This window comes from Janthinobacterium sp. DSP2-3-3 (genome assembly GCF_049897325.1).
Lineage (GTDB): Bacteria > Pseudomonadota > Gammaproteobacteria > Burkholderiales > Burkholderiaceae_D > Janthinobacterium.
The window spans coordinates 1-55,482 of the sequence record NZ_JAFCWA010000015.1 but is presented as its reverse complement, the minus strand read 5'-3'; the positions used below and the strand labels follow the sequence as shown (position 1 = coordinate 55,482).

The following is a 55,482-nucleotide window of genomic DNA, read 5'->3' as shown; positions in this document are numbered from 1 at the left end:
TCACCGGCTGCAGCTTCAAGGTCACCGTCCAGGCGCCGAACGCACCCTGCAGGCAAACGAACAAGAACAGCGCCGTCGGCAGTGCCGGGGCGAATTCCTGCCGTTTGCTTTTCTTCCACTGGCGCCACGCCTGCACCATCATCGCCACGATCAGCACGCCAATGGCCATGGCCAGGTAGCGGTGCGTCATTTCGATCCACGCTTTCACCACCGTCACTGGCCCAGTCGGCATCAGGGTTTCCGCCGCCACGATGTGTTCGTGCGCCAGAAAAGGATTGGCCGAACCATAACAGCCTGGCCAGTCGGGGCAACCGAGGCCGGAATCGGACAGGCGCGTGAAGCCGCCAAACATGATCAGGTCGACCGTCAAAAAAACAGCGATCCACACCAGCTTGCGGTATTTATTGGCGTCCGCGGACACCCACACCATGGTCAAGGGCAGCAGTGCCACCAGCAAACCTGTCAAGCCCAGCTGGGCCAGCGCGGAGAGATGCATCGTCGGCATGCAGACTCCTCAACCGATCGCCGAAGCTTTGAGCAGCTTGGCGATGTCTTTTTTGATCTTGTTCGGGTCTGCGTCTTTCGGGAAACGCATCATCAAATTGCCCAAGGGATCGATCAAATACAAATGGTCGCGGGTCTGGCCGCCCGCCTCCACGGGCAGCCAGGCTTTCAGGGCGTCGCCATTCACGCGCAGCATGCTGGTGCCATCGAATTCGCGCATCACCAGCGTGTCGAGCGGCTGGGCATCCGTGACCAGCCAGACCCGTTCCAGGCGTTCGCGCTCCTTGCCCTGCATCAGGCGCAGTTGTTGCATGTCAAACAGTTGCTTCTTGCACGCTTCCTGGCAATCGGACGGGCCCGTTTGCAGCAGCACCCACTTGCCCTTGAATTGCGCCAGCGGCGCCGCCTTGCCGTCGAGTTCCGTCACCTGCAGCTGGGCTTCGGGTATCGGATACAAACGCGGGTCGATCAGGGCGCCGTAATTGTTGCGGCCCGTGGGCTTGATGATGTAATACGTGAAATACGAGGCGATGATGGGAAAGGCGCACACGGCCACCACGGCCAGCAGTTTCCAGCGTCCCGTATTTTGTGCCTGCTTGCCGCTGCTGTCTTGCGTTGCTTCAGGGTTGTTTGTTTGCACGTCGAAATCCTGTAAAGACAAAAAATAAAAAAGCCATCAGTGCCAGTGCATACCACTGGAATGCATAGCCGCGGTGCTTGTCGGCGCCCAGGTCGGGCGCCGGCCAGTCGCGCACGGGAAGCTGGCCAGATGCTGGCGCCGTCGCTGTCGGATTATCTGGATTATCTGGATTATCTGGAATAGCTGTTTGTTCGATGAGGAAGGGCTGCAAGGCCAGGCCGCTGGCCCGTGCCAGCTGGGCGATATCGGCATTTTGCACGATGGCCTGCGGCGCCAGGACCGGCGCCGTGCCCAGCTCCATCACGTGACCCGCGTTCAGGCGCGCGATGCCGGCAATCGTGACCGTGCCGGTGGGCGTGGCGTAGTCGGGGATGCGCGTGCGCTCGGCATTGTTGCGCGGCAGCCAACCCTGCGCCACCAGCACGTGCATGGCGGAACCGTCAATCCGGAATGGCGTGAGCACGTGGAAACCGGCCTGGCCCTTGTAGGGGCGGTTGTCCAGGTACACCGTCCAGGCGGGCACAAAATGGCCCGTGACGGTCACACGGCGATATTCGATCACTTGCGCATCGGCCGGCAGCAGAGGCGCGGCCGTCAATGCCTGGGGCGCGGCCAGGTTGCCCGCCTCCAGCCGGGCGGCGCGGGCGAGTTTCTCGTCGCCACGGCGCTGCTGCCATTGCGCCAGCGACACGCCCAGGGCCACCAGTAGCAGCATTACAACAAATGGAATCCATCTAAAATGGAAGCGGATACGCATTACAATGAAACCTCCTCAAGCCTGGCGCTACCATCCATGAAAATCCTCGTTGCCATTGCCTTCATCCTGATCCTGGGCAGCCTGGGCTCGGCCCTGTTTTTCCTGATGCGCGACAAGGGCAAGAGCAACCGCACCGTGCAGGCGCTGGCCCTGCGCGTGGGCTTGTCGATCACCCTGTTCCTGCTGATCCTGCTGGCGCACAAGCTCGGCTATATTCAGCCGACGGGAATTCATTAACGCCAGACATTGCCTGATTGGCAAATTCTTCACACTAAGAAAAAAGCCGTACCCGGGATCTCCCGGTACGGCTTTTTTCATGCTGCAGCCCGCCTAACAACGGCGCGTGCCCTGCCCCGCCATTATAACCAATACACGACCACGTACAGGCCCAGCCAGACGACGTCGACAAAGTGCCAGTACCAGGCGGCGCCTTCGAAACCGAAGTGGTGATCGGGCGTGAAGTGGCCTTTCAGCACGCGATACAGGATGACGGACAGCATGATAGCGCCCAGGGTCACGTGAAAGCCGTGGAAACCCGTCAGCATGAAGAAGGTGGCGCCGTAGATACCCGACGTCAATTTCAAGTTCAACTCGCTGTAGGCGTGCATGTATTCGTAGACTTGGAAGCCCATGAAGATGGCGCCCAGCAAGATCGTGGCGAACAGGAACAGGGCCGTCATGGCGCGGTGGCCGGCGCGCAGCGCGTGGTGCGAGATGGTCAAGGTGACGCCCGACAGCAGCAGCAAGGCCGTATTGATGGTCGGAATCCAGAACGGCGTCATGGTGGTAAATTCCTGCACCGTACCGGCCGGACCCGTATTACCCCACTGGGCGGCGAAATCGGGCCAGATCACCTTGTGGTCGAGGTCGGCCAGCCACGGCATGGAAATGCTGCGCGCATAAAACAGGGCGCCGAAGAAGGCGGCGAAGAACATGACTTCCGAAAAGATGAACCAGCTCATGCTCCAGCGGAAGGAGTGGTCGATGCGCTCGCTGTACAGGCCCTGCTCCGATTCGCGGATGGCGTCGCCGAACCAGAAATACAGCACCAGCAGGATGCCGGCCAGGCCCAGGTAATTCAGGTACGGGCCCCAGGAGACGTCGTTGACCCAGGCCGAGGCGCCGATCATGGTCAGCAGCAGGCTGGCGCCGCCCAGCATGGGCCAGCGCGACGGGCCGGGCACGAAATAATAAGGTACGGCGGCGTGGTTGGAACTCATCATCATCTCCTCAAAAACTTATAGGGTGGTTTTTTATAATTTATAAAACGACGAATTTAACAATCGAAATCAAGATGCCGATCAGGCAAGCCACCACCAGGAAGCCGGCGATGACGATGTGCACGGGATTGAGCTTGGCCGAATCCGTGTCGAAATCGCTCTTGCGGCGCAGTCCCGTGAATGACCAGACGACGGCCCGCAGCGAATACAGGAACGACGCTTTTTCAGGCTGCTTGGATTCGCCCATGCCACTCTCCTATTGGACAGCCGGCGTCTGAGCCTGGCTCAAACCGGCAATCTCGAAAAACGTGTACGACAGGGTGATGGTCTTCACCTCTTTCGGCAGGGCCGGATCGAGGAAGAACACCACCGGCATCTGCCGCGCTTCGTGGGGTTTCAAGGTCTGCTGCTTGAAGCAGAAGCACTCGACCTTCTTGAAATGCGGCGTGGCGCTCTGCGGCGCGTAGCTGGGAATGGCTTGCGCGTTCACAACGCGGTTTTGCGTGTTGACCACTTCATACATGACGGTCACCAGTTCGCCCGGATGCACTTGCATGCTCGACACGGTCGGGCGGAAGCGCCATGGTCCCTGCGCATTGCCGTCGAACTCGACGGTGATGCTGCGCGTCGTATCGACCTGCGTATTGTTATCGTAGGCCACCGTGCCATCTTTTTGCGTCAGCACGTTGATGCCCATCACTTCGCAAATCTGCTTGTAGACGGGAATCAAGGCATAGCCAAAGCCAAACATCAGGATGGCAATGACGATCAGCTTGCCCAGCATCTTGCGGTTCAGGCCGCGTGTTTCCTGTTGGATCGGCGTCGTCACGTCAGAGCCACATGCGCTTGATGAATACGGACAGGAAGAAGAAGGCCGCCAGGGCCCCCAGGATCAGCCCGGTACGCAGGTTGTTCGGTTTTTTACGTTCGGTCATGACAGGCACTTTATTCAAGACGGGCCGCAGAACACGCCGGCCCGGGATACCTCATTTCACTGTTGGCGGCGTTTCAAACGTGTGGAACGGCGCCGGGCTCGGTACGGTCCATTCCAGGCCTTCCGCGCCTTCCCATGGTTTCGCTGGCGCAGCCTTGCCGCCGCGGATGGTCGGCAAGACCACGAAGAACAGGAAGTACACTTGCATCAGGCCAAAACCGAAGCCGCCGATCGAGGCAATCATATTAAAGTCCGTGAACTGCGCCGGATAGTCGGCGTAACGGCGCGGCATGCCGGCCAGGCCCAGGAAGTGCATCGGGAAAAAGGTCACGTTGAAGGTGATCAGCGACAGCCAGAAATGGATCTTGCCGCGCGTCTCGTTGTACATATGGCCCGTCCATTTCGGCGACCAGTAGTAGAAGCCGGCGAACAGGGCAAACAGCGAACCGGCCACCAGCACGTAGTGGAAATGCGCCACCACATAATAGGTATCCTGCAGCTGGATATCGATCGGCGTCACCGCCAGGATCAAGCCCGTGAAGCCGCCCATGGTGAAGACGAAGATGAAGCCCACCGAGAACAGCATCGGCGTCTCGAACGTCATGGAACCCTTCCACATGGTGGCGATCCAGTTGAACACTTTCACTCCCGTCGGTACGGCAATCAGCATGGTCGCGTACATGAAGAACAGCTGGCTCGTCACCGGCATGCCGGTGGTAAACATGTGGTGCGCCCAGACTATGAAGGACAGGATGGCGATCGAGGCAGTGGCGTACACCATCGAAGCGTAGCCGAACAGTGGCTTGCGGGCAAACGCCGGCAGGATCTGCGAGACGATGCCGAAGGCCGGCAAGATCATGATGTAGACCTCGGGGTGGCCGAAGAACCAGAAGATGTGCTGGTACATGACGGGGTCGCCGCCACCTGCCGCGTTAAAGAAGGACGTGCCGAAATGGCGGTCCGTCAGGGTCATGGTAATGGCGCCGGCCAGCACGGGCATGACGGCAATCAACAGATACGCGGTAATCAGCCAGGTCCAGCAAAACATCGGCATTTTCATCAAGGTCATGCCGGGGGCGCGCATGTTCAAAATGGTAACGATGATGTTGATCGAACCCATGATGGACGAGGCGCCCATCAGATGCATGGCAAAAATAGCCATGTCCATGCCAGGGCCCATCTGCGTCGACAGCGGCGCATACAGGGTCCAGCCGGCAGCCGTGGCGCCGCCCGGCACGAGGAAGGACGTGGCCAGCAGGATGGCGGCCGGTGGCAGCAGCCAGAACGAAAAGTTATTCATGCGGGCAAACGCCATGTCGGATGCGCCCACTTGCAGCGGGATCATCCAGTTGGCGTAGCCGACGAAGGCCGGCATGATGGCGCCGAACACCATCACCAGGCCGTGCATGGTGGTCAGCTGGTTGAAGAATTCAGGGTGGAAAAATTGCAAGCCTGGGTGAAACAGTTCCGTACGGATCATCAGCGCCAGCACGCCGCCCGACAGCAGCATGATGAACGAGAACCACAGGTACAGGGTACCGATATCCTTGTGGTTGGTGGCAAACAGCCAGCGGCGGTAGCCGCGGGGGTGATCATGACTATGGTCGTGGGCATGGTCAGTATCGTGACCGGCGTGGTCCAAGGTGCTAGTGCTCGTGCTAGTACTCATTGCGGCTCCTAATTACTTGCGTGCAGCCACGATTTCGGCTGGTTGAACGATGTTCTCTTCGGCCTTGTTCGACCAGGAATTGCGCGTGTAAGTGATCACTGCGGCAATTTCCGTGTCGGACAGCTGTTTCCAGGCGGGCATTTCCGCTGGATACTTGCCGCTCTTTTGCCCGTTCAGCAAGACATGGATCTGTTCCGCTTTCGGACCGTTCACCAAGGCCGAGCCGTCCAGCGGCGCAAATGCACCGGGCACGCCCTTGCCTGTCGCCTGGTGGCAGACCACGCAGTTGGCCGCATACACTTTCTCGCCCTTGACCTTCAATTCATCGATGGTCCACACCTTGCTCGGATCATCGGCCAATGCCGCCATTTCCTTTTGTTTTACCTCAACCCAGGCCTTGTAGTCATCGTTTGATACGACCTTGACGACGATGGGCATGAACGCGTGCTCCTTGCCGCACAGCTCGGCGCAATTGCCGCGGAACGTGCCGATATGGTCAGCCTTGAACCAGGTATCGCGCACGAAACCAGGAATCGCATCCTGCTTCACGCCAAAGGCGGGCACGGACCAGGCGTGGATGACGTCGTTGGCCGTCAGCACCATGCGGATCTTCTTGTTGACCGGCACGACGACTTCGTTGTCGACTTCGATCAAGTAGTTTTCGCCCCGTTTTTCCGTCGGCGGCACGCCGGGCGCACCCACTTGCGAGCGCGGTGTGGCCAGATTGGAGAGGAAGGAAATACCTTCGCCTTCGCCTTTCAGGTAGTCATAGCCCCATTTCCACTGCATGCCGGTGGCCTTGATGGTAATGTCGGCGTTCGAGGTATCCTTCATGCCCACCACGGTGCGCGTGGCAGGCAGGGCCATGCCGATGACGATCAGGAACGGCACGACGGTCCAGGCGATCTCGACGGTGGTGCTTTCGTGGAAGGTGGCCGGTTTGTGGCCCAGGGACTTGCGGTGCTTGAAGATGGAATAAAACATGACGCCGAACACAGCCACGAAGATCACCAGGCAGATGATCATCATCAAGGTATGCAAATCGTAGATTTCATGGGCGATCTGTGTCGCCGGCGGTTGCAGATTCATTTCGAACGGCACGGGACCGCCGGTGCCGGGATAGGTACTGGCAGCCGGTGCCGCCGTGGCCCATCGCCCGATGCCAAACGCTGTCAAAGACAGCCCGAGCAGCAACGATTGAAGTCGCTTTGCATGTGTCATGTTTTCCCCAACCACCCAAAAATAAAGATATTTTAAACGGCTGCGGACTTCTCCGTACTGGACCGCTGCCGCTCCTCCATGAAAGCAACACGGCCAGAATACGGCCATGTGCGTCAAGCACCAGCGAATTCCATGCTGGCTGCCGCAGCAAAAAACGGCGGCGCGCAACCATGCTGGAACCCTGTTTTTCTTCCCCACCTTGAAATGGCCTCGTGTGGAAGATGGTTACTATACTAATGCAGTAACTTCGAATAAGTCTTGCTTTGTTTTTTTTATTTTGTATGCAGCCCTTGTTTTTTAGCCTTAGCAAGCTGACAAACAATCAACGATTATAATCAAGTAAACTTGAATCCATCAAGCAATAATCGGCTTTGTGCGCACCCTTCTCCTGGCCGCCGCGCGCTTTGCAACGCTACGCTGCTGCATTGACGCCCAGATGCCGACCAAGTGTCGGTTTCTTTGCCCTTTTATTTAGGCTTGCGCGGCAAATCGAAACGGATGATGGCCTCGCCATTGCGCGTCACGCGCGGCGCGGGGCGGAAGGCGTGGCCGTAGATCACCTCAAAACTCAGGCCCAGCTTGCCATCGGGACGGCGCGTTTTTTCCAGCGCATCGAGCATGCGCTGCCAGGCCGCCTTGCCCATCAGGCCGCGCCGGCGCGTGGTCAAAGGATTGCCGCCAAAGGCACGCACGTCCGCCAGCAGTTTTTCCGCCGTGTCGTAGGTGACGGTGATGATCTCCATGTCCAGCACGGGCGTGGAAAAACCCGTCTCGACCAGCATATCGCCGAAGTCGTGCATGTCGACAAAGGGCAAGGCGTGCGGATATAAATCGGCCTCGGCAAAGGCGTCGCGCACTTCGCGGAAGGTGTCGGGACCGAAGCAGGAAAACATCAGCAAGCCATCGAGGCGCAGCGCGCGCCGCCATTCGGCAAACACGCGGTCGGGCTGGGCATGCCAATGCAGCGCCAGGTTGGACCACACGAGGTCGATGCTGCCCTGCGCCAGCGGCAGGTCGCCCAGGTCGCCGCACAACAAATCCACGCCCGCCTTGGCCGGCAGCAACTTGCTGAGGAACTGGTTCAGGCTAGCCAGTTTCGACGCGGGCGCGCGCGCCGCCTGCATCATCGCTTGCGCTGCATCGAGACCGATAATCTGCGCGGCGGGATAATCCTTATGCAACTGCGCCAGGTCCGCGCCGGGGCCGCAGCCGGCGTCAAGCACGCGCAAGGGGGTGATTTTCACCAGCTCCAAGCGCTCGTGCATGCGGGCCGACACTTCACGGCGCAAAAAGTCCGACGGCGCGATGCGCGCCGGACGGGAAAAGAAATCGCGTACTTGCACCGCATCGATGGGCGCACTCATTTTGGGCGGGCTGGTGGGAACTGGCATGTTGAAACCGGTGAGGTGAGATAATGTCGGCAGTGTACATGGAAGGACGCCATCGCGATGCGGACCGCCACCCAGCACCGCCTTGATGCCGCTTGGCAGGCGCTGCGCCAGTGGCTGGGCGCCGCGCTGCTGCCGGCCCAGTGCGCGCTGTGCGGCATCGGCTGCCCGCGAGTGCTGTGTACGCCCTGCCGCGCGCAGTACGTGGGTCTGCTACGCCCCCGCTGCCGCCAGTGCGCCAATCCACTCGATGATGTGGCGACGCTGTGCGGACGCTGCCTGCGCCACAGGCCCGCGTATGACACCACGTTCACGGCATTTGATTATGCGGCGCCCGTCGACCAGTTGCTGTTGCAACTGAAATTTGGCGCGCGCCTGGCGCTGGCACCCCTGTTGGCAGAGTTGCTGCATGTTGCCATTCAGCAGCAACTGGCTTGGGATGCGCCGCAACTGCTGTGTCCTGTGCCGCTGGGTCCGGCCCGGCTGGCCGAGAGGGGCTTTAATCAGGCGCTGGAAATTGCCCGCCCGCTGGCGCGCCTGCTGGACGTGCGCCTGCAGCCGCGCCTGGCGCTGCGCGTGCGCGAAACCAGAGCGCAAAGCGGCGTGGCGCCGCAGGAACGGCAAGCCAACCTGGCGCACGCCTTCGCCATCGCGCCGGAATGCGCGGGATTATTGCAAGGATGCCATGTCGGCATCGTCGACGATGTGATGAGCAGCGGCCATACCGTCAACGCCCTGGCCATCGCCTGCAAGCGCGCGGGCGCGGTGAAGGTCAGCATCCTGGTCGTGGCGCGCACGCCGCCGCATTAGATAGATTAGTACATATATTAATTAGAGTTAGACCCAAGGAGAGCATTTTGTTTCACGTTGTTTTGGTAGAACCTGAAATCCCGCCCAATACGGGCAACGTCATCCGCCTGTGCGCCAACACGGGCGCGCAGCTGCATCTGGTCGAACCGCTGGGCTTTCCGCTCGACGATGCCAAGATGAAGCGCGCCGGCCTCGATTACCACGACTACGCCAAGATGAAGGTGCACAAGAATTGGGCAGCGTTCCTGGCCGACACCCAGCCCGACCCGGCCCGCATGTTCGCCATGACCACGCGCGGCTCGCGCCCATTCGGCGACGTCGCCTTTTTACCCGGTGACGTGTTCGTGTTTGGTTCGGAAACGAAAGGCCTCGATCCCGCCTTGCGCGACGGTTTTCCTGCCGAGCAGCGCATCCGCCTGCCCATGCGCCCGGACAACCGCAGTTTAAATTTGTCGAATACGGTGGCGGTCGTCGTGTATGAAGCGTGGCGCCAGCACGGCTACTCTGGGGGAGCTTAACGCAACGCCAGCTGCGGCGCGGCGCCGCCCGCGTCCAGCATCACCAGCTGCGTGCGCAGGTCGCGCGTGGCGGCCAGCTTGCCGTTCACGTACAGATTCGTCTTGACGCCATACACGCCCTGCGACACGCCGGCCGGCAAGGTCAGCTCAAACGAGTTTTCAAAGCGCCCGCCCGATTTGTTGCTGCTGGCCAAGGCTTTCGAGCCGGACTTGAATGGCTGGCCTTGCGGATCGAGCACCACCAGTTCCTCGCGCACGTCGTTGACGCTTTGCGCGCTGCCGTTGACCAGCTCCACCACCGACGTGACTTTAAATGGCTGACCACGCTTGACGGTGGTCGCGCTCAGCTGCGGCGTGTACGATATCACTTGCGGCTCGCGCGGCAGCGCGCCGCGCGCGCGGATATAGTCGCGGTCCGCCTGCGCCGCCGTCTTGGTCTGGCGCGAATTGACATTGATGGCCAGGCAACCGGCCGCCGCCAGGCCGCCGCCGATGGCGGCGCCCTTCAGCGCGCCATTCTTGCCGCCCGCCAGCGCGCCCAGCAGCGCCCCCACGGCCGCGCCGGCCGCCGCCGTCGTGCCCACGCTGCACGGATCCTCATCCGTGGCCGCCTGGGTTCCGCCTTGCGGATAGGCACTGTCTTGGCGCACGCCGTTCGGGTTCATAGTCGCCGTGGCGCAGCCGGCCAGCATCGCCGCGATGGTCAGTGCAGCGGCCGCGCGCAAGGTGGTGTGATTCAGCATGGTGATTCCCCAGATAACTAATTGATCGTTGTTTCCGTTTGCAGCACTTGCCGTTCGCGCTCGCGGATGCGGCGCGACAGATTGTCGATGCGCGCATTGCCGGGATCGACACGGCGCGCACTTTCCAGATAGGTCTTGGCCGCATCGAACTTGCCTTCCAGCAACGACCGCTCGGCGTCGCGCAGGAACGATTGCGCCATCTCGCTGCGCATGGCCGCGCCGTTATCCATGGGCGCCGTTTCCTGCGGACGGCGTTCGGCCGCCGTTGAACGTTCGACCGCACGCCCGGGCGCAGGTTCCGTTGGCACGACGCGGGCCGGTGCCGTTTCCAGCGGTGCCGGTACAGAAACGGGCGCGGGTGCAGGCGCCGCCGACAAGGCTTGCACGTCGGCTTTCAACTGCGGCAATTCCGCCGCTTCGCGGTCGATGGCTTCCAGCCTGGCAATGCCATTGCGTGCCGCCGTCGCATCCTTGCCATCGAGCGCCTGACGCACTCCCACCAGCACCGATGCGGCTGCCGCCTGCTGGCGTGCCAGCTGCTTGCGCAAGGGTGCCACGCTGGCAGCGCCCGCGCAATCGACATCGAGCGCGGCGATGCCCCTGGCGGCACTTTGCAATTGATGGCCATCGATATTGCGCTCGATGGCGCGCACACCGCGCTGGCAACTGCCTGATGCGGCGCCCGCCTTGCCGATCGCCGCCTGCAAATCGTCCGCCTTGGCGCTGGACTTTCCTGTGCACACATTTCTCGCCGTCGCCAGCTTCTGGCGGGCCCCGTCCAGGCTGCCATTCGCTACCAGTTTCAAGCCACTGTCGATGGCGTCATTGCAAGCCGCATCATTCTTGCCGCCCGGCTTGCCATTCATGTAAACGATGACAGCCGCCAGCACGGCAAGGCCGCCCAGCCAGCGCAGCCACTTGCGCGGCGGTGACGGCGGTACTGCCGGTGCAGGCGCCGGTGGAGGCACAGGCACGGGCTTTGGCATGGCTTGCGGCGGCACCGGTGCCGGAGCCGGTTTCGGTGGCGCTTTCGGCGCAGGCGCAGGCGCCACCGGCACGGGCGGCGGCTTGGGCGCCACTGGCGGCGGCACTGACACCGGCACGGGCACGGGCGGCAGCGGCAACGGCGGCGGCACAGCCACTGCTGGCCGGGCAGCGCCAGCCACGGCGTGACCGCAGTATGGGCAATGGCTGACAGCTAGCCACAGGCCGCCCTGACATTTGATGCAGATATCCAAAACTAATCCTTCATTCCAACGTCATTCCAGCGTTCACAGGGGCGGCGGCATCAACGGTGGCGGCGCGCTGAGGAACAAAGGCGCCAGCTCGGCGAACTGGGCCAGGTCAACCCAGGCCGGCAAACCGGCACGCCACACCTTGGTGGTGGCCGGCACAACTTGCCCCGCCTGCACATACTGCACGATCTGCTGGGCCGTAAACGGCCCCTGCTGCTGGCCGTTTATGCCCAGGAAATACTGGTGCTCCACCAGCGGTGGCGGTGCCATGCTGAACGCGGCTGCCGCCGGGGCAGCAGCCGTTCCGGCCGGGCGCAGCAATTGCTCCAGGCGCCCCGCTTCCAGCATTTCCGCCTTGATCGCGTATTTCAGGCGCGGCTGCCCGTCGGCTTCCGGCTCGCGCACTTCCCAGTCGTAGGCATCGCTGTCGGAGTCGCCAATGACATTCGCCCAGTCCTTCAAGCGTCCCAGCAAGGCTTGCACCGTGCTATCGAGCTCATCGCTGGCCATGCCTTTGCGGCGCGCCGACTCGCGCAAGCGCGCGCCCACTTCGGCGGAAATGGCGCTGCCAAAGCCGATATACGGCAGTTGCGAGCCATCGGCCTGCGCCACCAGCTTGGGCGCATACACGCCCCGTTCATAGTATTTTGCCAGCGCCGCCATGGCCGCCGTCTGCACGGCGTCAAGTGCAGTCAATTTTTCCTCGATGCGCAGGGCGATATTCTTCTCGTACGAAGCGGGCATGCCGTTCTGGCGGATGGCCCGTTCATTGCCGATGCGGCGCAAGTCGCCCGGTTCGACGGCAAACTGGTACTGGCCCGGTGGCACGACGCGGCCCGTGTGGCGCGTCAGCACGCCCAGCATGATGGCTTGCAGGAACTCGCCGAAATCTTCCGCCAGGCGCTTCATCTCGTCCGTGTTCGGCGCGATCGGATGCGTAAATTGCGTCGGATCGATATGCGTGTGGGTCGGCGCCTTGTCGTTGTCGCCTTCCTTGCGATAACTGGTGCGCCAGCCTTCGAGGCCGCGCAGCACCGTCATCGGTACGCCGGCCAATTCGCAGTAGCAGACGGCGCGCCCGCGGATGCCCGTCTCGACGATTTCCAGCTGGCTCACCGTGATGCCCACCTGGGTCGGCACGCACGATTCGAGCTCGGCGCCGAACTTCGCCTTGAAGGCGGCCGCGTTGGCCACGCCGATCACGCACTTGAACTGATCCGACACAACCGTGAAGTCGCCCGCCATATTAGCGTCGATCCACGGCATGGAGCAGGCCAGCAGCTTGCGGAAGCGGTCCAGGCGTTCGGACACATCCATCTGTTCCAGCGCTTCAAACAAGGGGTCGGGCGTGCTTGTCGCGCCTTCCACCAAGCCCGCCGTGGCGATCATGTTCTCGGCCATGCGCGTCACCTTGGCCAGGATCAAGCCCCGTTGCGCCGGTTCGCCCAGCATGGGGAACAGCGCTTTCGAGCCGCCCATGTCCTTGAACGCTTCATCGGCCCACTGGCGCAAGGTGGCTGCCGACGGCAGCGCTATATCTTTTTCCGTGACGGGAATGACGATCAGGGTCGCGTGTTCCTTGTCCAGGTCCTTTTGCAGGATGGTATTGGCCGTCTTCAATTCCGCCAGCATGGCCAGCACGCCTTCGCGGCCCGTTTGCAGCTCGCCCACCAGGCCATTCCACTGTGCGCGGCCTTGCGCATCGACGCCGACCCGGTTGCCCAGCCAGCGCGACAGTTCGCCCAGCAGGATGACGGACTCGTCCGCCGCCTTGGCGCGCAAATGGAATTTCAGCGCATTCGCCATTTCCGTGCGCAGATGATCCATCACCACGCCGGCCTGCTTTTCGCCATTGCTGAGGAAACCGAAGGTGCTGCGCGTCTGTTCCAGGTTATTCAACAGGCGCTCGTACTCGCGCGAACGCACGGCTTCCTTGATTTCGCGGTAGCGCTCGGCATTCGCGCCGATCTGCGCCGTCAAGCCGCTGCCCGGCGCCTCGATGCGGTCCTTGATCTGTTCCACCAGCGACAGCACGTATTCCAGGCCGCCGAATTCCTTGTTGTCCAGGTAGCCATACAGCTGGTCGCGCACGACTTTCTTGACGTCGTCGAGCACTTCGCGGCGGCGCTTGCTGATACGGTCTTCCGTCGTATCGGCCGTGGAATCCTGGTCGCGCACGGCGTCGCGTTCCAGGTGTTTCATGGCATCGCGCACCTGCGCCGGCCATTCGCTGCGGTCGAAACCCGTGCGGATATCGTTGATGCGCGTATTCACCCGGTTTTCCACGCCGGCCAGCAAGTGGCCGTGGCGGTCTTCCAGCAATTCATCGACGACGCGGAAATCGATGAAGTCGCCGCTGGAGCGCTTCAGTTCGATGCTCTTGTCGGAAAACTCGGGGAAGTCGCTGAACGGCGTACCCTTCAGGAACATATTGGCAGCGACGAAATTATCGCGCTGCGTATCCGTGGCGCGGTTGGCGCCCGCATCCGTGCCGCCCACGCCAAAGAACGCTTGCAGCATGGCGCCGGCCCAGCGGTGAGCCCGCTCGTCGCGCGCCGCTTCCTGGCGCGTGTCGAGCACGGCCATGCCGAACGAGGAAAAGCGCTTCGAGAAATACAGGCGCATGTCGCCGAAGCGGTCTTGCGGCACGGGCGCGTTGTACAGGGAATTCTTGTGCTGCGCCTGGTTGACGGCGATCGAGCGCTTGGCGCGCGCAAAGTCGGCCGAGGCAAAATCCTCGAACAGCGAATCGGCCACCATGTGGTACACGTCGCTGACTTCCTTGGTGTGCTGCTGGGCAAGATTACCCGAATCGATGAGGTAGACCTCGCTGTACGGCTCGCGCGTCAGTTCCGGCCGGTCATACGCATCCCAGCGGCCCACATAGCCTTTGTTACCCATCATCGCCGATTCCAGCTCCATCAGCGCCGCATAGCCGTTAGCCTCGACCCGGTCCTTGTTGGCCTTGGTGTAGCCGGTCGGCAAGAACAGCATCAGCTCGACGTCGGCCGCGCCCACTTCGCTGCGCGCCAGCCAGCGCGCCAGCAAGCCCATGTCGAGGAAGGAACCGGAACCCGTGCCACCGGCCACAGAACCGACGATGACGATGCGAAAACGATTCGTTTCCATGCGTAAGCCCAGCTCGGCCAGCTGGCGCTCGTGCGACAGGCCCGCCTTCAGGGCTTTCAGTTTCAAACGGATCTTGTCGCGGATCTTGGCATACTTGTCGAAGAAATACAGGCGCGAGACGGCACGGATCTGGCCAGCGCCGCTGCTCATGTCGAAACGCAATTCGCGGATGCGCTGCGGTGTCAGGGGCAGCCATTCCTTGATGTGCGGATATTTCTCCAGAGAATCTTCATCGCGGCTGTACTTGTCCATGTCGAACGATTCGACCACCTTGTCGTCATCCGTGAACTTCACCTGGTCGAATTGCAAGTCTTTCGCCTGCGATTCGCCGCTTTCGATGACGGCGCCATTGTCCAGGTCGAAATGGATGAATTGCGCGATGGGAAAGTCCGCCAAGCCCTCGATGCGCGTGCGGTTGCCCGCACCGCCCCACTGGGTGTTGAGGATGCGCCGGCGCACGCGCATCAGCACCTGCATGCCCGTGCCGCCTATGCCGATGAACAGGGTCGGGCGCAGTTCGATGATCTTGTCCTGCTTGCGCTCGCTGGCGCCGCCGGTGATGAGTTGGTTCAGGTTCTCTGCCATGATGATTCCTTCGATGATGCGTACGACGGCGTGCGGCTTAGCGGCGGCTCGATGTAAAGGTCAACAGTAACGCGACCAGGCCCACCAGTACCAGCGGTCCCATGAACAGTGGCGCGAGGAATTTATGCGCGTTCACGGCCGCCAGCACCACGCCCGTCGCCAGGCTGGCCAGGAAGATGAACAGCCACCAGCCCGAGGCATTGGCCTTGTTGGGCGGCACGCGCTTGGCGACCAGGCCATTCGCATAGGCATTCTTGGCAAAGAAAAAGGCAATGAACAGCAACAACAGCACCACGCCGCCGACCAGAGTATCGCGCGACGAGGTATCGGTCGTGCTGGCAGGGTCAAGCGCAGGCGCAGGCTCGGTAGTGGCCGTGGCGGCTGCGCTGGCCGCACCGGCGGCAGGTGCATCGGCTACCGGCGGCGCGGACGCCGGGGCCGGCAAAGTGAAACCTGCGTTATCTTTTGGAGTGTCTTGCGCCATGGTATGCCTCTGTTGAATGGATGGAATTTTTAAGAAATCGTGGTTCAGGCCAGGGTTAAGGTATGGCCTTCGGCCACGCGCACGACGACCGGCTTGCCCAAGCCCCGCTTGAGTTCGCCGATGTCGCGGCCCTCATCATCGCGGATCTGCACGCTTTTGAACGGCTTCAATAACACTTGCCGCTGCACGCCGTCGGCCATCACCTTGTAGCGCGTGGCGCGCGTGCCAAGCAAGCCCAGCGCCAGCAAGCCCAGCACGAACGCCAGCACGCCGCCAAGTATCACCAGCACGGGCAACAGCGGATACTGTATGCGCACCAGCAACGGTATCGTCGCCTGCGAGGCGCGCACGCTGTCGGGCGGCGTGAACATGCCCGAGATCGGATCGCCGGGGAAGAGTTCCTGCAAATCCTTGCCAAAGCTGGACGCCAGGGCCAGCCGCTGTTCCGACAGGCCCACTTGCGCCTGCATCGGCAACATGACCTGCTTGCCCATGGCGGCGATCGCCTGCGCCGACCAGGGCGACGGAATCTGCGCCATCGGCAGCGCGAACCGCACTTGCACGGACTGGCTGGCGCCCGGCTGCAACTGGCGGATTTGATCCGGCGCAACGTGCAGGGGCGCGTTCTGGCCGGCCAGGGTGGCGTGCACTTTGGCGCTGTCGATCACGTACGGGAAAAACATGTTTTGCAGCGACGCCTGTAACACCACTTGCGGCACCAGCTTCGCCGCATCGACGTCGAGCACGATGGTGCGCCCGTCGCGGCCCAGGCTGGCGTGCACGTTTGGACTGTTCTTGACGGACTGGGGCACGATGCGCACGGCATCCTGGTCCACCGGTTTCAGGCGCGCGGGTGGACGCGTCAGCACTTGCGACAAGCGGCCTTCGGCCAGAATGCGGTTCAGCGCCTCGGACGCCGGCTGGCCATACGCGAGCGCGTACACCATCAAGCCCTTGGCGCTGTACAGCTTGCCCTGCACCGGCATGCGCAGCGGAAACACCAGCGTTTTGGTGATCGACGGCTCCAGGTGCAGCAAACGGTAAAAGTCGCGGTTGCGCTCGGCCGTCTGGCTGTCGTTGTTCGGGCTGTTCTTGTTGTTGGTAAAGATCCACACGATGCCGGATGCGGACTGGAACGGGCCCGTGATGGTCTTGGTGACGGCTTCCTGGAAATCCGTGTCGGCCAGCGCGCCGCCGGCGCTCTTGCGCGCCAGGCCGAGACTGGCCAACTGGCCCGCCACGCCGGCGCCACCCTGCCCCTGCCCCAGCAGCGACGGCGACACGTGCGCGCCGCTGCTCTGGCTGAAGGCCAGGGTATAGACTGTATCGGACGGATTCGTGGCGGCCCGCGCCACGGCGCCCACCAGGGCCTTGAGCTGCGAATGCTCATCCGTGTAGAACGGCTCCATCCAGCCCGAGTTTTGCACCAGAAAGGCTTGCTGTATGCCGGCCGCGTGCGCGGCGGCAGCGCTGAAAAACGCGGCGCAAGCCACGATCAGTAAGCGCGCCTTCATGCCTGCAAGGTCCAGCCATCGATGCGCGACAGCAGCGGGTGGTACGCCCACAGCGTGCGTTCATGAATAAACAGGCGTACGCGCCACGGCTCGCTGACGGCAAAAGTATGAAACACAGTTTCGCGCAACTCATCGTCCTGCACCAACTGGGCCGCCAGGCGCTCGTTCGAGCGCAGCACGCTGGACAGGCCGGCGCTGGTGGCAAACTTCACGCCAAACACGCTGCTGCCCGTGCCCGCGCCGGCGCCCGATTCCAGCAGCGGCATGACAGCCTGGTTCTTGCCGCCATCGTCGCCGTGTTCCGGCTCTTCCCACGGCGCCGTTTTCAGCTTGGTGGCGAAGCGGTAATTGAAGCTGCCCGAACACAGGCGCGGCGCCAGCGCATCGGCCTTCTCGACCTGACCGCCCAGTTTCACATACACATAGGTGCCGCGGCGGCTTTCAAAGCACAGCTGCCACAGACCACCGTCGCGCGACAGGTAGGGGCTGCCGAATTCAAAGTGCGGCACCAGGTCTTCGGGCCAGGGCGTGAACGAGGCGGCCACGTTGCCGTCCGGCTGCAGCTGCAGCCGCAGCTGGCCGTTGGCGCAAGGCCACACGGCCATGCGGTTGTAGGCCACGGGCGCGTTGACGGCGCCCAGTTCCACGACGCCGTCGAGCAGCACGTCGCTGCCCGGCTTTTGTTGCGCGTCAAGGTTGACGAAGCGGATGCGGCCATCGTCGTCGCGCAGCGGCGCCCACAGGCGGTTCTGGAACCACACGGGCGCCGCCGCGCACGGCGCGTCACCCACATGCTCGACCACGTAGCTCAGCGAAGGCACATCGGGACGGATGCAGGCCAGGCCATGGCTGGTCGGCAAGACCAGCACGCTGTTGAACGCCGGCACCAGCTCGGCGCGCCAGGCGCCGTGGGCCAGGTCCGATTCGGCCAGCAAGCCGCCATAGTCGGGGTCCAGCGCCAGCCAGCGTTTCGAAGCGGGCAGCCAGGCGTGCAAGACCGCCTTGCGCGGATCGAGCGCCAGCAGCGCGGCGGCGCTGGTGCCGAACTGGGCGGAAAAGAATTCATACTCGCCCGGCGGCGGCATGGGCAGCGAGACATCGGCCTGCGCATGCTCTTCGCGCGCGCGCTGGTCAGCCAATTTCAGGGGCACGCTGGCCTGGCGCAAGCCGGCCGCGCCGGCCGGTGGCGCATCGCTGACGGGATGCGCACCGAAAGGAGGAACCCAAGGCGGCACCCTGGAAGGCGTGGCGGCCGTGTCGGGCGGCATTTGCAAGGCCGCGCCCGAGGCGGGGTCGAACGAGAATTCAGGCGGAAACTGCCGCACGGGCGCGCCGGCGGCAGCGGGCAGGCGCCGCGCGTGCATCAGCAGGCCGATATCGGCAGGACTCAGCAAAGGCGAGACGTTCTGGCCGTCCGCGCTGCGCTGCATGGTCCACGCGCCATCGTCATCGACGTACCAGACGCCGGAGGGCACTGCCCAATCCCCAGAAGTTTTAAGATCCATGTATTTTCTATGACAAGCAATGCATATCAGATGGTGTAACGTGTGCTGGGGCTGACGCAACGAGGTCGCAACCCTAGCAGTTCTCATAGTAACGTCTTTTTATCTATATGAAAACATTGACGGCGTTCCTCAGCCCTGCTGCGTCCGCACTTTCGTCAACAGCTTGGTGGTCGAGCGGTCGTGTGCGAAATCGATGGCCACGGCCTGGCCGCCATACGCCAGCACGGCCTGCCCTTCGGGGATGGCCGCCATATTGTAGTCGCCGCCCTTGGCATAGATTTCCGGCGCGATCTCTTGCACCACGGCCAAAGCGCTGTCTTCCAAGAACGGCACCACCAGGCTCACCGCTTCCAGCGCGGCCAGCACGGCCATGCGGTCTTCGCAGCTGTTCAGGGGACGGTCGTCGCCCTTGCCCAGGCGTTTCACGGAGGCATCGGTATTCACGGCCACCACCAGCGAGGCGCCCAGCGCGCGCGCCTGCGCCAGATAGGTCACGTGGCCGCGGTGCAAAATGTCGAACACGCCATTCGTCACTACCACCGGTTTCGGCAGGGCCGCGGCGCGCGCACGCAGTTCGTCACGGCCGCACAGTTTGTTTTCAAAATCAGGCATGGCTATCTCTTGTTGGGTTAAATACGGTCACAGTCCGGCGTGACTATCGCCTTGCATGCCGCCGTCATCCTGGCGCCAGGCATCGATCCAGGCCAGGATGACCGGCGCCAGGCCCTCTTCGGCGATGCGATCTTGCCGGTAGTAAATCATCAGCGCATACACGCCGGCCAGGCGGCTGACGGGCGACGACAGCGCATAGTCATTGCCGCGTGCCGGTTGCCTGACACGCCAGTGTGATTAGCGCTTCCAGCGCTTGCAGCCCTCTCCCTTCGCTGCCCGGTCCCGCATTATAGGGGGCGATCCGCTACAATACGCCATCGGCGCCACAGTTTGACGTTTGCGCCACCTTTCATTCATTGCAAGTAAGCACTTCCTGTGTTTCAATCAACCTATGACACTGACTGAACTGAAATATATTGTTGCAGTCGCGCGAGCGAAGCACTTCGGCCATGCGGCCGAAGCTTGCTTCGTGGCCCAGCCCACCTTGTCAGTGGCCATCAAGAAACTCGAAGACGAATTGGGCGTGGTCCTGTTCGAACGGGGCGGCGCGGAAATCTCCGTCACGCCCCTGGGCGCGCAGATCATTGCGCAAGCCGAGCGCGTGCTGGAACAGACGGCCGCCATCAAGGAACTCGCCAAGCAAAACAAGGACCCGCTGGCCGGCCCCCTGCGCCTGGGCGTGATCTACACGATCGGCCCCTACCTGCTGCCGCCCCTGGTCAAGGCCATGATAGACCAGGTGCCGCAGATGCCTTTGATCTTGCAGGAAAACTTCACGGTTCGCCTGCTTGAATTGCTGCGCCAGGGCGAACTGGACGTGGCCATCATGGCCCTGCCCCTGCCCGAACACGGCATGGCCATGCAGGAACTGTACGACGAACCGTTTGTCGTCGCCATGCCGCGCCAGCATCCTTGGACGGCGCGCGCGCGGATCGCCGCGCAAGATTTGAAATCGGAAACCATGCTACTGCTGGGCAATGGCCACTGTTTCCGCGACCAGGTGCTGGAAGTGTGCCCCGAAATGGCGCGTTTTTCCTCGCCCGGCAACGGCATGCAGCGCACGTTTGAAGGTTCTTCACTGGAAACCATCCGTCACATGGTAGCCAGCGGCATCGGCCTGACGGTCTTGCCGCGCGCCTCCGTGTCGAATATGCATGCCACCGAGGGCATGCTCGAATACCGGCCATTTGCCGAACCCGTGCCATCGCGCAGAGTGGTGATGCTCTGGCGCAAAAGTTTTACACGCAAGGCCGCCATCGATGCCCTGTGCGCGGCCATCGCCAACTGCGACTTGCCGGGCATCACCCCTTTATCTGACGACGAAGACCAGCGCCCAGGCGCAAAATAGTACATTTACATACTATTTGCGATAATCGACCTTTCTCTTCAACAAGATCGAGTCTTCCATGAACAAGCTGGCGCTGTATTTCCGCCTGATACGGCTGGACAAGCCTATCGGTACCGTATTGCTGCTGTGGCCTACCCTATGCGCGCTGTGGCTGGCGCAGCAAGGCGTGCCGGACTGGCGGCTGCTGCTCATCTTCACCCTCGGCACTTTCCTGATGCGCTCGGCAGGCTGCGCCATCAACGACTACGCCGACCAGGATATCGACAAATTCGTCAAGCGCACGGTGGACCGCCCCATCACCAGCGGGCGCATCACTGGCAAGGAAGCGCTGGCCGTGGCCGGCGTACTGACCGTGCTGGCCTTTTGCCTGATCCTGCCCTTGAATGCCCTCACCAAGCAGCTGTCGGTGGCCGCCGTCATCATCGCCGCCACCTATCCCTACTTCAAGCGTTTCTTTGCGATTCCGCAAGCGTACCTGGGCATCGCCTTCGGCTTCGGCATTCCCATGGGCTTTGCCGCCATCACAGATAGCGTGCCCGTCGTCGCCTGGCTGCTGCTGCTGGGCAATGTCTTCTGGGCCGTGGCCTACGATACGGAATACGCGATGGTCGACCGCGACGACGACTTAAAGATCGGCATCAAGACCTCGGCCATCACTTTTGGCCGCTACGACGTGGCTATCATCATGCTGTGCTATGCCGCTTTCCTGCTGCTGTGGCTAGCCTGCGGCTGGCACCTGGGCTTGCGTTACTGGTACGTGGCGGGTTTGCTGGTAGCGGCCGGCTGTGCCGTATACCACTACACCCTGATTCGCGCACGCGAGCGTATGCCGTGTTTTGCGGCATTCCGGCATAATAACTGGCTAGGAGCAGCGGTGTTTGCGGGCGTGGTGCTGGACTTTGCTTTCCGTTAAGCAATGATCCTTGCGCTGCAGCAGCCCTTGAGGCGGCGCAAGACTCGCCTGTCCGCTGCTGCCTACACTGGTATTTCACTGTGCAGTTTCACTTCCATGAGGTAATACATGAGCTCGATACATACCGGAAAATCCAGCAGCGACAACATCCTCGCCGACGCCGACAAGGCCCGCGACAAACTGGTCGGCGACTTGAAAACCGTCATCAATGAAGCGGAAGGCTGGCTCGATGGCGCCAAGGATCAAACGGGTGAGAATATCAAAGCCGTCAAGGACAAGTTCATCGCCACCCTGGAAACGGCCAAGAAAGACTTGATCAAGCTGGAAGAAGATTTGCTCGAACGTACCAAGAAGGCGGCCAAGGCCACCGATGAATACGTGCAGGACAATCCATGGAAAGCCGTGGGCGCGGGCGCCGTCGTCGGCGTGCTGTTCGGCCTGCTGCTCTCCTCGTCACGCCGCTAGCTTGTATTGACGGCGTGGGCCGTCCCCTGACGCAAAAGGCAGCATATGGCTATCATGCATCATGTCGCCCAAGTCGCAGCGACCCTCGCCGCCATCGTCCAGACCCGTCTGGCACTGGCGGCCGTGGAAATGGAAGAAGAGTCGCTGCGCTTCCTGTCCTATCTGGCGCTGGCCATGCTGGCACTGCTGTGCCTATTCGTCGGCCTGGTACTGATTGTATTCCTCGTCATCGTACTGTTCTGGGACACGCACCGCATCGCCGCCATCGCCATCACGGCCGCCATCTTCATCGCTGCCGCCTTCGCCATCCTGCAGGGCGTGCGCGCCAGTTTCCGCAGCAAGCCGAAACTGCTGTCCTTCACACTTTCCGAACTGAACAAAGACCTGGACGAGCTGCAATTGCTGGCGCGCCGGGAATCGGAGCGGCCATGACCACGCATCCCACCAAACTGTCGCATGTCCACACGGCCGCCAGCCTGGCGCAGCGGCGCGACGCACTGCTGGCCGAATGCGCGCTGCAGCGCCTGGCACTAGGCGTGCAGACGCGCCAGTTGCTGGAACCGTTGACGGGAGGCCGTCTGCGCCACACCCTGGCCACGCGCTTTAAAATCCCCCTGATGATGGGTGGCGCCGTGTTGGGCCTGGCACTGGTGCGCCCGCGCCGCATCCTGCCGCTGCTGCGGGCCAGCGGCGCGCTGCTCAAGCACACCAAGGCCGCCATGCCCGTCGTGCTGGCGCTGGCGCAGCGTTTCAGCAAGAAAAACATGCCGCCTTAAAATATTTTCACTTGGCTGCATCCAAATGGCTGGCCCAGGCGTAGTAATGGTATCAACCAACCGGTTGAGCCAACTATCAGGAGTTCGTCATGCTTGCTTTCACCGCCCCACGTCACGCCGTTGCCACCCTCACTGTGCTGGGCTCCGCCCTGCTGCTGAGCGCCTGCGCGCCCATGACCGCGCGCTATTCGCAGGAACAATTGCCAAACGCCGTCAAAGTGCCCGATGGCCACCAGGTCGCCATGCAAACGGTGGGCGTAGGCAAGATCGCCTACGAATGCAAGGCCAAGAAGGACATGACGGGCCACGAATGGGTCTTCGTGGGCCCGGACGCGGCCCTGAACGACCGCAGCGGCATGCAAGTGGGCAAGTATGTCGGCCCGCCTGCCACCTGGGCCAGCCTGGACGGCTCGAAAGTGACGGCGACGCAAGTGGCCGTGGCGCCGGCCGGCGCGGGCAATATTCCGTATCAGCTGGTGAAAGCCAACCCGGCCACGGGCAGCGGCGCCATGCAGGGCGTCAGCTACATCCAGCGCGTGGCCACCAGCGGTGGCGTGGCGCCAAGCAGCTCCTGCAGCATGGACACCGTCGGCGTCAAGCAGTGGGTGCCCTACCAAGCCGATTACATCTTCTGGAAAGCCGCATAAGTCAGTGAAAACGATGGTTGGCAAGCTGGTTTCTGGCCTATACTCGGCATGGAAAACTTGCTAACCGTTTATTCCTGACAATTGCGTCCTGACGATTGCGCCAACCTTGCCAACCCAAGCCGCCCCTTACGATTACGATGCCGCCCTGCGCGCCTGCGCCAGGGGCGAGCAGCAGGCATTACACGGCCTGTACCAGCAGGAAAGCCGCTACCTGTTGGGCGTGGCCCTGCGCATCGTGCGCCAGCGGGCTTTGGCCGAAGACGTGCTGCACGACGCCTTCCTGAACATCTGGCGCCGCGCCGGCAGCTTCGACGCCACGCGCGGCAGCGGCAAGGGCTGGATCTATGTGGTGGTGCGGCATCAGGCGCTGAACGTGGCGCGCGCCCGCGCCCATGAAGTATCGGCCGACGAGGATAGCGTGGAAACCCTGCTGCACCAACGCCACGGCGATGACGCCGGTGATGCCTACGCCCTTCAAGCGGACATGGGCAAGCTGCACGATTGCCTGGGTCACCTGGACGATGCCAAGCGCACCGCCATCCTGTATGCCTACGTCGATGGCTGTTCCCACAGCGAAATCGCGCAGCGCCTGCAAGCGCCGCTGGGCACGGTGAAAGCCTGGGTCAAGCGGGGCCTGGCCGCCTTGCGGGAGTGCATGGGATGATGCATAGCGACGAAGAATTGCAACGACTGGCCAGCGAATACGTGCTGGGCACTCTAGCGCTGGCCGAGCGCACGGAAGTGGAACAGCGCTTGCCGCGCGAACCAGCCTTGCGCGACGCCGTCGCTGCCTGGGAACAACGTTTGCTGCCATTGACGCGCCTGGCGCCGCCGGAAGCGCCATCAGCGCATCTGTGGCCGCGCATCAGCGCCAGCCTGTTCACGCCGCAAGCCGTGCAACAGGCGGGCGGCTGGCAAGCGTGGTGGAACAGCCTGGCTTTCTGGAGAGTGTTGGCCGGCGGCGGCTTGGCGGCTACGGCCGCGCTGGCCGTGCTGGTCACGGTGCAACTGCAAGCACCCAGCGGGCCCGGCTATCTGGTGGTACTAGTGGCGCCGCAAGACAAGTCGCCGGGCTGGATCGTGCAGGCGGGCGGACGCGGCGGCAAGAACCGCGACCTGAGCCTGATCCCGCTGGGACCGACCGCCGTACCGCAGCAAAAAGCCCTGCAATTCTGGACCAAGGGCAAGGATTGGGGCGCGCCGGTTTCGCTGGGGCTGGTCAAGCCGGGGAAAAGCCTTAAATTGACCTTGGACAAGCTGCCGCCGTTGCAGCCCGAGCAGCTGTTTGAAATTACGCTGGAGCCGGCAACGGGTTCGCCCACGGGCCGGCCGACGGGGCCGGTGCTTTACATCGGCCGCGCCGTCAAGGTCATCTAGTTACTTGCCTAATTCTTCACCCATCTCGCGCCCGCGCTGCGCGGCCGCCATGATGCCCTTGACGATGGCCGCCTTCACACCGCTCTCTTCCATGCTGGTCAGCGCTGCATGCGTCGTGCCGCCTTTCGAGGTAACGCGCTCGCGCAGCAGCGACACGGGTTCGCTGGAGTTGGCCGCCAGCTGCGCGGCGCCCGTAAAGGTGGCAATCGCCAGCTGCGTGCCCTGCTCCGGCGTGAGACCCAGTTCAGCGGCCGCCTGCTGCATCGCTTCGATAAAGTAAAACACATAGGCTGGGCCGCTGCCGGACACGGCTGTGACAGGGTCGATCTTGGCTTCGTCGGCTAGCCAGACGGTCTGGCCGACGGCGCGCAGGATGGCGTCCGCCGTCTTTTTTTGCTCGTCGCTGACGCCGCTGCTGGCCACCATGCCCGTGATGCCCATGCCGATCAAGGCCGGCGTGTTCGGCATGCAACGCACGATGGCAGGGTAATCAGCGAGCCAGCGCGACAGGTCGGCCGCACGGATGCCGGCGGCGATCGACAGGACCAGCGGCGCCCGCTCGCCGTCGAGGAAGGGCAGCAATTGCGCCGCCACTTCGCGCATGCTCTGCGGCTTCACGGCCAGCACGATCACATCCACGGTGCGCAGCGCTTCGCCGGCGCAAGTCGCCGTCGTGACGCCGAATTGCGCCTGCAGTTTTTCCAGCGCGGGCGCATGCGGGTCGATCACGTGGATATTGCCGCCCAGGGTCAATTTACCCGCCAGGCCGGCGATCAGGGCCGCCGCCATATTGCCGCCGCCTACAAAGGCGATATTCAATTCTGTCGTCATGGCTGTGCTTTCAAAAAAATCAGGAATAGTTGCGGGAACCGAAGATGGCGCTACCCACGCGCACGATGGTGGCGCCCTCCAGCACGGCGGCGCGCAAGTCGGCCGACATGCCCATCGACAAGGTATCGAGCGCCAGCCCTTCGGCCTTCAATTGTTGGTACAGCGCGCGCAATTGCGCAAAGGCAGCGCGCTGAAGCTTGATCTCCGTTTCCGGCTCGGGAATCGCCATCAGGCCCCGCAAACGCAAGCGGGGCAGTTGCGCCACGGCGCGCGCCAGCGCAGGCAGCTCGGCGGGCGTCACGCCGCTCTTGCTGGCTTCGCCGCTGATATTGACTTGCAGGCAGATATTCAGGTCCGGCAAGCCGGCCGGGCGCTGTTCGGACAGGCGCGCGGCGATCTTTTCCCGTTCCACCGTGTGCACCCAGCCGAAATGTTCGGCGATGGGGCGCGTCTTGTTGCTCTGGATGGGGCCGATGAAATGCCAGACGGGCCCGCCTTGCGGCAGCGCAAGCCCGACGGCGGCAATCTTGTCGAGCGCTTCCTGCAGATAATTTTCGCCAAACGCCGCCTGGCCCGCGCGCACCGCTGCCAGCACGGCGTGGGCGCCAAAGGTTTTCGAGACGGCCAGCAGGGTCACGTCGGCCGGCGCGCGCTGCGCGTCAGAGGCGGCCTGCGCAATACTCTCGCGCACGGCTTGCAAGTTCTGTTCGATTGTGGACATAATCATTTTCTAGTGTATAGGGGCGGCGGCACAATGCGCCAGCCCATCAATGCAGGCACAGGGATTATAAATGGACATCTCAGAACTACTCGCTTTCTCCGTCGGCAACAAGGCTTCCGACCTGCACCTGTCTTCCGGCCTGCCGCCGATGATACGCGTCCATGGGGACGTGCGCCGCCTGAACGTGGCCCCGCTCGAGCACAAGGAAGTGCACAGCATGATCTACGACATCATGAACGACAGCCAGCGCAAGGCCTATGAAGAAGCGCTGGAATGCGATTTCTCGTTCGAGATTCCCGGCCTGGCCCGCTTCCGCGTCAACGCCTACAACCAGGAACGGGGTGCTTCGGCCGTGCTGCGCACGATCCCGTCGAAAGTGCTGACCCTGGAAGAGCTCAACGCCCCGCGCATCTTCGGCGAGCTGGCCATGCGCCCACGGGGACTCGTACTGGTCACGGGCCCGACGGGTTCCGGTAAATCGACCACGCTGGCGGCCATGGTGAACCACGTCAATGAACGCCTGAACCACCACATTCTGACCATCGAAGACCCGATTGAATTCGTGCATGAGTCCAAAAAATGCCTGATCAACCAGCGCGAAGTGGGGGCGCACACGCATTCGTTCAGCAACGCGCTGCGCTCGGCCCTGCGCGAAGACCCGGACGTCATTTTAGTGGGCGAATTGCGCGACCTGGAAACCATCCGCCTGGCGCTGACGGCGGCCGAGACGGGCCACCTCGTATTCGGCACCTTGCACACCTCGTCGGCGGCGAAATCGATCGACCGCATCATCGACGTCTTCCCCGCCGAGGAAAAGGAAATGGTGCGCGCCATGCTGTCCGAATCATTGCAAGCCGTCATTTCGCAAAACTTGCTCAAAACCAAGGATGGCAACGGCCGCGTGGCGGCGCATGAAATCATGCTGGCCACGCCAGCCGTGCGCAACCTGATCCGCGAAGCGAAAGTGGCGCAAATGTATTCGGCCATCCAGACGGGCAGCAATGTGGGCATGCAGACCCTGGACCAGTGCCTCTCCGACCTGGTGCGGCGCGGCACGATCTCGGCCGAAGCGGCCCGCGCGGCCGCCAAATCGCCTGAAAACTTCCCCGGATAAGCCATGCAGACGACCCACGAACACTATGGCGCCATGCACGCGCTGCTGGCGCAGATGCGCGCACAGGGCGGCTCCGACCTGTTCATCACGGCCGGCTTTCCGCCCGCCATCAAGCTCGACGGCAAGCTGACGCCGCTGGCGGGCGGCGCGCTAGCCGCGCAGCAAGCGGCCGGCTACGTGCGCGCCGTCATGAACACGCGCCAGGCGGCCGAGTTCGCGTCCAGCCGCGAAGCCAATTTCGCCATCAGCCCGGAGGGACTCGGGCGCTTCCGCGTGTCCGCCTTCGTGCAGATGGGCCAAGCAGGCATGGTCTTGCGATTGATCAATACCGCCATCCCCAGCCTGGATGCGCTGGGCTTGCCCGCCATCCTGCAAGACATCGTGATGAGCAAGCGGGGCCTGGTCATCATGGTGGGCGCCACGGGCTGCGGCAAGTCGACCACCCTGGCGGCCATGGTGGGCCACCGCAACGCGCACAGCCACGGCCACATCATCACCATCGAAGACCCCGTGGAATTCATCCACCCGCACGGCAACTGCATCGTCACCCAGCGCGAAGTGGGCGTCGATACGGACGACTGGGCCACGGCCCTGAAAAACACCCTGCGCCAGGCGCCCGACGTGATCCAGATCGGCGAAATCCGTGACCGCGAAACGATGGACCACGCCATCGCGTTTGCCGAGACGGGCCATCTGTGCCTGGCGACCCTGCACGCGAACAACGCCAACCAGGCGCTGGACCGTATCATCAATTTCTTCCCCGAAGAGCGGCGCCAGCAACTGCTGATGGATCTGTCGCTCAATTTGAAGGGTATGATTTCGCAGCGGTTGATCCCTAACAAGGAGGGCGGTGGGCGCAAGGCGGCGCTGGAAATCCTGCTCAACTCGCCGCTGATGAGTGAGCTGATCTTCAAGGGCCAGGTGCACGAGATCAAGGAATTGATGAAGAAATCGCGCGAACATGGCATGCAGACCTTTGACCAGGCCCTGTTCGACCTGCACGAAGCGGGCACCATCAGCCATGAAGACGCGCTGCGCAATGCGGACTCCGTCAACGACCTGCGCCTGGCGATCAAACTCAACGGTACAACGGCGCCCGAACCCGCCCCGCAAACGGGCACCACCACACTGGGACTCCTCTGACATGACCAGCGTCCACGATTTCCAGACCGAGGCGCTGGACGGCACGCCTACCGACCTGGCGCGCTACAAGGGCAAGGTATTGCTGATCGTCAACACGGCCAGCGCCTGCGGTTTCACGCCGCAATACCGGGGCCTGGAAGCGCTGTACCGCGAATTCCATGACCAGGGCCTGGTCGTGCTGGGCTTTCCCTGCAATCAATTTCGCCAGCAGGAAACGGGGTCGAACGGGGAAATCAAAGCCTTTTGCGAGAAAAACTTCGGCGTTACCTTTCCCCTGTTTGCCAAGGCTTACGTGAATGGCCCGCATACCCATCCTGTCTTTGCGCACTTAAAACAGGCGGCGCCCGGCATATTCGGCACGCAGTCGATCAAATGGAATTTCACCAAGTTTTTGGTGCGCAAGGATGGCAGCGTATTTCGCCGCTACGCGACGGCCAGCAAACCGGCCAGCCTGGCGGCTGACATTCAGCAATTACTACAGGAATAGCAACTCGACACTTTGATTTAAAACAAAAAACACTGAAATCAATCAAGCCGTATTTATTTCATGCTTGATATCAATATTGTGTTTCCAATAGTAAATTTCGGTGATAATGTTGACATAATTATTCGCCTATATCGATCACAAAACGATGCCAGTCTTTGGGAAATTAATATCTTCATGGATGCGGATGGGCATTTATTCCCGCCTATTCATTCCTATTTTCCTCCTGATACTCGCCGTTTCTGCTATCCGTTATCACGCCCTGCTTGGTACAGAAAGCGCGCTGGCCAATGCGCGCTACCAGAGCGATGCCCGGCAACTCGACCTGTTCCTGGCCAATAGCGTGCTGCCGCTGGCCGTGCGCACGGACAGTCACACGATGCACGACAGCGTGCGCCAGGTGCTGCGCAGCGCCCTGCTGCTGAACCGCAGCCTCGCCTCCGTGCGCTGGGATACGGCTGGCGGGCATCTCGAAGTGCTGGCAGACAAACCGCTGGCAGACAGCGTGGCGGCCACGGTGCCGGCATGGTTCGCGCGCCTGGCCGGCATCACAGCCATCCGCAGCCGCCTGACGGTGGCGCTGCCGGACGGCGGCGACGGCATCCTCGACCTGCACTACACGCCCGGTCTGCCTTTGGCGCAGGTATGGCACAGGGTGTGCGAGCAGGCCGTGCTCAGCACCATCAATATCGTGCTCGTCTTCCTCCTGCTGGGCTTGATCCTGGCGTCGCACCGCAGGTTGCTGGCGCGGCTCGTGCAAGCGACCGACCGTTTCCGCGAAGGCAACTTCGCCGTACGCCTGGCGGACGGCGCCACGCCCGAAGCGCAAGCCGTGTCGCAGTCGTTCAACGGCATGGCCGGCGATGTCGAAGAACTGTTTTCCTCGCTGAAGACCAGTCAGCGCCAGCTGGGCGAACAGCTCAACGAAACTGTGCACATGCAGCAGGCGCTGCAAAAACTGTCCTGGCAAAACTACAATGATGTGCTGACAGGCTTGCCCAACCGGGCCGCGCTGGCCGCCCGCTTCGAACAGGAATTGTTTCTGGCGCGCGAACGCCAGCGCCTGCTGGCCGTCTGCCTGTTCGACCTCGACCACTTCCAAGCCATCAACGACCGCTACGGCGCCGAGGCGGGCGATGAAATCCTCAAGCAGGTGGCGGGCCGCCTGCACAGTTTTACCGGCCAGGTCCACTACGCGGCGCGCCTGGGCGGCGATGAATTCGTCATGCTGCTGTGCGGCCAGGCCAGCATCGCCAGCATCGAACAGAACATCGCGCAATTGATGCAGGAACTGAGCCGCCCCTACCAGTGCGACCAGCAGGCGCTGCACATGACGGCCAGCGTCGGCATCGCCGTCTATGCGGGCAAGGACTTGAATACGGAAAGCCTGCTGCGCCACGCCGACCACGCCGTCTACCAGGCGAAACTGACGGGGCGCAACCAGTATCACTTCTTCGACACCAACCTCGATGAAGAAGTGCGCACGCACCACAACCAGCGCACGGAAGTGCGCCAGGCCCTGATCAATGGCGAACTGCGGCTGTACTACCAACCCAAGGTGAACATGCGCGCCGGCACGGTGGTGGGCATGGAAGCGCTGCTGCGCTGGCAGCATCCGCGCCGTGGCGTGCTGGCACCCACGCAATTCCTGCCGCTGGTGGAACAGACGGACCTGATCATCGACATCGGCGAATGGGTGCTGCGCCAGGCCCTGTGGCAGATGCAGCGCTGGAGCGCCGCCGGCAAGCATTGGGTGGTCAGCGTGAATATCGCGGCGCGCCACTTCCAGCAACCCGACTTCGTCTCGCGCCTGGAAACCATCCTTGGCGAATTTCCCGGCGTGCGCGCCAGCATGCTGGAACTGGAAATCCTCGAATCGTCGGCCCTGCACGACATCGAAGACGTGCGCCGCATCATCCGCGCCTGCCAGGCACTGGGCATCACGTTTGCGCTCGACGATTTCGGCACCGGCTACTCGTCGATGTCGTATTTAAAGCGCCTGCCGGCGAACATCGTCAAGATTGACCAGAGCTTCGTGCGCAATATGCTCAACGACCGCGACGACCTGCACCTGGTGCGCGCCGTCATCGGCCTGGCCCGTTCATTTTCCCTGACGGTGATCGCCGAAGGCGTGGAAAGCGTCGAGCATGGCGCGCGCCTGATCCAGCTGGGCTGCGACCTGGCGCAAGGCTACGGCATCGCCCGCCCCATGCCGGCCGACGCCGTGCTGGAGTGGGCGAACAATTTCATCCCTGCGCCGCAATGGCGCATGGCGCAGTACAGCGAGATATCTATTTGACGGGCGTCAAAGCGGAATCAATCAGCTCTATCCAGTGCCGCACGGGCGTCTCGGTGCCAGACTGCAGGTGGCTCAGGCAGCCGATATTGGCCGACACGATCATCTCCGGTTCGCACGCTTCCAGGTTCGCCACCTTGTTGTCGCGCAGTTGCTGCGACAATGCCGGCTGCAAGATCGAATACGTGCCCGCCGAACCACAGCACAGATGGCTGTCGGCGCACAGGCGCACGTCGACGCCGACGGCGCGCAACACCTGCTCCACCTTGCCGCGCACCTGCTGGCCATGCTGCAGGGTGCATGGCGGGTGGTACGCCACTTTTTTCAGTATGCGCCCCTTCAGCTGCGCCACCAGCTCCGCTTCGAAGGCCGGCATGATCTCGGACAAATCGCGCGTCAGTGCGGCGATGCGCCGCGCCTTGTGCGCATAGTTGGCGTCGTGTGCCAGCAGATGGCCATATTCCTTCACCGTGGCGCCGCAGCCCGACGCCGTCATGACGATGGCCTCGGCGCTGTCGATACTGTCCACGTACGGCCACCAGGCGTCGATATTGCGGCGCATGTCGTCCAGCGCCGCTTCCTGGTCGTTCAGGTGATGGCGCAGCGCGCCGCAGCAGCCGGCCTGCGGCGCGAGGATCAATTGCACGCCCAGCGCATCGAGCACGCGCGCCGTAGCCGCGTTGATGTTCGGCGACATGGCCGGCTGCACGCAGCCGTCGAGCAGCAGCATGGTGCGCGCGTGCTGGCGCGCGGGCCATACACCGGCAGCGGCGCCGGGGCGCAGCTTGTCCTGCAAGCTTCTTGACAGCAAGGGCCGCAGCGCCTGTCCCGCCTTGTACACGGGCGTAAACAGCCAGCGGCGCGGCAAGGCTTCCTTCAGGGCGAAGCGCAAGGCCCGCTCGCGCAAGGGGCGCTGCACGCGCTGCTCGACGACGTTGCGGCCGATATCGACCAGGCGCCCGTACTGCACACCCGAAGGACAGGTGGACTCGCAATTGCGACAGGTCAGACAGCGGTCCAAATGTGTCTGCGTCTTGACGGTGACGGGCGCGCCTTCGAGCACTTGCTTGATCAGGTAGATGCGTCCGCGCGGGCCATCGAGTTCATCGCCCAGCAACTGGTAAGTGGGACAGGTGGCCGTGCAAAAGCCGCAATGCACGCAGGCGCGCAGGATGGCTTCGGCTTCGTCGCCTGCCGGCGTATTCTTGATGAAATCGGCGAGATTGGTTTGCATGCGCGCTCAATACATTCTGTGCGGGTTGAAGATGCCGGCAGGGTCGAAAGCCTGCCGCAGGCGCTGGTGGATGGTGGCCACGGCCGGCGCCAGCGGGTGGAACACGCCCACGGCCTTGTCGCCGCCGCGGAACAGGGTGGCGTGGCCCCCAAGCGCAGCCACCGCCTGGCGGATGTACCGGGTGCTATCGGCGTCAGCGTCGACATCGAGCTTCAGCCAGCGCTGCGCCCCGCCCCACTCGATCAGCTGGCGCCCCTTTAAAATCACGGCGCTGGCGTGCGGCGGCAGCGACAGCCGCCACAGGCTGCCCGCGCCCGCAAAGAAAGCGTGCGTCTGCTCGCGCACGGAGAGCCAGAAGGCGGCCGCGTCATCGTGGGCCAGCACTTCGCCTTTCAGGGATTGCAGGGCCGCCGACACGGCAGCCTCTGCGCCGGACAGGCGCACTGTCAACACGCCATCATGCCAGCAACTGGCGGAGATCGGCAGCGGCTTGCCCGCCCATTCATTGAGCATGCGCAAGGCGGCGATTTCCGCGCACGCCACGCGGAAAGTCGCTTCGCGCAGCGGCAGGGGCAGCACCTTCAGCGACACTTCCAGGATCAGGCCCAATGTTCCCAGGGAACCCGCCAGCAAGCGCGAGACGTCGTAGCCGGCCACGTTTTTCATGACTTGCCCGCCGAAAGCCAGGCGCTCGCCATGACCATCCATCAGCACGGCGCCCAGCACAAAATCACGCAGCGCGCCCGCGCTGGCCCGGCGCGGGCCGGACAGCGCACTGGCGACGATGCCCCCCACCGTGGCACCCGAGCCGAAGTGCGGTGGCTCGAAGGCCAGCATCTGGTTGCGCGCGGCCAGCGCCGCCTCGATCTCGGCCAGCGGCGTGCCGCAGCGGGCCGTGATCACCAGTTCCGTCGGTTCATAGTCGATGATGCCCGCATACGCGCGCGTGTCGAGTACCTCGCCATCAAGCTGCTGACCATACCAGTCCTTGGTGCCGCCGCCGCGCAGGCGTAACGGCTTGCCCGCTGCGCTGGCGGCCAGGATCTGCTGCCTGAATTGTTCCACTATCGCTTGCAAAGGAGTCTCCGAAAAATTAAAAACGGGGCAGGTTGGCGAATGGCAGTCGCCCGGCCGTCACATGCATCTTGCCGAATTCGGCGCAGCGGTTCAAGGTGGGAATCGCCTTGTCCGGGTTCAGCAAGGTGTGGGGATCGAAGGCGCGCTTGACGGCAAAGAAGGCATCGAGTTCGGCGCGCGTAAATTGCACGCACATGGAATTGATCTTTTCCATGCCCACGCCATGCTCGCCCGTGATGGTGCCGCCGACGGCCACGCACAGGGCCAGGATGTCCGCGCCAAACGCTTCGGCGCGCTCGAATTCACCGGGCTTGTTGGCGTCAAACAGGATCAAAGGATGCAGATTGCCATCGCCCGCATGGAACACATTCGCGCAGCGCAAGCCATGCGTCGTTTCCATGCCGGCGATGCCGGTCAGGACTTCCGCCAGGCGCTTGCGCGGGATGGTGCCGTCCATGCAGTAGTAGTCGGGCGAGATGCGCCCGGCGGCGGGAAAGGCGTTCTTGCGGCCGGACCAGAACTTCATGCGCTCCGCTTCCGACTGCGAAACGGCGATGGCGCTGGCGCCCGCCCCTTCCAGCACGGCCGTCATGCGGGCGATTTCCTCTTCCACTTCTTCGTGCGTGCCATCCGCTTCGCACAGCAAAATGGCCGCCGCGTCGATGTCATAGCCTGCCTTGACGAACGGTTCGACCATGCGAGACGACGTCTGGTCCATCATTTCCAGCCCGGCCGGGATGATGCCGGCGGCGATCACGTTGGCCACGGCATTGCCGCCCGTGACGACGTCGCCGAACGACGCCATGATGACACGCGCCGTGGCCGGTTTCGGGATCAGCTTGACCGTCACTTCCGTGACGATCCCCAGCATGCCTTCGGAACCGATGAAGACAGCCAGCAGGTCGAGACCCGGAGAGTCGAGGCATTCGCCGCCCAGTTCCAGCACGTCGCCATCAATCGTCACGACGCGCACGCGCAGCACATTGTGCACGGTCAAGCCGTATTTCAGGCAATGCACGCCGCCCGAGTTTTCCGCCACGTTGCCGCCGATGCTGCAAGCAATCTGCGACGAGGGGTCGGGCGCGTAGTACAAGGCGTAGGGCGCCGCCGCTTCGGAAATGGCCAGATTGCGCACGCCCGGCTGCACCACGGCCGTGCGCGCATACGCATCGAGGCGCACGATGCGATTCAAACGCGCCGTCGACAGCACCACGCCGTCGGCGATGGGCAAGGCGCCGCCCGACAAGCCCGTGCCGGCGCCGCGCGGCACGATCGGCACTTTCAACTCGCGGCAGACGCCGAGGATGGCGATGACCTGTTCTTCCGTGTCTGGCAGGGTGACCACCATCGGCAGCTGGCGGTAGGCAGCCAGGCCGTCGCATTCATACGGGCGCGTATCTTCGGCCTCGGACAGCACGCAGCGGGCCGGCAGCACGGCCAGCAGGGCCGCGACGACGGTTTGTTGGCGCGCGGCGGTCAATCCGGATTCAGGGGCAGCATTGAGCATGAGATGGGGCAAAAAGGCATGGGCGTGCAACGATTGTAAGCACAAAAGTGGCGTGCAGCGCATTTTTTGTCCGATTTGCAGGCAAATCCGCGGCCAGGCGGTGCGCAGTGTCGTATGCTGCCCCATTCTTCTTTGACAGGATCAGCATCATGGGTAAGCGACTTTCGAAAATCGCCACGCGCACCGGCGACAATGGCAGCACCGGCCTGGGCGACGGCAGCCGTACCAGCAAGGATAGCGCCCGCATCCACGCCATGGGCGACGTGGATGAACTGAACTCGAATATTGGGTTGCTGCTGTGCGAAGCCATGCCCGACGCCTTGCGCGAAGAGCTGGTGGCCATCCAGCACGATCTGTTCGACCTGGGCGGAGAAATCTGCATCCCCGGCTATCAGCTGATCAAGGAAGAACACGTGCTGCGCCTCGATGCGCTATTGGCAAAATACAATGCGGACTTGCCGGCCTTGAATGAATTCATCCTGCCGGCCGGATCGCGCGCCGCCTCGCTGGCGCATGTGTGCCGCACCGTGTGCCGCCGCGCCGAGCGCAGCATCGTCACGCTGGCCAATGCGGAAACCCTGCACGCACATCCGCGCCAGTACGTGAACCGCTTGTCCGACCTGCTGTTCGTGCTGTCACGCGTGCTGAACCGCTTTGCCGGCGACAGCGACGTGTTGTGGCGGCATGACCGCACGCGGGGATAAAAAAAATGGCGATGCCTGTCAAACAGCATCGCCTTACTTTATCAGGCTGACAGGCGCTTGCTAGCCGCAGCGCTGCAGACACTCTTTATTGATACGCACGCATCCAGGAACCTTGAACTCCAGGACACAGGCATCGAACGCCATATAGCACTCGGCCTGGCATTCCGATATGTCGGCGGTGCTACTGGCCATCGCATACGACGCGCTGACGCCCATGGCAAACAAAAAGAAACCCAGTTTTTTGAACATTGGTACTCCTTTGTAAAAATGTCAGACGATGGGCAACATCCATGGCGCGCCGTCCCGTACGCGCCATTCGGTAATCAAATTTTCTTCAGCGCCGCTTCCAGAGCGCCCGTATTGAAACCCTGGATCTTGCGGTTGCCGATCAACACCACCGGCACGCCGCCGCCGCCGAGTTCTTCATGGGCTTTTCTCGCTTCCGGTGATTTCTCGATATCGAGATCGACGAATTCGATCTTGTTTTCCTTGAAGTACGCGCGCGTCTTGGCGCAATAGCCGCACCAGTCCGTGCCGTACAACACCACCTTCGCCTGGGCATTCGGGAAATACGCGGCGTAATTCCCCTCCGTGTAATTCGACTTGAGCAAGCCGGGCAACAAGGACAGGCCATAACCGCTGCCCAGGCCGGCGGCCAGGATCAAGCCATACATGGCGATAGTCTTAATTTTTTTCTGCATCATAGGTAGTGTCAGAGACGTAAGTGATCGAGGGCGGCCGACGCAGCATGCGCTTGCCGGCCGCCTCGCAATGCACGGCTATCAGGCGCCGATTTCGCACACTCTCAGGCAGGCTTTGTAACTGCCGATACAAAATGGGGATCTGTCGCCATTCATCATCGTGCATTCCCGCAGCTCCTCCTCACAGCTAGAGCAGCCAATATCCGAAGCGATGGCATAGGAAGCACTCAATCCCAGGGTAAAAATAAATGCGGCAATCTTTTTCATTTACTACTCTCCATGCGAGCTATTGCCTCAGGCAAACCAAGCAATCGCGTCAGATCAGTCATAAGAAATTTCATCTTTGCTTGCTACAAAAACGAATATAGACCGCACTTATTTTAGAGTCAACGTTTCCTTTCGATAAATTTCCAGTTTGAAAAATATATCGGGAAAGCCCTTGGAATGTGGAATTTGGAGAGATTGGGAGGCGCCAAACGTCTATACAATATTGGCGCCGCAAGCAGTAGAGGCCGGTTGCGGGCGCAGCCGGCCGAGCGGCTACACCACGCCGGGAAAACGCTACAGCGCGAGGAGCTCACCGCGCGCCGTTCTCCATCGCCAGCACATGCTCGCGCAGCAAGCCGCGCAGCAGCTGCACCTGGGCCACGGCGTCGGCCTGCAAAGGCCGTCAGCACCTCGCTGATGCAAGGGCCGGGCGCAGGGGCGCCGGAATCACCGCGCAGCAAGGCATCGATTTCCCCGCTGACCTCGGCAATCCACTGTTGCAATTCGGGCGGCGCCGGCTCGGCCTGGGGACTCAAACTGATGCGCGCCGTGCTGCCCGCCACGCGGCGCAGCAGCGGCAAGGTGCGCAGCGCCGCCAGGCCCACACCGGCGCTGCGGTCCAGGCGGCGCTCGATGCGCAGACGTTGCAGCACTTGTTCGGCGTTATTGCTGGCCAGCCCCGCCTCGCGGCGCAGGCGAGCGATGGCGCTATCCCAGCGTCCGCCCGCCGCCAGCACGGCCAGCAGGTATTTCAGGTTGGCCGACACGGCCTTGGCCAGGCGCTGGTCCAGGTCATCCGCCTCGCGGTCCGGCCACAGGAAAAACGTGGCCAGCAGGGCCAGCACGCAGCCGAGCACATTGTTGCCCAGGCGGCTCAGCGCGTACACCATCTCACTGGCCGGCGCCGCATAGTCGGCCACCAGCACGAAGGCGGGCGTCATGAACAGCACGTGCAGGCTGTAGCTGACGCGGCGCAAGGCCATGGTGGCGACGATCAGGGGAAACACCACCAGCGAGATCGCCAGCGGCGTGTGGACCGCCAGGCCGATCAGCACGGCCAGCACGGCCAGCACGGCGCCCAGCACGCTGCCAGCGACGCGCTCGATGCCGCGCGGCCAGGTGGTCGACACGGATGGCTGCAAGATCAGCAAGGTGGCCATGGTAGCCCAGTAGCCGAACGGAATATGCAGCACCTCGACCAGCAGGAAGCCGGCCGTCGTCGCCAGCGATACGCGCGCCGCATGGCGCCAGCTCAGCGACTGCGGCGTGGCGTTGACTTTCGCCGTTTGCCACGCCTGCCCCAGCGCCAGGAAAGCCGCCTCGCGCCACGGCAGCTGCGCCGCGCGCGGCAAGCCCAGTTCCATGAAGTCCACGTTCAGCCGCAGCGGCAGCAAGGCGCCCAGCGCCGCCTCCAGGCGCCGTCCGCAGCCAGCCAGACGGCGCTGCAATTCCAGTGGCGGCGTTTCCGGCTGGCGCTGCACGGCTTGCCCCAGGCGGCCCAGCAGCACGGCCATCACTTCCAGGCTGCGCCGGGCGCGCGGGTCCTGGCGCAGGCGCTGCTGCTCGCGCTCGCAGGTATGCGTGACGGCGATCAGATAGGCGAAGATGCGCTCGGCGTCGCTGAGCGCCAGCAGCAGGTTGTCGTACAGGGTGCTGCGGCCCGCGCGCGCGGGTGGCACGGCGGCCAGCGCCACGCGTGCCGCTTCCAGCGCGGCGCGCGCCTGCGAACGGTAGCTGGCGCCATGCGCGGCAACGTCCGCCTGCACCGCGTTATGTTCGAGGAAGCGCGCATTGTCGCGCGCGATGCCGGCCAGGCGCGAATACGCGGCGCGGATGGCGCGCCTGCTCGGGCCGAACGGGTGGATGCGCCAGACGGTAAAACTGAGCACGGTGGCAAACAGGCAGCCGAACATGTACAGCCCCAGGAAAGGCGCCGTCTGCGTCATCGATGCGAGCGGATGCGTGACCATCACCACGCAGGCCGTGGCCGCCAAGATGGCCACTTGCGCCGTGGCCGCCCCCCAGATGCGCGCCAGCGCGCCGGCCCAGGAAAACAGCAGCACGGCGATGGCCGCTGCCGCCACGCCATGGCCGGCCGCCAGCGCCGTCAAGCCGCCGGCCACGGTGGACAGCAAGCCGAAACCCAGCATCGAGACGAAGCGCATGCGCCGCGTGCCGGCCGCGTCCGCCAAGCACGTCCAGAAGGCGCCGATGGCGGCCCAGGAAAAATCGGGGTGGTCGAATAGCAGACCCAGCAACAACATGGCGCTGGAGGCGCAGGCGGCCCGCAAGCCTTCGGACAGATTGGTTTCGTCGATGGCCAGCGTGACCATCCACAGGGGACGGCGCTGCGACAGAGTATCGGTGTAGGCGTGCATGCCCGTCAGCCAGCGGCCGACCAGTACGCGCACACGGCGGTGGAGTTTGCTGAAATGCAAGGTGGACTTTGAGAAGGTATCAAAGCGTCATCGTAGCATTCCCGGAGGATAAATGTTGCAGTGCAGCGTAAGATTCCTGCGGGCAAAAATAGCGGCACCGCAGTGCCGCTATCATCTTGCTTGAGCGTCTTAGCTGACCATCGCCAGGCGCGGCCCTGCTGCTGGGAAACGCTGCTCGATCGACGCGGCGATGCCGGTGGCATCGAGGCCCACGCTTTTCAGCAGTTGCACGGGGTCGCCGTGGTCGATAAAGACGTCCGGCAAGCCCAGCATCAAAATCGGCTTGACGATACCTTCGGCCGCCAAGGCCTCGGCCACGGCCGAACCGGCGCCGCCCATGATGCAGCCCTCTTCCACCGTCACCAGGTAATCGTGCTCAGCGGCAAGCTGTTTCACCAGCGCCACGTCGAGCGGCTTGACGAAACGCATGTTGGCCACCGTTGCGTCGAGCTTTTCACCCGCCGCGACACTCGGCGCCACCATGGAACCGAAGGCCAGGATGGCGATGCGCTTGCCCTGGCGCTTGAGCTCGCCCTTGCCGATGGCTATGCTGGTCAATTCCGGCACGATGGCCACGCCGGCACCGGCGCCGCGCGGATAGCGGATGGCTGCCGGGCCAGGATAGTGGTAGCCCGTGGTGAGCATTTGCCGGCATTCGTTTTCGTCGGACGCGGCCATGATGACCATGTTCGGGATACAGCGCAGAAACGCCATGTCGTAATTGCCCGCGTGCGTGGCGCCGTCGGCGCCCACCAGGCCGGCGCGGTCCAGCGCGAACGTCACGTCCAGGTTTTGCAGGGCCACGTCGTGGATCAGCTGATCGTAGGCGCGCTGCAGGAAGGTGGAATAGATGGCCACGACGGGTTTCAAGCCTTCGCAAGCCAGGCCGGCGGCAAACGTCACGGAATGCTGCTCGGCAATACCGACGTCAAAATAGCGGTTGGGGAATTGCTGTTCGAACTTCACCATGCCCGAGCCTTCGCGCATGGCCGGCGTGATGCCCACCAGGCGCTTGTCGTGCGCGGCCATGTCGCACAGCCAGTTGCCGAACACTTCCGTGTACGTCATCTTGGCCGGTGCCGTGGCTGGTTTGATGCCTTCTAGCGGATTGAACTTGCCCGTGCCGTGGTACAAAATCGGTTCCGCCTCGGCCAGCTTGTAGCCCTGGCCCTTCTTGGTGACCACGTGCAGGAATTGCGGCCCCTTCAATTGCTTGATATTTTGCAAGGTCGGGATCAGCGAATCGAGGTCGTGGCCGTCGATGGGGCCGATATAGTTAAAACCGAATTCCTCGAACATGGTGGCGGGCACGACCATGCCTTTGGCGTGCTCTTCAAAACGCTTCGCCAGTTCCAGCACGGGGCCGGGCAAGACGGACTTGCCGACATTTTTGGCTGCCGCATAGAACTGGCCCGACATCAGACGTGCCAGATGGCGGTTCAGCGCGCCCACGGGGGGCGAGATCGACATGTCGTTATCGTTCAAAATCACCAGCAAGTTGATGTCTTCCTGCACGCCAGCGTTGTTCATCGCCTCGAAGGCCATGCCGGCCGTCATCGAACCGTCGCCGATCACGGCGATCGCGTGCAGCGGGTCGCCCTTGATCTTGGCAGCCTGCGCCATGCCCAGCGCGGCCGAGATCGACGTCGACGAGTGCGCCGTGCCGAAGGTGTCGTATTCGCTCTCGTCGCGTTTCGGGAAGCCGGAAATACCGTCCTTCTGGCGCAGGGTGTGCATGCGCTCGCGCCGGCCAGTCAAAATCTTGTGTGTATAGGTCTGGTGGCCCACGTCCCAGACGATGCGGTCGTGCGGCGTGTTGAACACGTAATGCAGCGCGACGGTCAGCTCAACCGTGCCCAGGTTGGACGACAAGTGGCCGCCCGTCTTGGAAACGGAGTCGAGCAGGAAGCTACGCAATTCCTGCGCCAGCGGCACCAGTTGCGAGCGGGCCAGCTTGCGCACTTGCGCTGGTTCATTGATGGTTTCTAACAGTTTCATTTATGCCTTCCGCTGCACGACCAGGTCCGCCAGCTCGCGCAAACGGCGTGCCTTGGCCCCGAATGGCGCCAGCGCCGCATGGGCGTCGCACCGCAATTGTTCTGCCAGGGCTGTCGATGGTTCCAGCCCCAGTATCGATACGTAGGTGGGCTTGTTGGCGGCCGCATCCTTGCCTGCCGTCTTGCCCAGGGTGGCCGAATCGGCCGTCGCGTCGAGCACGTCGTCGACCACCTGGAACGCCAACCCGACGGCGCGCGCATAGGCGTTCAGCGCCGTCATCTCGTCTGGCGTCAAGTCCTTGCCGGCCAGCGCGCCGAGAATCACGGCCGCGCGCAGCAAGGCGCCCGTTTTGAGTTGATGCATCTGTTCCAGCTGCGGCAGGCTCAAAGCCAGGCCAACGCTCTCGAGGTCGATCGCCTGGCCGCCGCACATGCCAGCCGAGCCAGACGCGTGCGCCAGCAGCTTGAGCATGGCCATTTGCCGCGCCGGTGGAATCGCCGCGCCGTCGGCCAGCAGCGTGAACGCTTGCGATTGCAGCGCGTCACCGACCAGCAAGGCCGTCGCTTCATCGTAGGCGATGTGCACGGTGGGCTTGCCACGGCGCAAGGCATCGTCATCCATGCACGGCATGTCGTCGTGCACCAGCGAATACACGTGAATCATTTCCAGCGCGCAAGCTGCGCGCGCGAGGGTTTCTTGATCGGCATCAAACAATTCGCCGGCCGCCATCACCAGCAGCGGGCGCACGCGCTTGCCGCCGCCCAAGAGCGCGTAGCGCATGGCCGCGTGCAGCTTGTGCGGCACGGTGTCTGCCGAAGGTAAAAACTGGTCGAGCCGGCCTTCCACGCCGGATTGCGTGTTTTGCATCCAGTCGCCGAAGGTCACGCCGTCTTGCTGCACGCTGGCCGTCATTGCGCGGCCTCGCCGGCATCCACGAACGGTTTCAACATGTCGCCTTCCAGTACTTTCACCTGCGCTTCGACGCTATCGAGCTGGGTGGCGCAATACTTGACCAGTTCAGAGCCGCGCTGATACGCCGCGACCGATGCTTCCAGCGGCAACTGACCCGCTTCCATTTGCGTTACCAGCTGCGCCAGTTCCGCCATTGCCTCTTCAAACGAGGCCGGCGCTGCGGCAGCGGCAGTTAATTTCTTCGACATAGACTCAGATCTCTTCGTGGCACGAGGGGTATGTAGGGAGACGCCGGGGACTCCCGGCCAGCATAGAAGCGTTATTTTAGAACAAACCACACTATTAAGTGAAAACTAAAGCGCAATCGGCGTGCTCGAAGGGAAAGACGTTGTCAGCTTGGCAGTGCATTCTAGCGCAATCGCCCCCATCGACCGGAAATTGCACGGCAAATGACAATGTTTCTCATTAATAGACTATTTTGCCGGAGGGGTTTGGCAATGCCGGGACCGATACGCGCTATAATCGCCGGTTCTGTCCGAAATACCGTTTCAACAAATTTGAATTCAGGTCTTTGCGGATTCTTTCTCTCTGTAGCGGTTGCCCAGGGATAGGCCTGGGGCACTGCTGACCGTTGTACATTTATGGGGGGTTGGGATGTCCGATCTGGCAACTCACGCCAAGCTGGCGCGTTCAAACGCGCAACTTCCGGTCCACGTCTATTTTGACGAAACGCTGTTGCAGCGTGAAATGCAGCAATTGTTCCAAGCCGGCCCGCGTTATGTCGGGCATGCGCTGATGGTGCCGGAAACCGGCGATTTTGCGACCCTGGCGTCTGAGAACGAAGGGCGCATGCTCGTGCGCAACGCCAATGGCATCGAAGTGCTGTCCAACGTGTGCCGCCACCGGCAGGCGCTGATGTTCAATGGCCGCGGCAATGCGAACCATATCGTCTGCCCGCTGCACCGCTGGACCTACGACCTCAAGGGTGAATTGATCGGCGCGCCGCACTTCCCCGAGACGCCGTGCCTGAACCTGTCGAAAACGCCGCTGCAAAGCTGGAATGGCTTGCTGTTCGAGCAAAATGGCTACAACGTGATGGAAAAATTGAAAGATTTGTCCGTCTCGAAAGACCTCGATTTTTCCGGCTATATGTTCGACCACGTGGAAATCCACGCGTGCGACTACAACTGGAAGACTTTCATCGAAGTTTACCTCGAGGATTATCACGTGGAACCGTTCCACCCGGGCCTGGGCAGCTTTGTCAGCTGCGACGACCTGCGCTGGGAATTCGGCAAGGATTACAGCGTGCAAACGGTGGGCGTGCACCGCGGCCTGCAGCAGGCCGGTTCCCCGGCCTATAAAAAATGGCAGGAGCAAGTGCTGCAATTTCGCGGTGGCGAAGTGCCGCCGTATGGCGCCATCTGGCTGACCCTGTATCCGAACATCATGGTCGAATGGTATCCGCACGTGCTGATCGTCTCGACCCTGTGGCCGGACGGCCCGCAGAAGACGCGCAATGTGGTGGAGTTCTATTACCCGGAAGAAATTGTGTTGTTCGAACGCGACTTCGTCGAGGCAGAACGGGCCGCGTACATGGAAACCTGCGTCGAGGACGATGAAATCGCCCTGCGCATGGATGCGGGCCGCAAGGCCCTGATGGCGCGCGGCGAGAACGAAGTGGGGCCTTACCAGTCACCGATGGAAGATGGCATGCAGCACTTCCATGAGTGGTACCGCAACAATATCGAGCTGTAATTCCCTCAAGGGCCGCATTGCGCGGCCTTTTTCATTTTCGTCGTCAGGATTACTCATGCAGTCTTTGTGGATGTTATTCGCCAGTTTCATGTTTGCCATCATGGGCGTGTGCGTCAAACTGGCGTCGGACATGTATTCGACCTCCGAAATCGTCATGTACCGCGGCATCATCGGCATGACCGTCATGGGCTGCACGATTTTGTACCAGGGCGGCAGTTTTAAAACCACGATGCCGGGCCAGCATCTGTGGCGCGGCGTGGTGGGCGTGATCGCCCTGTGGCTGTGGTTTTATGCGATCGCCATCCTGCCGCTGGCCACCGCCATGACGCTCAATTACATGGCACCCATCTGGATCGCCGTGATCCTGCTGGCCGGTGGCTGGTGGAAAGGCATGCAGCAGGTCGAGTGGCCGCTGGTGGCCGCGATTGCCATGAGCTTTGTCGGCGTGACACTGCTGCTGCAACCCGTGTTCGAGTCGGACCAGCTGGCCGGCGCCATCACGGCCTTGATTTCCGGCATGCTGTCGGCCGTCGCCTACTTGCAGGTGCGCAAACTAGGCTTGCTGGGCGAACCCGAATACCGGGTCGTGTTTTATTTCTCGGTCGTCAATTTCCTCGCTGGCGTGATCGGCCACGTAGCCAGCGCCGGCGGCGGTCCCGTCGTCTGGCACGCGCACACGAGCGGCTACGGCATCGGCTTGCTGGCCGCCATCGGCCTGTGCGCCACCATGGCGCAGATGGCCATGACGCGTGCCTATCGCCTGGGCAAGACCCTCGTTGTTGCTAATTTGCAATACACGGGCATCGTCTTTTCCAGCTTCTGGGGCGTAGTGATCTTTGGCGACCTGTTCGACTGGCATGGCTGGGCTGGCATCGGCATCATCCTCGCCTCCGGTATCGCGGCAACCTATTACAATACCCGCAACACGGCCCGTGGCGCCGCCATCGCGCGCACGGATCCCATCGCCAGCGAAGTGTAAGGAGTGATTACCTTGTATACGACCTTGATCAATAGCCACGAACTGGCCAGCCACCTGCAAGACAGCAACTGGGTCATCCTCGATTGCCGCCACGACTTGCTCAACCCCACGGCTGGCAGCGCTGCGTTTGCCGCCGGCCACATCCAGAACGCGCAGTTCGCCGATATCGACAAGGCCCTGTCCGGCCCCAAGACGGCGCGCGGCGCGGACTTTACCGGCCGGCATCCCTTGCCGGATCGCAATGTCCTGCTGGCCACCTTGCGCGACTGGGGTATCAATGACGACACGCAAGTCGTCGCCTATGACGGCCAGGGCGGCATGTTCGCCGCCCGTGTGTGGTGGCTGCTGCGCTGGGTCGGCCATCCGGCCGTCGCCGTGCTCGACGGCGGCCTGGCCGCTTGGCAGGCGCAAAGCTTGCCGCTGGTCACGCCCGTGGCACCGCGCGCAGCGGGCAAGCTCACGGAAAAGCCCAGCCTGACGCGCACGGTCAGCGTGCAGGACGTGATTGAGAACCTGAAAACCCAGGCCTTGAGCGTCATCGACGCGCGCGCCCCCGACCGTTATCGCGGCGAAAACGAAACCATCGACCCCGTGGGCGGCCACATCCCCGGCGCGAAAAACCATTTCTTCAAGGATAACTTGCAGGCGGATGGCCGTTTTAAAAGCGCCGACGAACTGCAGCGCGACTTCAGCGCCTTGATAGCCTCACCGCAAACGGCCATCCTGCAGTGCGGCTCCGGCGTGACGGCGTGCCACAACTTGCTGGCCCTGGAAGTGGCCGGCCTGCCTGGCGCCGCCCTGTATCCCGGTTCGTGGAGCGAATGGTGCGCCGATCCGGCACGGCCGGTGGCGACGGGCAACTAAATAGTGGCGGACCATGCGGCCCGCCATTTTTTTCACCCTTGGATAGCTACGACCTTATCCCCAGCGCTTGATTCAGCCGTTCCAGTTCCGCCTGCCACGCCAGCTGGCTGGACGGCTTCTGGTGGCGCGGCTTGCGGGCCAGGTCCTCGGCCAGCAATTGCTCCAGTTCGCACAAGCGCTCGAGTTGCAGATCGACATCGGTTTGCGCTGAAACAGGCGACGCGAGCTCCAGGCGCGCCACCGGTAACGACGCCTGCCCATCTTCCTCGCTCAGGCGTGCATACGCGCTGGCGGCATCCGGCCACTCTTCCAGCTGGCCATCGGCCACCACCCAGTAACGGTTGCACGCCGCCTCGATCAGGTCGCGGTCGTGCGACACCAGCAGGCAGCCTCCTTCAAAGCCGCGCAGGGCTTGCCCCAGTTCCGCCTTGCCCTGCATGTCCAGGTGGTTGCTGGGTTCGTCCAGCAGCAGCAAGTGATAACTGGCCAGGGACAGCCCCAGGAACAGCAGCCGCGCCCGCTCGCCGCCGCTCAGGGTCGCCACCGTCTGGCCATGGCGCGCATACGGGAAGCCGGCCGCAATCAAGGCTTGCTTGCGCGCCACCTGACTACGCGCCGCCTCGTTTTGCACGGCAAACGGATACAAGGCATCGGACAAATCCGCATCGTCGGCCAGCTGCTTGAGCGACTGGTCGTAATAGCCGATATGGGCGGCGCGGTGATAGCGTAAGTCAGCCCGCTCGTCCTGCGCCTGTATCGCTTGCCAGCACAGGCGCAGCAGGGACGATTTGCCGCTGCCGTTGGCGCCTAGCAAGGCGACCCTGTCGCCCGGTTTCAGCCACAGCTGGCCGACCTGGAACAGCAGCGGCGAAGCAGGTACGGCGCGCACGTCCAGCCCATCGAGCGCCAGCAGTTGGTCGGCCGCCAGCGCCTTGCCACGCAGGCTCAAGCACCAGGGCGCGCCATCGCTGACGAACGATTGCTCGTCCTGCAACTTGTCGATGCGCCGCTGCATGCTTTTAGCCTTGCGCGCCATGCCGACGTTATCGTAAATCCTGCCCCACAGTGCCAGGCGAGTGCTGCTGACGGCCAGGCGGTCGATTTCCTTCTGTTCGGCCGTATGCCGGGCGGCAGCGGCCACGTCCGCCTCGGCCAGCGCCGCCAGCGCGGGGCCGCACGGCAAGTCGAAATCGTAGAGGCGGCTATCGCGCAAGATCCAGCTGCGTGTGGTCACGTTGTCGAGCAGGCGCTGGTCGTGCGAGACGAGGATGAAGGCGCCGCGCCATGTCAACAGGAATTGCTCCAGCCACAGCAGCGACGGCAAGTCCAGGTGATTGCTCGGTTCGTCCAGCAGTAGCACGTTCGGCTCTTGCAGCAAGGCTCTTCCCAGCAGCAATCGCGTGTGCTGGCCGCCGGACAAAGAATGCACGGGCACTTGCGCCGTCTCGACGTCAAAACCCAGTTCGGCCAGCAGGCTGTCGACCCGCCAATGCAGCTCGGGCTGCTCCAGCACGGGCGCCAGCAAGGCGTCGTACATGCTCAGGCTGGCAAGTTCGGCCGGCAAATGCTGCTCCACGTGCTGCAGGCGGCAGGCACGGGCGACATGGATGGTGCCGGAAGTGGCCTCGCGGGTGCCGCTGAGCAAGCCCAGCAAGGTGGATTTGCCGCAGCCATTGTGGCCGATCAGGCCGATGCGGTCGCCCTGGCGCAAGGTAAAGGCGAGTTCGTTGAAGAGGAAACCGTCGTGGGTATCCCGCTGTAAAGCTTGGGTAGAGATAAGGGTAGTCATGGCTCTTGTCTTTGTTCGGGATGCAAGCATCCGCGTTAACAGGAGCGCTAACGACAACGGAGTACCAGGAAAGGACTCGTCTAGGAGGGTAACTTTGCTCTGGCCAGGTTATCGCAGCGCGATAGAACGTGGGCAAGAGCTGGCAAATGCGCTTAAAGAGCGTACGCGCCACAAGGCGAGCAACAAGTTTTCTTCCATTATATTTTCCTCCTTTCTGTTCAAGTTAGTCAAAAAGGCAATATAGCATAGGTAGCACTGCGCCGGTAGAACGGCGCATCAACCGCCGTGGCGCTTATGCGTCAGGAACAGCACGATGCACACGCCCAGCGCGATCAACAGCACTTGCGGAATGGTTTCGCGCAGGGTGGCGCGGCGCTGCATCTGCGGCATCAGGTCGCTCAAGGCGATATAGATGAAGCCGGACGAGGCGAACACAAGCACGTAAGGAATCAAATTGCTGGCGCGGTCCAGGGTGAAATAGCCGAGCAAGCCACCGGCCACCGCCATCAGGCTGCACAGCAGATTGAAGATGTAGGCGCGCAGGCGCGAGAAACCCGCATTGAGCAGCACGATGAAATCGCCGATTTCCTGCGGGATTTCATGCGCGATGATGGCCAGGCCCGTCACCAGGCCCAGCTTCGGGTCGGCCAGGAAGGCGGCGGCGATCAGGATGCCATCCGTGAAATTATGCATGCCGTCGCCGACCAGGATCATCCAGCCGGCCTTGCCCGCCTCGTGCTTGTCGTGGCCGTGCGCATGGTGGTGGCCGTCGCCTTCATGGTGGTGCGAATGGCGCAGGATGGCGAATTTTTCCAGCATGAAAAAGGCCAGCAAGCCCGCCAGCAGGGTGGCGAACAGGCTGCGCGGATCGGCCTGCGACTCGAACGCTTCGGGCAAGGCGTGCAGCAGGGACGTCGACAACATGATGCCAACGGACAAGCTGACCATGCGCTCGACCACTTTGGACAAGAATGCAAACGAAAAGATCGCCGCCGCAGTAATGCTCAACACGCCCGCGATTGTGGTCGCGAGCAAAATGGATATAAGGACGGGATCGATGATTTTCTTACCTCAAAATGGCGCCGGGTCACTGGCGCCCGCAATACTGGCGTCTGGCCTGATGAATGCGTTGTTATCTGTTATTTAATTTTTTGCGCGTTTGGCGGCAGCGTAGCGCGATGAAGATGCAATTGTACTGCATTGACGCGAACCGGGCATTTTACAGCCCGGTACGCCTTTCGCGGCAACTGATGAAAAACTGTGACAATCAGGCACTTTTAGCGCCATTCAGTTGGCAACCTCAGGCAACGCCATGCTTTTTAAACCAGGCTAAACAACGCGCATAGCCGTCTTTCGCATCGGCCGCCACATAGCTGGGCCGGTAATCGGCGTTGAAGGCGTGGCCCGCATCGGGGTAGACGACAAATTCCGACTTGTTGCCACCCTTGGCCAGCGCGTCCTGCATCTTGCCGATCGATTCCTGGCTGATGCCCGTATCCTTGCCGCCATACAAGCCCAGCACGGGAACTTTCAAGCTGGCGGCGATATCGATGGGGTTGCTCGGCTGCAAGGAGGTCGGTTCACCCACCAGGCGGCCATACCAGGCCACGCCCGCCTTGACGGCCGGATTGTGCGCCGCGTAGAGCCAGGTGATGCGGCCGCCCCAGCAAAAACCCGTAATGCCCAGGCGGCTCGTGTCGCCGCCATTCTGTTTCGCCCACGCAACAACAGCATCGAGGTCCGTCATCACCTGCGCGTCCGGCGTCTTGGCGATGATGCCTTTCATCAATTCCGGGATGCTGCCCACCTTGGTAGGGTCGCCCTGGCGCACGAACAAATCGGGCGCCAGCGCCAGATAACCCTGTTTGGCGAAACGGCGCGCCATGTCGGCAATATGTTCATGCACGCCAAAAATTTCCGAAATGACCAAGACCACGGGCAAGCCCGTCTTGCCCTGTGGTTGCGCCGCATACACGGGCACGGCCTGACCATCCACCATGACGGACACGCTGGCCGTGACGAGTCCGACGGAATCGGTCTTGATGACGTTTTGCGCCGCCACGGGCAATACGGCCACGGCAAAGCCCGTGCCCAGTGCCACCTTCAGGAAACCACGCCGGCCATCGGGCCCGGACAAGCTGCTCTGGCCCAGCAAACTTTCACAATCGGTGATCATGTCGCTCATGCGTTTCTCCTGAAGGGTGTGTTGAAATTTAGTGCGCTTCGTCCCAATTTTTACCGATACCTACCTCCGCCGTCAGCGGTACCTTCAACTCAGCCACGCCCGCCATCAGCTCCGGCAGCTTGCGTTTGACCAATTCGAGCTCGGCGTCCGGCACTTCCAGCACCAGTTCATCGTGCACCTGCATGATCATCTTCGTTTGCAAGCCGTCGGTTTCCAGCCAGCCTTGCACGGCGATCATGGCCAGCTTGATCAGGTCGGCAGCCGTGCCCTGCATCGGTGCGTTGATGGCGGCCCGTTCGGCCCCCTGGCGGCGCGGACCGTTGGGCGAATTAATCTCCGGCAACCACAGACGGCGGCCAAACACGGTTTCCACGTAGCCGCGCGCCTTGGCTTGCTGGCGCGTGTCTTCCATATACTGTTTCACGCCGGAAAAACGCGCGAAGTAACGGTCGATATAGCTTTGCGCGGCCGTGCGGTCCACGCCCAGGTTACCGGCCAGGCCGAACGCGCTCATGCCGTAGATCAAACCGAAGTTGATGACTTTGGCGTAGCGGCGCTGTTCGCTCTGTACTTCCGCGGCCGGCACGCCAAAGATTTCAGCGGCCGTGGCGCGGTGAATGTCGATGCCGTCGGCAAATGCGCGCAGCATGGCTTCATCGCCCGAGATATGCGCCATGATGCGCAATTCGATCTGCGAATAGTCGGCCGAGACGATATGGCTGCCCGGTGGCGCAATGAAGGCTGCGCGGATGCGGCGGCCTTCCGCGCTGCGGATGGGAATATTCTGCAAGTTCGGGTCGTTCGACGCCAAGCGCCCCGTCACCGCCACGGCTTGCGCATAGTTCGTGTGCACGCGCCCGGTGGTAACGTTGATCATCTTCGGCAATTTGTCCGTGTAGGTCGATTTCAGCTTGGCCATGCCGCGGTATTCCAGCAGCACTTTCGGCAGCGGATAATCCTCGGCCAGCTTTTGCAAGACTTCTTCATCCGTCGATGGCGCACCCGTCGGGGTTTTCTTGATCACTGGCAGTTTCAGCTTTTCAAAGAAAATCTCGCCGATCTGCTTGGGCGAACCCAGGTTGAACGGCTGCTCGGCCAGTTCATACGCCTTCTTTTCCAGTTCGAGGATTTTCACGGCCAGCTCGGCCGACTGGATGTTGAGCAACTCGTCGTCGATCAGCACGCCGTTGCGCTCGATCTTTTGCAAGACCACGGCCGTCGGCATCTCGATCTTTTCATAGATGAAGGTGAGCTTTTCATCGTTCGCCACGTTGCCCCACATGGCATTGTACAAACGCAAGGTCACATCGGCATCCTCGGCCGCATATTTCGCCGCCTGCTCCACTTCCACCTGATTAAAGGTAATTTGCTTGGCGCCCTTGCCGCACACGTCCTCGAAGGGGATGGTCGTGTAGTTCAGGTGACGCAGGGCCAGGCTGTCCATGTCGTGCTTTTTGTGCGATTCGAACACATACGATACCAGCAGGGTATCGTGGGTGATGCCGCGCAACGTCACGCCATGGTTGGCGAAGATATGGCTGTCGTATTTCAGGTTCTGGCCCAGCTTGGGTTTGTTTGCATCTTCCAGCCACGGGCGCAATTTCGCCAGCACGTGTTCGCGCGTCAACTGTTCCGGCGCGCCCGCGTAATCGTGGGCCAGCGGAATGTAGCAGGCGGCGTGCTCGGCAACGGAGAGGGAAATACCGACCATTTGCGCCGTCATCGGTTCCAGCGAGGTGGTTTCCGTATCCACGGCGCTCAAAGGCGCCGCATCGATCAGGGCGATCCATTTGTCCAGCTGTTCGTCGCTCAGGACGGTTTCATACACGGCTTCCACCACTGGAGCGGCATCGGCAAACATGTCGCCAGTCGTGTTGGCCGCAGCGCCACCGGCGACGGGTGCGCCGACAGGCGACATCGGCGGCGGTGCCGCGCCCAGTTCGCGCAGCAGGGCCTTGAAGCCATAGCGGTTGAAGAAAGCCAGCAGCGCTTCCTTGTCTTCGTGTTTCGCCACCAGCGAGTCGGCGATCGTCGTCATATGCTGCGACAAATCGCAATCGGTCTTGACAGTGATCAAGGCGCGCGCCTGCGGCAGCCATGGCAGGGCCGTGCGCAGGTGTTCGCCCACGGCGCCGCCCACCTTGGCCGCGTTGTCCATGACGCCTTCCAGGCTGTCGTACAAGGTCAGCCACTTGACGGCCGTCTTCGGGCCGCATTTCGACACGCCCGGCACGTTATCGACCGTATCGCCGATCAGCGACAAATAATCGATAATGCGGTTCGGCGGCACGCCGAACTTGGCCAGCACGGCCGCTTCGTCGAGCTTTTCATTGCTCATGGTGTTGATCAGGGTCACCTGGCTGTTGACCAGCTGCGCCAGGTCCTTGTCGCCCGTCGACACCACCACGTTCATGCCGGCCGCTGCCGCCTGCACGGCCAGGGTGCCGATCACGTCGTCGGCTTCCACGCCGTCGACCATCAAGATCGGCCAGCCCATGGCGCGCACGGCTTCATGGATCGGTTCGATCTGCAAGCGCAGGTCGTCCGGCATCGAGGCGCGCGTGGCCTTGTATTCGGGATACATATCGTCGCGGAACGTTTTACCCTTGGCATCGAACACGCAGGCGATGTAGGCGGCCGGGTAATCGGCGCGCAGGCGGCGCAGCATGTTGACCATGCCGTGCATGGCGCCCGTGGGATAACCGTCCGGGCTGCGCAAGTCGGGCAGCGCATGGAAGGCACGATAAAGGTAACTGGAACCGTCGACTAACAGCAGGGTGTTTTGCATAATGCCAATAAAATAAGGTGAGCCGCGCCAGCCGGGGAAAGAGCGGCAGACGGGTGAAATATCGCCCAATTATCGCAGAGTTTAGGCCCGCGCCACCGGCCACGACGCGTGCCGTTTCTGACGTTTTTGCCACCCTGGCGCCCCGTGCGGGCGCGCAGGCTGCCACTGCCAGCCATTTCCGCGCATTTAATCAGCCGTATTAAACAGCATTGCCTACCAGTTTGTTACAATGCCTTATAGATAAATTGACGGCATTACACCACTGCACGCGCTGCAGTCCCACACATGGAAGCGAACCCATCATGATGCGTACATCGACACTCTGGACATTCCTCGCCCTGCCCCTGCTGGCATGTTCGGCCCTTGCCAGCGCCCAGACGCCGGCAAAACCGAGCGAAGCGCCGCCACAACTGGAACGCATCGAGGAAATGGGCGAAGCACCCATCACCGTGGCACCGGCCGCAGCCAAGCAGCAGATTACCGAAAAACGCGAAGCGGGCGTCACCAGCGAAGTCAAAGTCACCAGCGGCGGCAGCACTTATTACATGAAGCCGGCCGCCGGCGCCGACCAGGCCCACGGCAATGCCCTGCGCGGCCCGCAATGGAAAGTGCTGGAATTCGACCTGGGCAAGAAGAAACAGAAACAACGCGACGAAGAGGCAGCGGACGCGCCAGCACCGCCCGCAACAGCGAAGTAAGCAGCCACTCTCTTCTGCCCTGCCCCGGCCACCTGCGGGGCAGCCGGCTTTTTTTGACCTTTTAGACCATTCCTCTCTTTCCCATGGCAGTTTTTACCGCGCTACACCTGGACGATATCGGCCAATGGATCACGCAGTTTCCACTCGGCAAACCTCTGGCGCTCAAGGGCATCGCATCCGGCATCGAAAACAGCAATTTCTTCCTGAGCACGGAGCGCGGCGAGTATGTGCTGACGATCTTTGAAAACCTCAGCTTCGAGCAATTGCCGTTTTACCTGCAACTGATGCGTCATTTGGCGGACCGGGGCGTGCTGGTGCCCGCGCCGATCGCCAATGCCGATGGCGCACTGGTGACGGCCTTGCAAGGCAAGCCGGCCGCCATCGTCAGCAAACTCGACGGCAGCTCGCAGATGGCGCCGCAAGCCGTGCATTGCGCGGCTGTCGGCGCCATGCTGGCGAAGATGCACCTGGCAGGACGCGATTTCCCCCTGCAGCAGCCGAATTTGCGGGGCCTGGACTGGTGGAACACCACCACGCCGCTGGTCTTGCACCACCTCGACGATGCCAGGGCGCATCTGCTGCGCGCGGAAATCCATTTCCAGGACGCCTTTGCGGCCTGCGATACGTATAAAGCCATTCCGCGCGGTCCCGTGCATGCCGACTTGTTCCGCAACAATGTCATGTTTGACGGTGAGCAACTGACGGGCTTTTTCGACTTTTACTTTGCCGGTTGCGACACCTGGCTGTTCGATGTCGCCGTCACCGTCAACGATTGGTGCATCAACCTGGCCACGGGCGTGCTCGACACGCTGCGCGTGCGCGCCCTGCTCGACGCCTACCGGGCCGTGCGCCCGTTCACGCACGAAGAACAGACGGCATGGCAAGCGATGCTGCGCGCCGCCGCGCTGCGCTTCTGGCTGTCACGCCTGTACGATTATTACCAGCCGCGCGAAGCGGAAATGCTGACCCCGCACGATCCGGCGCATTTCGAACGCATTCTGCGCGAACGTATCGCCACACCTGCTCCGGAACTGTTTTAAACATGGAAAAATTACCTGCAAGTACAGGTTGGCAATGGGTGAAGCAAGGCTTCGCCCTGTTTCGCAAGCAACCTGGCGGCATGTCGATGCTGTTTCTCGGCTATATGTTCTGCATGCTGGCCGTCAGCATCGTACCCGTGCTCGGTCAGATGCTGCCCGTCATCCTGGTACCCGTGTTTTCCGTGGCCTTCGTGCAAGGCTGCCTGAATATCGACCAGGGCAAGCGCGTCCTGCCCAGCCTGTTGATCTCGGGCTTTCGCAAGCCGGCCTTCCCGGCCCTGTTCGGCCTAGGCGTGCTGTACATCCTGATGGCCATTGTTGCCATCGGCGCGTCGACCCTGGTGGACGACGGCTTGCTGTGGCAACTGGTCACCGGGCAACTGACGGAAGAAGCGGCGCGCACCGCCATTCCCGAATCGCGCCTGGGCCTGGGCATCCTGCTGGCCATCGTGCTGTATGTGCCGGCCGCCATGGCCTTCTGCTTTGCCGCGCCGCTGATCTACTGGCAAAAAACCGGCCTGGGCAAGTCGCTGTTCTTCAGCTTTTTCGCCGTCTGGCGCTCGCTGTCGGCCTTCATCGTCTTCGCCGCCACCTGGTTCGCCATCAGCGTCGTCACCAGCCAGTTGCTGGCCGTCATCTTTGGCCGCACGCCGCTGATGATGCAGCTGATGATGCCGCTGTCGATGATACTCACCATCATCATGCATTGCTCGTTCTACGCCGCCTACCGCCAGATCTTCGGCGTGCCCGTCGATGACAGCAAGACAGTGTCGCTGGACAAGCCGAACGACTGATTCCGACTCTTCATAAAAAAAAGGCAGCCTGCGCAGGCTGCCCTTTTTTATGGTTCATCGCACTTTGCCGGGGAACGCATCCTTGATTTTAAGGAAGAAGTATGCCGAGTCCCGGAAACCGTAAGCCATCCGCTTGATAACTTTGATGCGGTTGTTGACACCCTCGAGG

At 62.3% G+C, this 55,482-nt stretch carries 57 protein-coding genes and 1 pseudogene (1 of these 58 only partly in view); 23 read left to right on the top strand and 35 right to left on the bottom strand.

Translation table 11 applies throughout. The features are described from left to right. The 3 genes in view from ACP7DE_RS24260 to ACP7DE_RS24250 are tightly spaced (at most 18 nt apart) and all read right to left on the bottom strand, a layout consistent with a single transcriptional unit that may run on beyond the window. Positions 1-496, bottom strand: partial view of a COX15/CtaA family protein gene (locus ACP7DE_RS24260; protein ID WP_426074580.1) — the 5' portion only. The gene continues 680 nt to the left of window position 1, outside the view; 496 of the gene's 1,176 nt are visible here — the first part of the coding sequence; it begins with the start codon at positions 494-496; the stop codon falls past the left edge of the window. Positions 497-514: 18 nt separating this feature from the next. Next, the gene (locus ACP7DE_RS24255) at positions 515-1,144 is read right to left on the bottom strand and encodes an SCO family protein (RefSeq protein WP_426074494.1); all 630 of its coding nucleotides are present in this window, start codon (positions 1,142-1,144) and stop codon (positions 515-517) included. Continuing rightward, positions 1,125-1,859: an SURF1 family protein gene (locus ACP7DE_RS24250; protein WP_426074493.1), complete on the bottom strand. Its 735-nt coding sequence runs from the start codon at positions 1,857-1,859 to the stop codon at positions 1,125-1,127. Before ACP7DE_RS24250 ends, ACP7DE_RS24255 begins: the two co-directional genes overlap by 20 nt. 78 nt (positions 1,860-1,937) lie before the next feature. On the opposite strand from ACP7DE_RS24250, the gene ACP7DE_RS24245 reads away from it, so the two are divergent. Then, positions 1,938-2,138: a twin transmembrane helix small protein gene (locus ACP7DE_RS24245; RefSeq protein ID WP_034748996.1), complete on the top strand. Its 201-nt coding sequence runs from the start codon at positions 1,938-1,940 to the stop codon at positions 2,136-2,138. 122 nt (positions 2,139-2,260) lie between these two features. On the opposite strand, the gene ACP7DE_RS24240 is transcribed toward ACP7DE_RS24245, so the two are convergent. From ACP7DE_RS24240 to ACP7DE_RS24210, 7 genes are all read right to left on the bottom strand, one after another. Then, a complete protein-coding gene (locus tag ACP7DE_RS24240; protein ID WP_426074492.1) occupies positions 2,261-3,121 on the bottom strand; it encodes a cytochrome c oxidase subunit 3 in 861 nt (286 codons plus the stop codon). A gap of 40 nt (positions 3,122-3,161) precedes the next feature. Then, positions 3,162-3,368, bottom strand: coding sequence for a DUF2970 domain-containing protein (locus ACP7DE_RS24235; protein WP_034749002.1), 207 nt, complete (start codon positions 3,366-3,368; stop codon positions 3,162-3,164). Positions 3,369-3,377: 9 nt separating this feature from the next. After that, entirely contained in the window at positions 3,378-3,950 is a 573-nt protein-coding gene (locus ACP7DE_RS24230; RefSeq protein ID WP_426074490.1) for a cytochrome c oxidase assembly protein, read from the bottom strand. Between the two features lies 1 nt (position 3,951). Continuing rightward, positions 3,952-4,056 (bottom strand): cytochrome oxidase small assembly protein, encoded by a 105-nt coding sequence (locus ACP7DE_RS24225; protein ID WP_426074489.1) that lies wholly within the window; start codon positions 4,054-4,056, stop codon positions 3,952-3,954. Between the two features lie 51 nt (positions 4,057-4,107). Beyond that, positions 4,108-5,724: a cytochrome c oxidase subunit I gene (gene ctaD, locus ACP7DE_RS24220; protein ID WP_426074488.1), complete on the bottom strand. Its 1,617-nt coding sequence runs from the start codon at positions 5,722-5,724 to the stop codon at positions 4,108-4,110. 12 nt (positions 5,725-5,736) lie between these two features. Then, on the bottom strand, positions 5,737-6,945 hold the full coding sequence (gene coxB / locus ACP7DE_RS24215; protein ID WP_426074487.1) for a cytochrome c oxidase subunit II: 1,209 nt from the start codon (positions 6,943-6,945) through the stop codon (positions 5,737-5,739). Positions 6,946-7,412: 467 nt separating this feature from the next. Then, a complete protein-coding gene (locus ACP7DE_RS24210; RefSeq protein WP_426074486.1) occupies positions 7,413-8,336 on the bottom strand; it encodes a methyltransferase domain-containing protein in 924 nt (307 codons plus the stop codon). A 57-nt stretch (positions 8,337-8,393) separates the two neighbouring features. On the opposite strand from ACP7DE_RS24210, the gene ACP7DE_RS24205 reads away from it, so the two are divergent. Continuing rightward, positions 8,394-9,143, top strand: coding sequence for a double zinc ribbon domain-containing protein (locus tag ACP7DE_RS24205; protein ID WP_426074485.1), 750 nt, complete (start codon positions 8,394-8,396; stop codon positions 9,141-9,143). A 47-nt stretch (positions 9,144-9,190) separates the two neighbouring features. After that, positions 9,191-9,661 (top strand): tRNA (uridine(34)/cytosine(34)/5-carboxymethylaminomethyluridine(34)-2'-O)-methyltransferase TrmL, encoded by a 471-nt coding sequence (trmL, locus tag ACP7DE_RS24200; RefSeq protein WP_133988631.1) that lies wholly within the window; start codon positions 9,191-9,193, stop codon positions 9,659-9,661. Here trmL and ACP7DE_RS24195 read toward each other — a convergent pair. From ACP7DE_RS24195 to ACP7DE_RS24160, 8 genes and pseudogenes are all read right to left on the bottom strand, one after another. After that, on the bottom strand, positions 9,658-10,404 hold the full coding sequence (locus ACP7DE_RS24195; RefSeq protein WP_426074484.1) for a hypothetical protein: 747 nt from the start codon (positions 10,402-10,404) through the stop codon (positions 9,658-9,660). The genes trmL and ACP7DE_RS24195 overlap by 4 nt on opposite strands. Positions 10,405-10,421: 17 nt before the next feature. Beyond that, positions 10,422-11,642, bottom strand: coding sequence for a hypothetical protein (locus ACP7DE_RS24190; RefSeq protein ID WP_426074483.1), 1,221 nt, complete (start codon positions 11,640-11,642; stop codon positions 10,422-10,424). A 33-nt stretch (positions 11,643-11,675) separates the two neighbouring features. Then, positions 11,676-15,353, bottom strand: coding sequence for a tubulin-like doman-containing protein (locus tag ACP7DE_RS24185; RefSeq protein WP_426074482.1), 3,678 nt, complete (start codon positions 15,351-15,353; stop codon positions 11,676-11,678). 37 nt (positions 15,354-15,390) lie between these two features. After that, positions 15,391-15,837 (bottom strand): hypothetical protein, encoded by a 447-nt coding sequence (locus ACP7DE_RS24180; RefSeq protein WP_426074481.1) that lies wholly within the window; start codon positions 15,835-15,837, stop codon positions 15,391-15,393. 44 nt (positions 15,838-15,881) lie between these two features. Then, positions 15,882-17,351, bottom strand: coding sequence for a hypothetical protein (locus ACP7DE_RS24175; RefSeq protein WP_426074480.1), 1,470 nt, complete (start codon positions 17,349-17,351; stop codon positions 15,882-15,884). Beyond that, positions 17,348-18,856: a hypothetical protein gene (locus tag ACP7DE_RS24170; protein WP_426074479.1), complete on the bottom strand. Its 1,509-nt coding sequence runs from the start codon at positions 18,854-18,856 to the stop codon at positions 17,348-17,350. The genes ACP7DE_RS24175 and ACP7DE_RS24170 overlap by 4 nt, the downstream gene beginning before the upstream one ends. A gap of 129 nt (positions 18,857-18,985) precedes the next feature. After that, entirely contained in the window at positions 18,986-19,468 is a 483-nt protein-coding gene (locus tag ACP7DE_RS24165) for an adenylyltransferase/cytidyltransferase family protein (protein WP_426074478.1), read from the bottom strand. Positions 19,469-19,495: 27 nt separating this feature from the next. After that, positions 19,496-19,690, bottom strand: a pseudogene (locus tag ACP7DE_RS24160) (DUF3717 domain-containing protein); the annotation flags it as partial. Between the two features lie 169 nt (positions 19,691-19,859). On the opposite strand from ACP7DE_RS24160, the gene ACP7DE_RS24155 reads away from it, so the two are divergent. The 8 genes from ACP7DE_RS24155 to ACP7DE_RS24120 all read left to right on the top strand — a co-directional run bounded on the left by ACP7DE_RS24155 (position 19,860) and on the right by ACP7DE_RS24120 (position 24,994). After that, complete coding sequence (locus tag ACP7DE_RS24155) at positions 19,860-20,816, top strand: hydrogen peroxide-inducible genes activator (RefSeq protein ID WP_426074477.1); 957 nt, start codon at positions 19,860-19,862, stop codon at positions 20,814-20,816. A gap of 58 nt (positions 20,817-20,874) precedes the next feature. After that, positions 20,875-21,729 (top strand): 4-hydroxybenzoate octaprenyltransferase, encoded by an 855-nt coding sequence (ubiA, locus tag ACP7DE_RS24150; RefSeq protein ID WP_426074476.1) that lies wholly within the window; start codon positions 20,875-20,877, stop codon positions 21,727-21,729. Positions 21,730-21,837: 108 nt separating this feature from the next. Next, positions 21,838-22,194: a glycine zipper domain-containing protein gene (locus ACP7DE_RS24145; protein ID WP_426074475.1), complete on the top strand. Its 357-nt coding sequence runs from the start codon at positions 21,838-21,840 to the stop codon at positions 22,192-22,194. Between the two features lie 54 nt (positions 22,195-22,248). Beyond that, the gene (locus ACP7DE_RS24140) at positions 22,249-22,626 is read left to right on the top strand and encodes a phage holin family protein (protein WP_426074474.1); all 378 of its coding nucleotides are present in this window, start codon (positions 22,249-22,251) and stop codon (positions 22,624-22,626) included. Beyond that, complete coding sequence (locus ACP7DE_RS24135; protein ID WP_426074473.1) at positions 22,623-22,970, top strand: hypothetical protein; 348 nt, start codon at positions 22,623-22,625, stop codon at positions 22,968-22,970. The genes ACP7DE_RS24140 and ACP7DE_RS24135 overlap by 4 nt, the downstream gene beginning before the upstream one ends. Before the next feature lie 89 nt (positions 22,971-23,059). Further along, a complete protein-coding gene (locus ACP7DE_RS24130) occupies positions 23,060-23,617 on the top strand; it encodes a DUF3455 domain-containing protein (RefSeq protein WP_426074472.1) in 558 nt (185 codons plus the stop codon). A gap of 106 nt (positions 23,618-23,723) precedes the next feature. Further along, positions 23,724-24,281 carry a sigma-70 family RNA polymerase sigma factor gene (locus ACP7DE_RS24125; RefSeq protein WP_426074471.1) on the top strand — a complete coding sequence of 186 codons (558 nt, stop codon included), beginning with the start codon at positions 23,724-23,726 and terminating at the stop codon, positions 24,279-24,281. Continuing rightward, complete coding sequence (locus ACP7DE_RS24120) at positions 24,278-24,994, top strand: anti-sigma factor (RefSeq protein WP_426074470.1); 717 nt, start codon at positions 24,278-24,280, stop codon at positions 24,992-24,994. Before ACP7DE_RS24125 ends, ACP7DE_RS24120 begins: the two co-directional genes overlap by 4 nt. Here the strand turns inward: ACP7DE_RS24120 and proC are convergent, their stop codons facing one another. Together proC and ACP7DE_RS24110 are read right to left on the bottom strand one after the other, a co-directional pair. Next, on the bottom strand, positions 24,995-25,825 hold the full coding sequence (proC, locus tag ACP7DE_RS24115) for a pyrroline-5-carboxylate reductase (protein ID WP_426074469.1): 831 nt from the start codon (positions 25,823-25,825) through the stop codon (positions 24,995-24,997). Positions 25,826-25,844: 19 nt separating this feature from the next. Continuing rightward, the gene (locus tag ACP7DE_RS24110) at positions 25,845-26,546 is read right to left on the bottom strand and encodes a YggS family pyridoxal phosphate-dependent enzyme (RefSeq protein WP_426074468.1); all 702 of its coding nucleotides are present in this window, start codon (positions 26,544-26,546) and stop codon (positions 25,845-25,847) included. Between the two features lie 70 nt (positions 26,547-26,616). Between ACP7DE_RS24110 and ACP7DE_RS24105 the strand changes: the two genes are divergently transcribed. The 4 genes from ACP7DE_RS24105 (at position 26,617) to ACP7DE_RS24090 (ending at position 31,586) form a co-directional block, all read left to right on the top strand. After that, positions 26,617-27,660: a type IV pilus twitching motility protein PilT gene (locus ACP7DE_RS24105; protein ID WP_426074467.1), complete on the top strand. Its 1,044-nt coding sequence runs from the start codon at positions 26,617-26,619 to the stop codon at positions 27,658-27,660. Positions 27,661-27,663: 3 nt separating this feature from the next. Continuing rightward, complete coding sequence (locus ACP7DE_RS24100) at positions 27,664-28,803, top strand: PilT/PilU family type 4a pilus ATPase (protein ID WP_426074466.1); 1,140 nt, start codon at positions 27,664-27,666, stop codon at positions 28,801-28,803. A gap of 1 nt (position 28,804) precedes the next feature. After that, a complete protein-coding gene (locus ACP7DE_RS24095) occupies positions 28,805-29,290 on the top strand; it encodes a glutathione peroxidase (RefSeq protein ID WP_426074465.1) in 486 nt (161 codons plus the stop codon). Between the two features lie 184 nt (positions 29,291-29,474). Then, positions 29,475-31,586, top strand: coding sequence for a putative bifunctional diguanylate cyclase/phosphodiesterase (locus tag ACP7DE_RS24090; RefSeq protein WP_426074464.1), 2,112 nt, complete (start codon positions 29,475-29,477; stop codon positions 31,584-31,586). Here ACP7DE_RS24090 and glcF read toward each other — a convergent pair. From glcF to ACP7DE_RS24075, 3 genes are read right to left on the bottom strand one after another with little or no spacing between them, the layout of a single operon-like run. Continuing rightward, complete coding sequence (gene glcF, locus ACP7DE_RS24085; protein ID WP_426074463.1) at positions 31,579-32,817, bottom strand: glycolate oxidase subunit GlcF; 1,239 nt, start codon at positions 32,815-32,817, stop codon at positions 31,579-31,581. The genes ACP7DE_RS24090 and glcF overlap by 8 nt on opposite strands. Before the next feature lie 6 nt (positions 32,818-32,823). Further along, positions 32,824-33,894 carry a glycolate oxidase subunit GlcE gene (glcE, locus tag ACP7DE_RS24080; protein ID WP_426074462.1) on the bottom strand — a complete coding sequence of 357 codons (1,071 nt, stop codon included), beginning with the start codon at positions 33,892-33,894 and terminating at the stop codon, positions 32,824-32,826. A 16-nt stretch (positions 33,895-33,910) separates the two neighbouring features. After that, entirely contained in the window at positions 33,911-35,401 is a 1,491-nt protein-coding gene (locus ACP7DE_RS24075; RefSeq protein WP_426074461.1) for an FAD-linked oxidase C-terminal domain-containing protein, read from the bottom strand. Between the two features lie 149 nt (positions 35,402-35,550). On the opposite strand from ACP7DE_RS24075, the gene ACP7DE_RS24070 reads away from it, so the two are divergent. Next, positions 35,551-36,105, top strand: a complete 555-nt coding sequence (locus tag ACP7DE_RS24070; protein ID WP_426074460.1) for a cob(I)yrinic acid a,c-diamide adenosyltransferase — start codon at positions 35,551-35,553, stop codon at positions 36,103-36,105. A gap of 60 nt (positions 36,106-36,165) precedes the next feature. On the opposite strand, the gene ACP7DE_RS24065 is transcribed toward ACP7DE_RS24070, so the two are convergent. The 7 genes from ACP7DE_RS24065 to ACP7DE_RS24035 all read right to left on the bottom strand — a co-directional run bounded on the left by ACP7DE_RS24065 (position 36,166) and on the right by ACP7DE_RS24035 (position 42,669). Then, positions 36,166-36,354 carry a hypothetical protein gene (locus tag ACP7DE_RS24065; protein WP_426074459.1) on the bottom strand — a complete coding sequence of 63 codons (189 nt, stop codon included), beginning with the start codon at positions 36,352-36,354 and terminating at the stop codon, positions 36,166-36,168. A gap of 74 nt (positions 36,355-36,428) precedes the next feature. Beyond that, positions 36,429-36,809 carry a glutaredoxin family protein gene (locus tag ACP7DE_RS24060; protein ID WP_426074458.1) on the bottom strand — a complete coding sequence of 127 codons (381 nt, stop codon included), beginning with the start codon at positions 36,807-36,809 and terminating at the stop codon, positions 36,429-36,431. 78 nt (positions 36,810-36,887) lie between these two features. Continuing rightward, entirely contained in the window at positions 36,888-37,073 is a 186-nt protein-coding gene (locus tag ACP7DE_RS24055) for a hypothetical protein (RefSeq protein WP_426074457.1), read from the bottom strand. A 119-nt stretch (positions 37,074-37,192) separates the two neighbouring features. Continuing rightward, the gene (locus ACP7DE_RS24050; RefSeq protein ID WP_426074456.1) at positions 37,193-39,484 is read right to left on the bottom strand and encodes an FUSC family protein; all 2,292 of its coding nucleotides are present in this window, start codon (positions 39,482-39,484) and stop codon (positions 37,193-37,195) included. Positions 39,485-39,640: 156 nt separating this feature from the next. Further along, a complete protein-coding gene (dxs, locus tag ACP7DE_RS24045) occupies positions 39,641-41,509 on the bottom strand; it encodes a 1-deoxy-D-xylulose-5-phosphate synthase (protein WP_426074455.1) in 1,869 nt (622 codons plus the stop codon). Beyond that, complete coding sequence (locus ACP7DE_RS24040) at positions 41,510-42,421, bottom strand: polyprenyl synthetase family protein (RefSeq protein ID WP_426074454.1); 912 nt, start codon at positions 42,419-42,421, stop codon at positions 41,510-41,512. It lies immediately after the preceding gene. Beyond that, a complete protein-coding gene (locus ACP7DE_RS24035) occupies positions 42,418-42,669 on the bottom strand; it encodes an exodeoxyribonuclease VII small subunit (RefSeq protein WP_046683420.1) in 252 nt (83 codons plus the stop codon). Before ACP7DE_RS24035 ends, ACP7DE_RS24040 begins: the two co-directional genes overlap by 4 nt. A gap of 406 nt (positions 42,670-43,075) precedes the next feature. Here ACP7DE_RS24035 and ACP7DE_RS24030 point away from each other — a divergent pair, with 406 nt between their 5' ends. The 3 genes from ACP7DE_RS24030 to ACP7DE_RS24020 are packed head-to-tail and all read left to right on the top strand — an operon-like array spanning position 43,076 to position 46,019. Continuing rightward, on the top strand, positions 43,076-44,176 hold the full coding sequence (locus ACP7DE_RS24030) for an aromatic ring-hydroxylating oxygenase subunit alpha (RefSeq protein ID WP_426074452.1): 1,101 nt from the start codon (positions 43,076-43,078) through the stop codon (positions 44,174-44,176). Positions 44,177-44,231: 55 nt separating this feature from the next. Continuing rightward, positions 44,232-45,155, top strand: a complete 924-nt coding sequence (locus ACP7DE_RS24025; protein ID WP_426074450.1) for a DMT family transporter — start codon at positions 44,232-44,234, stop codon at positions 45,153-45,155. A gap of 12 nt (positions 45,156-45,167) precedes the next feature. Then, entirely contained in the window at positions 45,168-46,019 is an 852-nt protein-coding gene (locus tag ACP7DE_RS24020; RefSeq protein WP_426074449.1) for a sulfurtransferase, read from the top strand. 46 nt (positions 46,020-46,065) lie between these two features. On the opposite strand, the gene ACP7DE_RS24015 is transcribed toward ACP7DE_RS24020, so the two are convergent. Next, complete coding sequence (locus ACP7DE_RS24015; protein WP_426074448.1) at positions 46,066-47,808, bottom strand: ABC-F family ATP-binding cassette domain-containing protein; 1,743 nt, start codon at positions 47,806-47,808, stop codon at positions 46,066-46,068. A gap of 276 nt (positions 47,809-48,084) precedes the next feature. Beyond that, entirely contained in the window at positions 48,085-48,819 is a 735-nt protein-coding gene (locus tag ACP7DE_RS24010) for a ZIP family metal transporter (RefSeq protein ID WP_035828626.1), read from the bottom strand. Between ACP7DE_RS24010 and ACP7DE_RS24005 the strand changes: the two genes are divergently transcribed. After that, complete coding sequence (locus ACP7DE_RS24005; protein ID WP_426074585.1) at positions 48,731-48,955, top strand: hypothetical protein; 225 nt, start codon at positions 48,731-48,733, stop codon at positions 48,953-48,955. The two genes, ACP7DE_RS24010 and ACP7DE_RS24005, sit on opposite strands and share 89 nt — an antisense overlap. Before the next feature lie 153 nt (positions 48,956-49,108). Here the strand turns inward: ACP7DE_RS24005 and ACP7DE_RS24000 are convergent, their stop codons facing one another. Both ACP7DE_RS24000 and polA read right to left on the bottom strand, forming a co-directional pair. Next, positions 49,109-49,993 (bottom strand): dienelactone hydrolase family protein, encoded by an 885-nt coding sequence (locus ACP7DE_RS24000; RefSeq protein ID WP_426074447.1) that lies wholly within the window; start codon positions 49,991-49,993, stop codon positions 49,109-49,111. Positions 49,994-50,021: 28 nt separating this feature from the next. Further along, on the bottom strand, positions 50,022-52,781 hold the full coding sequence (gene polA / locus ACP7DE_RS23995; protein WP_426074446.1) for a DNA polymerase I: 2,760 nt from the start codon (positions 52,779-52,781) through the stop codon (positions 50,022-50,024). 302 nt (positions 52,782-53,083) lie between these two features. Here polA and ACP7DE_RS23990 point away from each other — a divergent pair, with 302 nt between their 5' ends. From ACP7DE_RS23990 to ACP7DE_RS23980, 3 genes are all read left to right on the top strand, one after another. Beyond that, a complete protein-coding gene (locus ACP7DE_RS23990) occupies positions 53,084-53,479 on the top strand; it encodes a hypothetical protein (protein ID WP_426074445.1) in 396 nt (131 codons plus the stop codon). Between the two features lie 83 nt (positions 53,480-53,562). Continuing rightward, the gene (locus tag ACP7DE_RS23985) at positions 53,563-54,519 is read left to right on the top strand and encodes a homoserine kinase (RefSeq protein WP_426074444.1); all 957 of its coding nucleotides are present in this window, start codon (positions 53,563-53,565) and stop codon (positions 54,517-54,519) included. Positions 54,520-54,521: 2 nt separating this feature from the next. Beyond that, positions 54,522-55,313, top strand: a complete 792-nt coding sequence (locus tag ACP7DE_RS23980; protein ID WP_426074442.1) for a BPSS1780 family membrane protein — start codon at positions 54,522-54,524, stop codon at positions 55,311-55,313. Positions 55,314-55,367: 54 nt separating this feature from the next. On the opposite strand, the gene ACP7DE_RS23975 is transcribed toward ACP7DE_RS23980, so the two are convergent. Beyond that, positions 55,368-55,482, bottom strand: a 115-nt coding sequence (locus ACP7DE_RS23975; RefSeq protein WP_426074579.1) for a transposase, incomplete at its 5' end; no start/stop codon positions are given.

Bases quoted from the DNA above. Each gene is read 5' to 3' on its own strand.
- ACP7DE_RS24250 (WP_426074493.1), bottom strand. From the start codon at position 1,859: ATGCTGCTACTGGTGGCCCTGGGCGTGTCGCTGGCGCAATGGCAGCAG.
- ACP7DE_RS24245 (WP_034748996.1), top strand. From the start codon at position 1,938: ATGAAAATCCTCGTTGCCATTGCCTTCATCCTGATCCTGGGCAGCCTG.
- ACP7DE_RS24240 (WP_426074492.1), bottom strand. From the start codon at position 3,121: ATGAGTTCCAACCACGCCGCCGTACCTTATTATTTCGTGCCCGGCCCG.
- ACP7DE_RS24235 (WP_034749002.1), bottom strand. From the start codon at position 3,368: ATGGGCGAATCCAAGCAGCCTGAAAAAGCGTCGTTCCTGTATTCGCTG.
- ACP7DE_RS24225 (WP_426074489.1), bottom strand. From the start codon at position 4,056: ATGACCGAACGTAAAAAACCGAACAACCTGCGTACCGGGCTGATCCTG.
- ctaD (WP_426074488.1), bottom strand. From the start codon at position 5,724: ATGAGTACTAGCACGAGCACTAGCACCTTGGACCACGCCGGTCACGAT.
- coxB (WP_426074487.1), bottom strand. From the start codon at position 6,945: ATGACACATGCAAAGCGACTTCAATCGTTGCTGCTCGGGCTGTCTTTG.
- ACP7DE_RS24210 (WP_426074486.1), bottom strand. From the start codon at position 8,336: ATGCCAGTTCCCACCAGCCCGCCCAAAATGAGTGCGCCCATCGATGCG.
- ACP7DE_RS24205 (WP_426074485.1), top strand. From the start codon at position 8,394: ATGCGGACCGCCACCCAGCACCGCCTTGATGCCGCTTGGCAGGCGCTG.
- ACP7DE_RS24195 (WP_426074484.1), bottom strand. From the start codon at position 10,404: ATGCTGAATCACACCACCTTGCGCGCGGCCGCTGCACTGACCATCGCG.
- ACP7DE_RS24185 (WP_426074482.1), bottom strand. From the start codon at position 15,353: ATGGCAGAGAACCTGAACCAACTCATCACCGGCGGCGCCAGCGAGCGC.
- ACP7DE_RS24180 (WP_426074481.1), bottom strand. From the start codon at position 15,837: ATGGCGCAAGACACTCCAAAAGATAACGCAGGTTTCACTTTGCCGGCC.
- ACP7DE_RS24175 (WP_426074480.1), bottom strand. From the start codon at position 17,351: ATGAAGGCGCGCTTACTGATCGTGGCTTGCGCCGCGTTTTTCAGCGCT.
- ACP7DE_RS24170 (WP_426074479.1), bottom strand. From the start codon at position 18,856: ATGGATCTTAAAACTTCTGGGGATTGGGCAGTGCCCTCCGGCGTCTGG.
- ACP7DE_RS24165 (WP_426074478.1), bottom strand. From the start codon at position 19,468: ATGCCTGATTTTGAAAACAAACTGTGCGGCCGTGACGAACTGCGTGCG.
- ACP7DE_RS24155 (WP_426074477.1), top strand. From the start codon at position 19,860: ATGACACTGACTGAACTGAAATATATTGTTGCAGTCGCGCGAGCGAAG.
- ubiA (WP_426074476.1), top strand. From the start codon at position 20,875: ATGAACAAGCTGGCGCTGTATTTCCGCCTGATACGGCTGGACAAGCCT.
- ACP7DE_RS24145 (WP_426074475.1), top strand. From the start codon at position 21,838: ATGAGCTCGATACATACCGGAAAATCCAGCAGCGACAACATCCTCGCC.
- ACP7DE_RS24140 (WP_426074474.1), top strand. From the start codon at position 22,249: ATGCATCATGTCGCCCAAGTCGCAGCGACCCTCGCCGCCATCGTCCAG.
- ACP7DE_RS24135 (WP_426074473.1), top strand. From the start codon at position 22,623: ATGACCACGCATCCCACCAAACTGTCGCATGTCCACACGGCCGCCAGC.
- ACP7DE_RS24130 (WP_426074472.1), top strand. From the start codon at position 23,060: ATGCTTGCTTTCACCGCCCCACGTCACGCCGTTGCCACCCTCACTGTG.
- ACP7DE_RS24120 (WP_426074470.1), top strand. From the start codon at position 24,278: ATGATGCATAGCGACGAAGAATTGCAACGACTGGCCAGCGAATACGTG.
- proC (WP_426074469.1), bottom strand. From the start codon at position 25,825: ATGACGACAGAATTGAATATCGCCTTTGTAGGCGGCGGCAATATGGCG.
- ACP7DE_RS24110 (WP_426074468.1), bottom strand. From the start codon at position 26,546: ATGTCCACAATCGAACAGAACTTGCAAGCCGTGCGCGAGAGTATTGCG.
- ACP7DE_RS24105 (WP_426074467.1), top strand. From the start codon at position 26,617: ATGGACATCTCAGAACTACTCGCTTTCTCCGTCGGCAACAAGGCTTCC.
- ACP7DE_RS24100 (WP_426074466.1), top strand. From the start codon at position 27,664: ATGCAGACGACCCACGAACACTATGGCGCCATGCACGCGCTGCTGGCG.
- ACP7DE_RS24095 (WP_426074465.1), top strand. From the start codon at position 28,805: ATGACCAGCGTCCACGATTTCCAGACCGAGGCGCTGGACGGCACGCCT.
- ACP7DE_RS24090 (WP_426074464.1), top strand. From the start codon at position 29,475: ATGGGCATTTATTCCCGCCTATTCATTCCTATTTTCCTCCTGATACTC.
- glcF (WP_426074463.1), bottom strand. From the start codon at position 32,817: ATGCAAACCAATCTCGCCGATTTCATCAAGAATACGCCGGCAGGCGAC.
- ACP7DE_RS24075 (WP_426074461.1), bottom strand. From the start codon at position 35,401: ATGCTCAATGCTGCCCCTGAATCCGGATTGACCGCCGCGCGCCAACAA.
- ACP7DE_RS24070 (WP_426074460.1), top strand. From the start codon at position 35,551: ATGGGTAAGCGACTTTCGAAAATCGCCACGCGCACCGGCGACAATGGC.
- ACP7DE_RS24065 (WP_426074459.1), bottom strand. From the start codon at position 36,354: ATGTTCAAAAAACTGGGTTTCTTTTTGTTTGCCATGGGCGTCAGCGCG.
- ACP7DE_RS24060 (WP_426074458.1), bottom strand. From the start codon at position 36,809: ATGATGCAGAAAAAAATTAAGACTATCGCCATGTATGGCTTGATCCTG.
- ACP7DE_RS24055 (WP_426074457.1), bottom strand. From the start codon at position 37,073: ATGAAAAAGATTGCCGCATTTATTTTTACCCTGGGATTGAGTGCTTCC.
- dxs (WP_426074455.1), bottom strand. From the start codon at position 41,509: ATGAAACTGTTAGAAACCATCAATGAACCAGCGCAAGTGCGCAAGCTG.
- ACP7DE_RS24040 (WP_426074454.1), bottom strand. From the start codon at position 42,421: ATGACGGCCAGCGTGCAGCAAGACGGCGTGACCTTCGGCGACTGGATG.
- ACP7DE_RS24035 (WP_046683420.1), bottom strand. From the start codon at position 42,669: ATGTCGAAGAAATTAACTGCCGCTGCCGCAGCGCCGGCCTCGTTTGAA.
- ACP7DE_RS24030 (WP_426074452.1), top strand. From the start codon at position 43,076: ATGTCCGATCTGGCAACTCACGCCAAGCTGGCGCGTTCAAACGCGCAA.
- ACP7DE_RS24025 (WP_426074450.1), top strand. From the start codon at position 44,232: ATGCAGTCTTTGTGGATGTTATTCGCCAGTTTCATGTTTGCCATCATG.
- ACP7DE_RS24015 (WP_426074448.1), bottom strand. From the start codon at position 47,808: ATGACTACCCTTATCTCTACCCAAGCTTTACAGCGGGATACCCACGAC.
- ACP7DE_RS24005 (WP_426074585.1), top strand. From the start codon at position 48,731: ATGATGCCAACGGACAAGCTGACCATGCGCTCGACCACTTTGGACAAG.
- ACP7DE_RS24000 (WP_426074447.1), bottom strand. From the start codon at position 49,993: ATGAGCGACATGATCACCGATTGTGAAAGTTTGCTGGGCCAGAGCAGC.
- polA (WP_426074446.1), bottom strand. From the start codon at position 52,781: ATGCAAAACACCCTGCTGTTAGTCGACGGTTCCAGTTACCTTTATCGT.
- ACP7DE_RS23990 (WP_426074445.1), top strand. From the start codon at position 53,084: ATGATGCGTACATCGACACTCTGGACATTCCTCGCCCTGCCCCTGCTG.
- ACP7DE_RS23985 (WP_426074444.1), top strand. From the start codon at position 53,563: ATGGCAGTTTTTACCGCGCTACACCTGGACGATATCGGCCAATGGATC.
- ACP7DE_RS23980 (WP_426074442.1), top strand. From the start codon at position 54,522: ATGGAAAAATTACCTGCAAGTACAGGTTGGCAATGGGTGAAGCAAGGC.